The sequence below is a fragment of the Nocardia sp. NPDC004860 genome (assembly GCF_040609015.1).
Classification (GTDB): domain Bacteria; phylum Actinomycetota; class Actinomycetes; order Mycobacteriales; family Mycobacteriaceae; genus Nocardia.
On record NZ_JBEXJI010000042.1, the window covers coordinates 1 to 56774 of the forward strand.

Below are 56774 nucleotides of genomic sequence, written 5' to 3' on the forward strand. Positions count from 1 at the left end.
GTCCCCGGCGCCCCCCCCCACCGCCCCTCCCCAACTCCGGCCCTCAATGGCTCGGGCGGGGGGGCCCCCCCCCCCCCCCCCCCACGACGCGCCGGGTCTTCGAGGCCGAAAAGTGCTGGCCGAGACGTCGATCGATGTCTCGGCCAGCACCTTGCGGGATTCAGTGGGCTCCAACCCTTTTCAGTACCTTCAGTACGACGGTCAGCGTGGCTGCCCAGACCCGCTCCGAGACGCCGGCCGGTGCTGTGAAACCGAGGAGGCGCTGGTGCGCAACCGTTTGCGGCTCCGTGTATTTCAGCAGGCCGTCGGCGCCGTGGCGGCGCCCGAGTCCGGAGTCGCCCATGCCGCCCATCGGCGCGTCGACGCTGCCCCAGGCGGCGGCGTAGGCGTCGTTGACATTGGCGGTGCCGGTGTGGATGCGGGCCGCCACCGCGCGGCCCTTGGCACCGTCACCACTCCAGACACTGGCATTGAGACCATAAGCGGTGGCATTGGCCAGCGCGATCGCCTCGTCGATGTCCCGGTAGGGGTAGATCGACACGACCGGGCCGAAGGTCTCGTGGTCGTAGAGCGTCATGTCCGGGGTGACACCGGTCAGGATCGTCGGTTCGTAGAAGAGCGGCCCGAGATCGGGGCGTGCCCGGCCGCCGGCGCGCACGGTCGCGCCCTTGGCGATCGCATCCTCGACATGGGCGGTGACCGTGTCGAGCTGGGACCGGTTGGTCAGGCACCCGACATCGGTGCTGTAGTCGTAGGCGGCACCGATCTTCAGTCGCTCGGTCCGGTCGACGAAGGCCGCGACGAATTCATCGTGGACGGCTTCGGCGACATACATGCGCTCGATGGAGACACACAGCTGTCCCGTCGACGAAAAGCACGCGGAGACAGCGCCTTCGGTGGCGCGGTCGATATCGGCGTCGTCGAGGACGATCATCGGATTCTTGCCGCCCAGTTCGAGCGAGGCGCCGATCAGTCGTTCCCCGGCGTCGCGGGCGATCTGCCGGCCACTGGCGGTGGACCCGGTGAACATCATGTAGTCGGCGTTGTCCATCAGCGGTGTGCCGATGGAACTGCCCCGGCCCACCACCATCTGCCATACCCCGGGAGGCAGGCCGGCCTCGCGCATCAGATCCAGCGCCCACAGCGCGGTCAGCGCGGTCTGGGTGTCCGGCTTCTGCACGACGGCATTGCCGGCCATGAGCGCCGGTATGGCGTCGCCGGCGCCCATGCTCAGCGGGTAGTTCCACGGTGAGACGACCGCGACGACACCTTTGGGATGCCGCAGCTCCGTGGTGTGGGTCAGTATCGGGATCGCGCCCCGGCGGCGTTTGGGCGCAAGCAGTTTCGCGGCGCTGCGCGCGTAGTAGCGGGACGCGATCGCGATATCGGTGACCTCGAGGAAAGCATCGCGCCGGGTCTTGCCGTTCTCGGCCTGCATCAGGTCCAGGACCTCGTGCTGCCGCTCGAGCAGCAGGTCGTGGAAGCGCAGCAGGATCGCTTTCCGCTCGTGCACGGGTGTGGCGGCCCAGGCCGGCTGGACGCCGCGAGCGCGGGCGAACGCCGCCTCGACGTCCGCGGGCGTCGAGACCGGCAGGGTGGCGAGCGGGTCACCGGTGTAGGGGGCCGTGGTGGTGGCGTACGTGGCGTCCGGTCCGGCCTCGACGCGTGCGGCGAGCCGCGCGAGCAGGGCCGAGGTCAGCGAAGCGGGCAGGCCCGAGGTACGGGCCGGGGTGGATCTGGCGGCGTGGTCGATGGTCATAGCGGCTCCGGATTCAGTGCAATGCCGCGCGCAGGGTGTCCTGCGCCAGCTTGATCGCGGCCTTCGCCGCCTGGGTCGAGCGCAGCGCGTTCAGCATCACGAAGTCGTGGATGATGCCGCCGAACCGCACCTGGATGACCGGCACACCGGCCTCGCGGAGTTTGGCCGCGTAGGCCTCACCCTCGTCGCGCAGCACATCGGCTTCGCCGGTGATCACCAACGCCGGCGGGAGGCCGCGCAGCTGCTCGATCGACGCGCGCAGCGGGGACGCGTGGATCTCCTCACGCTGGGCGTCGTTCTCGGTGTACTGGTCCCAGAACCACTTCATGCCCTCGCGGGCGAGGAAGTAGTGCTCGGCGAACTGGTGATAGGACGCGGTATCGAAGTTCGCGTCGGTGACCGGATAGAACAGCACCTGCTGCTGGATCCGCACATCGCCGCGCTCCTTGGCCATCAGTGTGAGAACGGCGGTCATATTGCCGCCGACCGAATCTCCGGCAGCCGCGAATCGTGAAGCGTCGAGCCCTTTTTCGGCGCCGTGGGCGAACACCCACTGCGCGGCGGTGTAGTTCTGCTCGATCGCGGTCGGATACTTGGCTTCCGGCGACAGGTCGTACTCGGGAAACACCACGGCGGCGTCGGCGCCGACCGCGAGTTCGCGGACCAGCCGATCGTGGGTGTGCGCGTTACCGAAAACCCAACCGGCGCCGTGGATGTAGAAGACGACCGGCAGCGTGCCGGTCGCGCCCGCGGGTTTGACGATACGGACCTGCACCGACCCGGTCGGTCCGCCTTCGACCGTGATCCATTCCTCGTCGATCGCCGGCTTGTCGATCTCCCCGGACTGAACCTCGTCCACCGCCTTGCGGCCTTCGGCCGGCGGTAGCTGGAACAGAAACGGCGGAGTGTCGGTGGCCTTCGCGAACTCGACCGCCTCGTTTTCGAGCACCGGCTTGATTTCCGTCATCGCACTCTCCTTCTGGTCTGGTGTTCTCGGGTTCCGGATGTACCGCGTTCCGGGACGGTCAGCGCCGGGCCGGGACCGAGGTCGGGACCGGCATGTGCAGGGCGAGTTGCCCTTCGGTGATCACATCGAGTCGAACGGTCTTGATCGGTGCGAGCGATCGCAGGTCTTCGGACAGGCGGCCGCGGCCCAAGGTCAGGTCGACATTGCGGGGCAGGCTCACACTGCCGGCCGACAGCACATTGGTCTGGCTCAGCGTCGAATGCCACGCGCCGGCGATCGAGGTGTACGAGGTGAGTGTCGAAACACGCTCTCCGCTGCGGTATTCGGTCTGGGCGGGCGTGGCGACCGAGAGCGACAGGTCGGTGTTGCCACTGTCGTCGGCGACGCGTGCCGTGCTGCGGGTGGTGTCGATGTCGGCGTCGATGTCGGTGACCCACTTGGGAAATCCGTAGCCGTCGTGCCCGCGGACCTGGGCGATATGGGTGTTCACCGGCAGCGACAGCACATAGGAATCGAGGTGATCATTGTCGAGTCCGGCAAGGAGGTCGACGAATCCGAGCCGGCCGTGCCGGGCCGGCCGGACGGCGACCCCGACGGCGGCTTCGGTGTAGAAGTCGATGTCGCACACGTCGTATCGGAAGAACATGACCGAGATCAGGCCGATCCCGGGCGCGATCTCCAGCGGCGCCAGCTCCTCCGGCAGGCGGGAACGGATCGCGCGCGACGGAGCCAGCATGGTCAGCCGCGCACTCGACATGCGGTAGTAGAAGTTCGGGGTGAAGGTCTCACCGATCCGCGAGTCGACCTTGACCTTGGGTAGCTGCCGGAAGAAGTCCACACTGCTCACCCGGGGATCCCCCGCCACTTCGTCCAGGTCGGTGTCCATCCGGAACCGGTCGTAGAGACCGCCTCCGGGCACGGTGACCCGGTGGCCACCCAGATCGACCTCGACGGTGCTGACTTGAGTCGGTGACATCGGTGTACTTCTCTCGCTCGCTGGTAGGTGGGCGGACCGACGTCAACCGCGAATGTTAGCAGTGTCAACACTGGGATATGGGAATTCCTGCCGACTTCGGCGCGGCCGATCGTCGCCCCATGTTTCACCACGGGACGACTCTCGGACGCGCCACGCCTCAACGGCATGCCACGGCCGAAATAAATTCGGGGGCAACGGGTATCGGACCGTCATGAGTTCATCTCGAGGACTGTGTCGCACCGATGTCGGCGACAAGTCGCTGTGCCAGATCGGCCGAAGACTGCGGGTTCTGCCCCGTGTACAGATTCCCGTCGACCACGACATACGGCCGCAGCGGAAGCCTCGCCTTGGAGTAGTCGACGCCCAGCTCCTTCAGTTTGTCTTCGAGCAGCCACGGGGCCTTCCGGGCGAACCGGTTGAGCAACTCCTCCCGGTTGGACAACCCGGTCATCCGGCGGCCGGCGAAGGGCGATGTTCCGTCCGGCGCGGTCGCGGCCAGGATAGCCGCGGGGGCATGGCACAGCAGTGCGAGCGGGCGACCGGATGTCAGCCGATGGCTCAGCAGCGCACCCGAGATCTTGTTGTAGGCGAGATCCTCCATCGGGCCGTGCCCGCCCGGATAGAACACCAGATCGAAGTCGTCCGCATCGACGGCATCGAGGGGTTCCGGCGTGGCCAGGACATCCGCGATGCTGTCGAGGTAGCGCTCCACTTCGCGGCGCTTCCAGGGCATCCCACCGGCGATTCCGATGCTGAGCCGATCGAGCGTCGGAGCCTTGCCGCCCGGCGTCGCGACGGTGATGTCCCATCCGGCCTCGCTGAAGGTCCGGTGCGGAACTGCCACCTCCTCTGCCCAGTAGCCCGACGGATGCGGCGTTCCGTCGTTCAATGTCCACCGGTCAGCGGCCGTGATAACGAACAGAACCCTCGTCACGCTCGTTCCTCCTGATGCGTTGTTCTGCAGACGGATAGGGCGCCGGCGGCCGGGTTGGGGCGAGATCGGGAAAGCATCGATCGACTCGACGCGCACCGCCGAAGCGACGAATGCCGCCACCTAATGTATTCACCGCTAACATTAGCGGCAACGTTGCCCCCCGTCAACGGTGTTGACAGCGCTTACATGGCAGTTCCGCGTCATGTTGACACTGAATACATTAGTGAAGCGGGGAGGCCCGACTCGATGACTGGACGCATCGTACTGCTAGGCGCGGCTGCACGGGCGGGCTCGTTCTCGACGCGCTACTGAGCAGGCGACTGAAACCCATTGTGGCCGAACATGATCGCGATGCGTAGGCATCGGCCGGTGGGCGAACGTACCGCCTCCGCGATCCGTGTCTTCACCGTGCGCGGTGGCCGCCGTTACGCGACCGTCGTCTCAGGCACCGCTCGACGGGAGACCTGATGGCTTGGGCCGCAGAGCAACTCGCCACCCCGGCCGGCCGCCTCATCTGGAATTGGGTATGAGGTATTCGCCGCTGAGATGGGTCGGGCGAGCGCTGGTCCCGCATCGGTGATCGCCCCGTGCGACGGGTGCGCATGTCACTTCCCGAACTCGGAGAATTCGCATCATAGATGCGGCGAATGCGAGTTGTGTCAATTCCGTGAACCAGAGGATGGATCGGATATCTGATCGATCGTATGCGCTGACGTGATGCCGGGGTGATCGATACCATCGCGGGAGGGCAAGAGATCGCCGATGCCATCGAGTGCGGGATCGACCAGCGCAGGACCGAGGCGGAAATTCTCATGGAGGCCGCTGAATCCGATCGCCCACTGGGCGAGAGCGAGCGCGAGGAGCTCACGCGGTTGCGGGAACTCGCGGCGCATCGCGATGCGCCCGGCACCGGCGACCCGGCCGGTGGGCGGGCGGGGCGCGAACATCGCGGCGCACTGCGCTGGGCGGCCACGGTCGTGCTGCTGGCCCTCGTCGCCGTCCTGGCAGTCGGCTCGGTACTCGCGCGATTCGCCCACGGCGAAGTGCTCGACACCGACCGCTACATCCGGATCGTCACGCCGCTGGGGGCCGATCCGGCGCTGCAGAGCGAGCTGGCCGACCGGATCACCGACGCGATCATGGATCATGTCGACGTCGAGGCCATCACGGCCCAGGCGCTGGCGGCGATCACCGAGAACAACCCCCGGGTGCCCGCCGCGTTTGTCGGGGTCGCCCCGCTGGTCGGCAAGCAGGCACGAGACTTCGTGCGGGACACGGTGACGTCCGTCCTCGCGTCGAATGAGTTCGAAGCCCTGTGGATTCAGGCGAACCGGCAGGCGCACACGGGCATTGCCGCCGTTCTCACCGGCCACGCCCATGCGGCAGTCGGTATGAGCGAGGACGGCACCGTGAGCGTGTCGCTCGGGCCGATCATCGACAGGGTGCGGACCGTGCTGACCGAAGAAGGCTTCACCTTCGTCGAGCAGGTGCCGGCCATCGATCGGTCCTTGGTGCTGTTCCGTTCGCCGGAACTGGTCGAGGCGCGGTGGTGGGTGTCGTTCCTGGACCGGGTCGACCGGGTGGCGCCGTGGCTCACCGTGCTCGTGGCGGCCTGCGCCGTCCGGGTCGCGCCGAAAGGCGCACGCCGGCAAGCGTTTTCCTGGGTGGGGGTGGCGCTGGCGCTGGCCATGGCGACACTGGCGGTAGCCATCGGCATCGCACGATCGGCGTACCTGCACGCGGTGCCCGCCGAGGTGATGACTCCGCAAGCGGCCGCGACGGTGATCGATGCCTTTCTCGTGCCATTGCGGACCACCGTGCGCGCGGTGTTCGCGGCCGCCGTGGTGATCGCGCTCGCCGGGTTCCTCAGCGGGCCCTCGAGATCCGCGGTCGCGGTGCGGGAAGGCTACAACCGGGCTCTCGCCGCGGTGCGATCACGGCGAGACGGCCGAGATCAACAGGCGATCGAATCCGCCGTCGGCCGGTTTCGCGGCCCGCTCCTGGGCGGCATCATCGCCGTCGCGGTGATCGTCCTCGTCTTCTGGCGATATCCGACGGGGCTGGTCGTCGTCGGGACAGTGCTCGTCACCGTCGCCGCTCTGCTCGCCGTGGAACTGGTGGCCGGACCGCGGCCCGTTCGACGCGACCGATCTCACCGCTGACCTCACGCGCCGGTCGCCGGGGCCCGGTGCCGCAGATAATGCCCGACAGCCGTGTCGTCCGATGCGACGGCCTTGACGATCGCTGCCGCACCCACGATCACCACCGACATCACGAAAAGCCAACTGACAGAGGTGAAAGCGAGCCCCCACGGCCCGAAGTGCCGCTGGGCTTGCGCCGTGATGCGTGGCAGCACGAGACGAGCGACCACGTGCACCGCGGTCAGCCCGACCGCGGTCAGGACGCCGGTCGTCCAGAGCACCCGCCCGGTCAGCGCGCCTTTGGTGAGCAGGAACGGCGCGAACGCCCACACCAGGGTCCACACAGCGATCTCACCGAGCAGCGCGAGCGGCTGCCCCGCGACCCGAATCCGGGTCAGATCACGGGTCTGCTCGACGAGTGCGGTCGACAACGCCACCGCGAGCAGCGCGGTCAACCACCGCCAGGCATCCCGCGGCCCCATCGACGGCACCCGCCACACCGCCCCGTAGACCCGGCCGAGCGCCCGAGCGAACGAAGTGCCGCTGAGGATGATCATCAGCAGCCCGACCACACCGAACGCGGTCAGTGACCGATCCGATGACGTGGCCGCGTCCCCGGCGTGCAAGACGGCGGGGTCGAAGCCGAACTGATCGCGAATGGTGTCGGTGGTCGGTTGCCAGCCGCTGAATGCCGACGCGGCGATGATCACCGGAAGCACCGAGGTGAAGATCTGCGCTGCCAACGCCAGTGCTCGATCGACGAGCTCGATCTCGACGAGTGTTTCGCCCAGGCGCCATGCTGTCCGGCCGGCGGGTGTGGCGCGTAACCATCGGATAGCGGCCCGGGCGCGCGCCGCGGATACTCGCCGAGCCGCCGATGGTCGGGATTTCACGGAACGCGCGATGGGTCGATGGGCGACTGCCGCACGGGCGAGGTCACGAATACCTCCCTCAGCTCGACTTTCGACCGGTGATCCGAGACTCCGATCCATCAAACCAAGAACTGGTGTCCGTGCTGCCGCTCTGCGAGCAGCGAGTCCGCATCGACGTGTGCACCGGCGAGGGCGGTGCCATCGCCGCGCCGGCACGGTGCCGCCGGTTCGCTGGCGCCGTGCCGGGTGAGCGACGATGCTGGGAGTGAACCATGAGATGCGGCAAGGCAATTGGCGTAATCGCAAGCGATCGACCACAATTGAAGGAATGGGTGGCGTTGGGGCACGAAAGCTACGCGAGCTCTCGGCTGCCGAGTCACTGAAACGGCTGGCCGGCGCGCAATTCGGGCGAATTGTGTACTCGCGCCGTGGACTTCCGATCATCCGGCCGGTCAATCACATCGTCGAAGAGGATGTGGTGGTGGTGCGGGCACAGCTGGGCGCCAGCCTGCTGCGGGGTGACGGCCAGGTGGTGGCGTACGAGGCCGACTCGTTCGACGAGCACACCCGGCAGGGCTGGAGCGTGATCGTCACCGGGGTCGCGCGGGTGGTGATGGATCCCGAGCAGGTGCAGCGCTACGAGACGCTGCTCGACCCCTGGATCAACCTGCCGATGGACCACGTCATCCGTATCGAGGCCGAGGTCGTCACCGGCCTCGAGCTGATCGACGAGGGCAGCTGACCGCACGCCACGTGCGGCGGTGACTGTGACGCCGGATACCACTCCGGTAGCGTGGCACGCCGTTGGACCGAGCCCGGCAAACCGTCGGCAGGCTCGGCGCGGCCGGTGGCTCCCGATCACGAACGGCGGGTTCCGGCCGCACGCACGCGAGAGGAACCGCATTTGACAGCCTCGGAAAGGCAGCTACCGGACATCGGTACCGCACGCACGGACGACGAGGGGTATTCCCGCGGCCTGTCGCCGCGCACCATTCAGATGATCGCCATCGGCGGCGCGATCGGCACCGGCCTGTTCTACGGCGCGGGCGGCGCGATCCAGAAGGCCGGCCCGGCGCTCATCCTCTGCTATCTGGCCGCCGGCCTGGCCATCTTCGTGATCATGCGGGCCCTGGGCGAACTGCTCACCTATCGGCCCGTCACCGGCAGCTTCGCCGAATACGCCAATGAGTTCCTGGGCCGCTTCGCGGGTTTCGCCACCGGCTGGACCTACTGGGCGGTCTGGGTGGCCACCTGCATGGCCGAGATCACCGTGGCCGGCAAGTACGTGCAGTACTGGTTCGACATCCCGCAGTGGGTGACCGCGCTGGTGGTGCTGGGCATCATGTTCATCGCCAACCTGGTGTCGGTGCGGCTGTTCGGCGAGGGCGAATTCTGGTTCTCCGCCATCAAGGTGACCGCCATCGTGGCCATGATCGTGATCGGCGTCGGCGTGCTGATCTTCCACTTCGGCCACGCCACCAACCCGACCGTCACCAACCTGTGGAACGACGGCGGCGTGTTCCCCAACGGCTTCGGGCAGGCGCTGCTGGCCCTGCAGATCGTGGTATTCGCCTACGTCGGTGTCGAACTGGTGGGCGTCACCGCGGGTGAGGCGCGTGACCCCAAGCGCACGCTGCGCAAGGCGATCAACAGCCTGCCGCTGCGCATCGGCCTGTTCTACGTCGGCGCGCTCGTGGTCATCATGTCGGTGTCGAGCTGGCGCACCTTCCACGCGGGCCGCAGCCCGTTCGTGGAGATCTTCGAGCAGATCGGTATCCCGGGCGCGGCCGGCATCATCAATTTCGTGCTGCTGACCGCGGCGCTGTCGTCCTGCAACTCCGGCATCTACTCCACCGGCCGCATGCTGCGCAGCCTGTCGCAGCGCGCGGAGGCCCCGGCCGCCCTGGGCTCGCTGAGCGGCCGATCGGTGCCCGCGGCCGGTATCGCGGTCTCGGCGGCGGTCATGGTGATCGGCGTGGCGGTGAACTACTTCTCGCCCGACAAGGCCTTCGGCTACATCACGTCGGTGTCCACCATGGGCATCATCTTCGTGTGGGGCGTGATCCTGGTCTGCCACCTGCTCTACCGCCGCCGCGTCAAGCAGGGTGTGCTGCCGGGCAGCGACTACCGCCTGCCGGGCGCACCCGTCACCACCGCGCTCGCCCTGGCCTTCCTGGCACTGGTCGTCGTCCTGCTGTTCTTCACCGAGGACGGCCGCAGCGCCCTGGTGGTCGGCCTGGTCTGGGGCGTCCTGGTCTGCGCCGGCTACCCCCTGCTTTCCCGCAAGCGTTCGGCGAGCGCTGTTTAACAGCTAGTCTCGATGGGCATGACGCATGCTCGAGATCGTCGGGGGAGGCAATCGGCGGCGTACGACCCCGCCACGGTGCCGCTACGCCCGACGAGACCCAGCAGGTCGACAAGACCCGGCCGATCCAGACCCCGCCCGCCCACCGCCCGCCGCCCTCGTGAACGCCCCGAGCGAACACGCCGGGCGCTGGCGGCCGGGCGGGTGGCAATGGCCCTGCTGGCGGTCGCGGTGCTGACCGCCACCGGCGCGGCCTGGCGTAGATACCATCAGGAATTGAGCGGGCTGACCATCTCCGGTGTCACTCCGGACGGCCCCAAATCCAGCGGCAAGACCCAGAACATCCTGGTCATGGGCCTGGACAGCCGCCTCGACGAGCACGGCAATCCACTGCCCCAGGACATGTACGACGCGCTGCACGCGGGGGACGACAGCGAGGGCGGCTTCAATGCGAATGTGCTGATCCTGGTCCACATTCCGGGCGACGGTTCCAAATCCACCGCCATCTCCATTCCCCGCGACGACTACGTCACCCTCGATCCCGCGTCCTGCGCCACCTCCCCGTGTAAGGGAAAGATCAAGCAGGCGTACGGATTCGCCTACGCGCGGGCCAAGGACAAGCTCGCCGCCGCCGGGGTCAGGGATCCACTGGAACTCGATCAGAAGTCCCGCGACGCGGGCCGCCTCGCCGAGAGCAATACGGTCGGCAAGTTCCTCGGCAATGTGCCCGTCGACCATTTCGTCGAGATCACCCTGGCCGCCTTCTTCCAGATCGCCGAGGCCGAACAGCCGATCACCGTGTGTCTCAACGAGGACACCTCCGACGGCTACTCGGGCGCCAACTTCAAGAAGGGCAAGCAGCAGATCGACGCGGCGCAGGCCATGGCCTTCGTGCGCCAGCGGCGCGACCCGGATCAGCCGCTGTTCACCGACCTGGACCGCACCCGTCGCCAGCAGGCCTTCATCGTGTCCCTGGCCCGGCAGTTGCAGGACGGCGGCACCCTCAGCAGTCCCGGCAAGCTGCGCGCGCTGCTGGATATCGCCAAGCAGAACACCGCCATCGACAGCGGCCTGGACCCACTGTCGTTCGCGCAGCGCGCCTCCGCGCTGCTCGACGACGGGCTGTCGCTGTACACGCTGCCGGTCAAGGACTTCGGCACCGACGACGCGGGGGAGTCGATCAATATCGTGGATTCGGACGAGATCAAGGGGATCGTGCGAAACCTGCTGTCCCCGGGCGCTTCCGGCACCACCACGACCACTACGCCCGCGCCTGCCACCACCGGCATCCCGGATGCCACCGGCATCGTGCTGAACGTCGTCAACAGCTCCGGTGAGAACGGCCTGGCCGCCAAGGTCGAACAGGCCCTGGCCACACGGGGTTTCACGCCGGGCGCCGCGACCACCGGCGCGGCCCGCGACACCACCACGCTCACCTACGGCGCGGGCGCCGAATCCGCCGCCACCGCCCTCGCGGCCCAACTCGGACTCACCGCCACCGGTTCGGCGGCCGTGGAAGCCCAGGCCGTCCAGCTCACCCTCGGCAGCGACGCCCGCAGCGGACCCCTCGCGAATGTGCCGGTCGACCAGGCCGATCCGCCCACCTCGGCCACCCGCACCAGGACCCCGGCCACCTCCACCACCCCGCCCATCCCGGTCTCGGCCACCGCCCCCGGCACCAACGCGCCCGAGGCCACCGACCTGTCGCAGATGGATACCGGCGGCATTCCCTGTGTGAGGTAACCGAATTCGCGCATGCCCTGGGCACGGCGGGCGTAGCTTTCTTGGTGCAGGCTATGGTTCGAGGGGCGAACATGAACGATCCGCGGCGCTATGTGGTCATCGGCGGGGGACTGGCGGGATTGGCGTCCGCGGTCTGGCTGGCCGAGGCCGGGAAACAGGTCACGCTCCTGGAACGGCGCGGACGCCTCGGCGGCCGCACCCACGCGCTGGAGGTCGCACCGCTGCGCGACATCCCCGACAACGGCCAGCACGTGATCGCCAGCGGCTACGAGCATCTGTTCCGATACCTGACCAGCGTAGGCACCCGCCAGTACGTGACCTTCCCGCAGCAGGGCGTCCTGCGCTGGCCGGGCGGACGCACCGCGATCATGGGCACCACCGGTTTTCCCGCGCTGCGGGCCCTGTTCGGCGCGCATCCCGACGCGAGCACCGGCGACCGGCTGCGCGCGGCCACGGCCACCCTCCGGATGGGGTGGCAGTGCCTGCGTCAGCCCGGTGATCTGGCCGACCTCACCACCGACCAGTGGTTCCGGCGGCTCGGCATGCCCGCCACCGCGCGGGAGGCGCTGTGGGATTGGCTGGCGCTGGGCATCGCCGCCGAACCGGTGCGGCAGGAGTCGGCCAAGGTGTTCGCCGACGTGCTGGCCACCGGAATCCGGCTGGGCGTCAGGCATTTGCGGCCCGTCAGCATCGGCTATCCGACCACCGACCTCGACACCCTGCTCGTCTCCGGCGCGCAGCGGGTGTTCGACCGGCACGGGGTACAGGTGCGACACCGGGCGGTGGCCCGGCGCATTCGCATCGAGGACGGCGCGGTGACCGGTGTGGTGCTGGCCGGCGGCGAGGTGCAGCCCGCCGACGCGGTGGTGTGCGCGGTGCCCAACTCCTACCTCGGCGGCCTGCTCGACGAGCTACCCGAGCACGACCGGATCTATTCTGCCGCCGACAAACTCGGCTACACCCCGATCGTCAGCACCAACCTGTACCTCGATCGCCCACTCGGCACCAAGGCCGCCATGGAGGCGCTCATCGGCGGGGCGGGCGTCGTCGACGAGGTGTTCGACCGGCAGCGCATGCACGGGCGCGGCACCCTCGACGGCTGGCTGTACTGCCTGACCACCAGCGGCGCCTACGAGCAGATCCACCAGCCGCACCACGCGGTGGTGGACGAGCAGATGGCGCTGCTGCGGCGCTACTATCCCGACGCCGCGGACGCGAAAGTGGTGCACGCACAGGTGGTTCCGATGCCGCGGGCCACGTTTTCGCAGGTGGTCGGGACCGATGGGCTGCGGCCGGGGCAGCGCACCTCGGTGCCGACGCTGGTGCTGGCGGGGGATTGGACCCGAACCGACTGGTCGGCCACGATGGAGAGTGCCGCCCAGAGCGCCGCGAAGGCCGTGGATCTGCTGCTGGCCCTGCCCGCCGCCCGCCGTGTCGACCAAGCGGTTTGATTACTCGCGTTCTGCTCGCACCGGTGGCTCCCGGAGGAAGTTCAGGATCAGCCTCGTGAAGTCGGCCAGGAACCGCTCACGGGGAATGGGCGGAGCGTCGAGCAGGTAGCGGATGGTCAGATGCTCGACCATGCGTACCAGCATCCAGGCCGCGGCATCGGCGTCCACCTCGGCCGGAATCGGATACGGCCGCAGGGACAGCGCCACCCGGGCCAGCTCACCGATCTGCTGCTCGAAGGAACCGGCGCACCCTCGTCGACGTGATCGCCGCCCGCGTCGGTATCCGCGGCACACCCTTCGACCACCACGACACCTCCGCCGAAGCCGCCCACTGCCCGGTCCGATCGCTCAACCCTGCGTCCCGGCAATGCTCAGGTACACGACCATGATCGTGAACAGAAACCACGCCGCCCCCTGCCAGATCGGCCACGCCCGCTCCGCCCGCCACGCCCGGAACGCGATCACCAACGCCCCGATCCCCCCGAACAGCAAGACCCCACCCGGCCCCAGCCCCACCACCACCCGCGAGGTGCCATCACACAGGCTCGACCCGGCATTCAGGCACGCAGGCCGCGCCGCCGCCCAAACCAGCACGACGACCGCGACCACCGCGGTCCCGCCGAGCACGGCCAGCACATAGGTGGTCGCATGCCGCAACATCGAGGGATCATTCCACCGCTTCTCCACGTCGTTCACCATGACCACACCACCTCCGCTCAGCGCCCGATCCGCACCCGCCGGTACCACCATGGTCGTCCTGCCCGCCACCCCCTGCCATGTCGAACACCACCGCGTCGTACCCCCTGACTTCCACCGGATACCGCACTTATGCGCGCAAGCCTCATCGAATGCCGCGCACCCACTTCCCGGCCACTCGTTTCGACACGCCCTCGAACACCGAACAGGGAGTGCAGCGCTCCGTTCGGCGGGCACTCGATGACGACCCGCAACGCATCGACCAGCACGGCGGCCGGGATGCGTTCGATGCGGCGGAATTCGTATCGGTGCAGCCCGATTGATTCCACCGCCTGCTGCGTCGGGCGCTTCGTGGCGCCATGAGGTCGTGGCCGAACCGCCTGCGTCGGAAGGATGCGGAGTCCGTGTTCAGCGAGCGTCGGCGGCGAGGCCCAGGCCCAGGCCGACGAGGATGGCGGCGAGGGTGCGTTCGATGCGGCGGCGGATTCCGGTGCGGCGCAGCCAGGTTCCGGCTCGGTGGGCGGCGAGGACGACGCCGATGCACCAGGTGGTGTCGATCGCGAGCTGGATGACGGCCAGGATCAGGACCGTGGGGAGGACCGGGCCGCTCGCGGGTAGGAATTGAGGGAGGATCGTCAGGCCGAAGACCGCGGCCTTCGGATTGGCGGCAATGGAGATCAGCGATGCCCGGAAGGCGGAGGCCGGGGTGCGGCCGCCGGGCAGGGCCGAGGTCAGCGCGGCGCCGAAGGCGTCGTCGCCCCGCGATCCGCGCCAGGCCTGGATGCCGAGCCACACCAGCACGACCGCCCCGAGCAGATGGATGCCCACATTCAGCGCCCGGTTGGCCACCAGCAGTGCCGACAGCCCCGCGCCGCCCGCCAGCGTCCAGCCGAAGATGCCGATCTCATTGCCCGCCACCGCCGCCAGCCCGGCGGCCCGGCCGTCCCGCACCGACCGCTGCAGGAACAGCGCGGTCGCCGGACCCGGCAGCGCAGCCAGAATCAAACAGGCGAGCATGAAGGCGGGAAGTACTTCGATCCAATGCGGCATCCGTCGATGCTGTCACCGCCGCCCCCGGCCCGGCCAGCGGATTCCGCCGCACGAGCCGACTTCGCACCCCAATCGGCGAGTCTCGCCACGACACGCCACTATTCGCCCAGCCGGACCCCGACCCTCGCCTGCCGCCTGCCGCCTGCCGCCTGCTGCGTGCCGCCTGCTGCGTGCTGCGTGCCGCGTGCCGCGTGCCGCGTGCTGCGTGCCGCGTGCTGCGTGCCGCCTGCCGCGTGCTGCGTGCTGCGTGCCGCGTGCCGCCTGCTGCGTGCCGCGTGCCGCGTGCCGCCTGCCGCGTGCTGCGTGCCGCCTGCCGCCTGCTGCGTGCCGCGTGCCGCCTGCCGCGTGCCGCCTGCCATGCTCCAGCGCCCGCCACCTCGTCCCTCAGAACATTCGGCCTGACGCGCCGCTTCGGGGCATAAAGGCCTGCTGTACCGCCTCGGGCCCGGGCGGATCGCCACGCAGCGGCGCGGACGAAGAGTCAGCTTTGCGAAGTGGCCGGTGCGCTGACCGTCTCGGAGAGGTAGTCCTGTCCGCCGACGTACACCGTGTGGCCGGGCAGGGTTTCGAGGGTGGTGGCGTCGGCGACGGCGGTCGCGAAGTCCTCGACGGTCGGCAGGTCGCCCTGGTCGCGCCGCGCGGTGACGGCATCGGGGTCCCGGCGTTCGAGCAGGCGCACGATGATGGTGCCGTCGATCATGTCGCCCGACACCACGGTGAAACCGATACCGCGGCTGGTGAATTCGCCGGTCATGGCCCGCAGGGCATCCTCACCGGCGCGCTTGCTCGCGGCGATGGGCTCGTAGCCGGGCGGGACCTCGCGGGTGGGGGAGAAGTGGGCCTGGTGGCTGGTGACGAAGACGATGCGACCGCCCTCGGGTAGATGCGGCAGCGCGAGCCGGGTCAGGCGAGTCTGCGCGTCGCGGTTGAGGAGCATGGCGTAGCCGGGGGCGGCGTCGCGTTCCAATCCGCCGGAGGCGTTGAGCACCAGCACATCCAGCCGGCCGAACTCGGCGATCACCGTGTCGATGAGGGACCGCGCGCTGTCCGGGTCGGCGATATCCGCCCCCGCCACCGACGCGCTGCCGCCCGCGGCGGCGATCTCGGCGGCCAGGGTCTCCGCGCGTTTGCGCTTCTCGCGGTAGTTGATCACCACGTGGTCACCGCGGGCGGCCAGCACCCGCGCGGTTTCCGCGCCGATGCCGCGGGAGGCCCCGGTGATCAGGACGATGCGCCGCCCGGTATCCGTTGTCGCCATCTGCGACCTCCATCCAGTGTGCTGCTTCTAATCCAGAAGCACTAGATTGGTACTTCGAAATGAGAAGCGCAAGTCAGCCACCCCCCGCCAACAGCCGCGCCGATGCCTCCGCGACCCCGCTACTGGCCGCCATGGAGCTGCTCGGCCAGCGCTGGATGCTGCGCGTGATCTGGGAACTCGAGCCCGGCCCGCTCGGCTTCCTGGAACTGCGCCGGCGCATGGGCAACTGCTCGTCGAGCATGCTGTCGGTGCGACTGCAGCGGCTGGTGGAATCGGGTGTGGTGGACAAGAAGCCGGACAAGTCCTACGAATTGACCACTGCCGGAGTGGAATTGGGCGACGCCCTGGAACGGATTTGGCGGTGGTCGGAGCGCTGGGCAGGTAGCCTCGAGCGCGCAGGGGGCGAGGACGAGACGTAGGAACGGAATGAAACGCAGGCTGCTCATCGGCGGCGTCCTCACGCTGGTGGTGCCGGCCCTGATCTCCGTCGGGCTGTACACCCTGATGAACTCACGCACCTACCAGGTCGCCGGCCGCATCGTGCCGCGCGTCGACACCACCGACAAGATCGTCGCCCTCACCCTCGACGACGGCCCCGGCGAGCGCACCCCCGAGATCCTGAAAACCCTTGCCGACGCGGGCATTCCGGCCACCTTCTATCTCATCGGCAGCGAACTGGCCGCCCACCCCGACCAGGGCCGGGCCATCGCCGCCTCCGGCAATGAGATCGGCAATCACACCTACCACCACCAGCGCATGATCTTCGTGACCCCCGGCTTCGTCCGCGACGAAGTGGAGCGCACCGACGCCGAGATCGCGAAAACCGGCTACCTTGGGCCGATCACGTTCCGGCCGCCCAACGGCAAGAAGCTCTTCGCCCTGCCCTGGTACCTGTCCCGCCACGATCGCACCACGGTCACCTGGGACGTCGAGCCCGACTCCGGCAAGGCGCCGTCCACCGACCAGATCGTGGCGGAGACCCTGTCGAAGGTGCGCCCGGGCTCGATCATCCTGCTGCACACCATGTATGCGACCGGCGGGCCCTCGCTCGCCGCCATTCCCCGCATCGCCCGGGCGCTGCAGGATCAGGGCTACCGCTTCGTCACGGTCTCCCAGCTGCTCGCGCGCTAGCGCTCAGGCCGCGTCGCCGGATCCGGTGATACCGCGCCGGATCTCACCGGGCGTGTGCTCCTCCCGCGGCATGGCCCGCGCGTGCGAGGAACGCAGCTGCCACGGCACACTGGTCACCATCACCCCCGGCTCGAACAGCAACCGCGCCTTGAGCCGCAGCGAACTCTGGTTGTGCAGCAGGTTCTCCCACCAGCGCCCGACCACGTACTCGGGGATGAACACGCTCACCACATCGCGTGGCCGCGACTTCCGCTGGCGTTTGATCTCTTCCAGCACCGGCCGGGTGATTTCGCGATACGGCGATTCGATGACCTTCAGCGGAATCCCGACCTGGTAGATCTCCCAGTCCCGGGCGAGGTGGCGGGTGTCGGCGTCGTCCACGTTCACGGTCACCGCGGTCAGGGTGTCGGGCCTGGTGGCACGCGCGAACTGCACCGCGCGCTGGGTCGCCTTGTGCCAGCCCGACACCAGCACCAGCGCGTGCACCCGCCCCGGCAGCGTCTCCAGATCGTCCCGGTCGATCTCCAGTTCGGCCCGCACCGACGAGTAGTGCCGGTGGATCAGCCACATGATCGCCACCAGCACCGGCATGGCGATGACCACCAGGTAGGCGCCATGGGTGAATTTGGTGATCATGACGACCACCAGCACCACCCCGGTGAAGCAGGCGCCGAAGGCATTGATGAAGCGCGCCCGGTGGATTCGCAGGCGCTCGACCCGGCTGTCGACGGTGCGCAGCTCCTTGTTCCAATGCCTGACCATGCCCGTCTGGCACAGTGTGAACGACGTGAACACGCCCATGATGTAGAGCTGGATGAGTCGGGTGGTGGACCCGTCGAAGGCGTAGATGAGCCCGCCGGCCACCACCGCCAGCAGAATGATGCCGTTGGAGAAGGCCAGCCGATCGCCGCGGGTGTGCAGCTGCCGCGGCATGTAGCGCCGCTGCGCCAGGATCGAATTCAGCAGCGGGAAGCCGTTGTAGGCGGTGTTGGCGGCGAGGATCAGGATCAGCGCCGTGGTCACCATCAGGTAGTAGAAGGCGACGCTGTGCCCGCCGAACACCGCGGCCGAGATCTGCGCGATGACGGTCTTCTGCGCGTCGGTCCGGCAGTCGCCCTCGAATCCGATGAGATCGCAGGTATTTTCGACCACCCGGGTCTTGGTGATCATGGTCAGCGCCGTGACGCCCGAGAACATGGCGATGGCGATGACGCCCATGGCGGTCATGGTGCGGGCGGCATTGAGCGCCTTGGGCTTCCGGAACGCGGGCACCCCATTCGAGATGGCCTCGGCGCCGGTCAGCGCGGTACATCCGGAGGAGAACGCCCGCAGCAGCAGGAACGCCACGCCCGTGGTCGAGAGCCCGACCTGCTCGGCGTGAATCTGATAGTGCGCGCTCTCCGCCACCGGCGTGTGCCCGAGCAGTGTCTGGCCCAGCCCCACCACGATGAGCGCGAACACGCCGAGAACGAATCCGTAGGTGGGAATCGCGAAAGCCCGCCCGGATTCCCGCACGCCGCGCAGATTCATGGCGGTCAGGAAAACGATGAATGCGAGATTGACGGCCACACGGTACGGATTCAGATCGGGAATGGCGGAAATGATGTTGTCCACTCCGGCGGCCACCGATACCGCGACGGTCATGACATAGTCGACCAGCAGTGCCGCCGCTACGACCAGGCCGGGCAGCGCCCCCAGGTTCTCGGCCACCACCTCGTAGGAGCCGCCGCCGGACGGATACGCCTGCACCACCTGCCGATACGACAGCGCCACCACGGCCAGCAGCACCACCACGCCCGCGGCCACCACCGGGGTGAAATGGAGGTAGGCCAGCCCGCCCAGGGTCAGGATGAGCAGGATCTCCTGTGTGGCGTAGGCGACCGACGACAGTGGGTCACTGGCGAAAATAGGCAGCGCGAGTCGTTTGGGCAGCAGGGTCTCCCCGAGCCGATCGCTGCGAAACGGGCGTCCGAGCACGAGTCGTTTGGCTACGTCGATCGGTGAAACCACGCTCGGAGCCTAGGGCGGAAAACCGCATGAATCGGAACCCCATGCCGTATGGATTTCGTAAAGATACTGAACAGTCCGGTGCTTTCTCTTGCGAGTTTCCAGACTTGTGCAGTTGATCGAACAACCACCTAGACTGTCTGGGACGTAGTCGAGGATTTATGGAGAGGTGACACGATGGGAGACCGGACGGTCGTCGCCGACGTTGCCGACGAGTTGGCACGCCGTGTGGCATCCGGGGAGTACGAGCCCGGTGGTCTGATGCCGTCCGTCCGCCAGGTCGCCGACGAATTCGACCTGAATCGTGCGACGGCGCAATTGATTCTGGGCCGCCTCGAATCCTACGGATTCGTGGACGCGTACCGCGGCAAGGGGTTCGTCATCCGGGATGTGCGCGCCGAGGGCGGCGTCGATGTGTACCGCCGGCTGTTCCGGCTGTCCATGCCGGATCCGGAGATCGCCGCCGACATGTTCGGCAATATCGTCGACGAGGAACGCGGCATCGCGCTCGAGGCGCTGCTCGCGTACACCGGCTGCGAGCGCGCCCTCGATCCGGCGGTCCTCAAGGACGAGATCGACGAACTGGAAACCCTTGCGCGCGGCGCGGACCCGGATCCGCACCGCATGCTGAGCATCGAGCTCGGGCTGCTGCGCCGGCTGCTCACCGCGCTCGGGCACACGGTGCAGCGCGCGGTGCTCAACTCCATCGGCGAGATGGTGCTGGAGGTGCCGGAGGCGGTGGAGGCCTACTTCGCGGTCTCGCCGGATCTGCACGTGCTGGTGTGGCGGGCGCTGGTCGCGGTGTGGGAGTCCGACAGCGGGCCGAGTCAGGCGCAGCTGGCGCTGTTCGAGGATCTGTTCGGCATGTACCACCGGAAGGTGGTGGCGCGCTTCGAGGAACTGGTCGGCGCGGCCGGGGCCGAGTCGGCCGGCGAGGTGGCCGCGACCGCCTGAAGGGGCTGGACCGACCCGATCACGCCCGTTTCAAATCCGACGGGTCGGTTTCGTCTCAGACAACCCCGCTTGGCAGAAATTACTGCCCGATCACGGCGTTCATGATGGTGCCCGCGCTCGTCGCGACAATGCCGCCGATGAGCGCGCCCGCGACCTGCTTGGGCGCCTGCACCGCGCCGCCGCTCCACTTCTCCCAGGCGAAGCGGCCACCCGCGTAGGTGATGGCCAGCACCCCGGAGAGCAGCACGAACCAGGTGAAATACCGGACCAGGCGCAGCAGCTTGTCGGCCACCGGCGGCGTCTCGGGAGTCGGATCGAAGATCTGCGCGTGCTGAAGCTGAGTCAGCAACTCGTGGGCGGCAGTTGGAAACATCTCGGTGCTTCTTCCACGTGATGGCATGTCCATCTCCGGGGTACTCGCCGGAGACGGTGCCGCGCAAGGGAAGTCGCGCTCTGATCGGTCATCGGGCGTGGACACGCGAAAGCAATAGTGCGCCCGCCCGGCGCACTCAGTCCACGTCGTTGTCCGCGGACAGATAGGCGATGGCCGCCAGATACTGCCGGCACGCGAAGTGCTGATCGTGCGCGCGCAGGATGGTGCGGGCCTGACGATAGGTGAGGGTGCGTGGTTCGACCGCGCAATCACCGGGACTATCGTTGCGAGCTGCAACATCGGTGGAACGGACGAGCATCTGCGTCATGGGATGCCTCTGGCCGATTGGGGGATGATCCACTGAGTTTAGGAGCTCGGATCGTGCAGATGCAAGCACATCTGCACGCTCGAATCCGGTGTCTCCCTGGGTGCGACCCGGTTTCTCCGCGGCCGCGGCCCGGTATCTCCGCGGGTGCGAACCGATGTCGCCACCGGTCTCGAATCCGCTGTCCCCGCAGGATAATCCGCTGCCCTCGCGGAATGTCGGCGTCACGTGACTTTTCGGACGGCGAGTTCCGGAGCAATCGGACGAACGGGACCAGCTAGCCGGGATTGTCTGAAATCCTTCGCAACTTCGCTTGGCTTTTCGGTGAACCAAGATCAAACCTGTTGTGTTGCAAAGGATGTGCCGCTCCGAGGCATCGATAGCGAGCAATCGGCGTGCTATCGTCGTGCTTGCGGTTGCAACTGTAAGTACACCTGATCGAACATTTGCAAGTACTGGGACCACCGTCTGCGGGCGGTACTGGCAAGGAGTCTGAAATGACGGACATCTCGGCAACCCCGATCGATCGCTCGAACCTGTTGTGGCGCAAGAGCACGTTCAGCAATCCCAGCGGTAACTGCGTGGAGATGGCTCCCATGGCCGATGGGCAAGTGGCCGTTCGCAACTCCCGAGACCCCGAGGGCGCGCTGATCGTGTACACGCGGCCCGAGATCGACGCGTTCCTGCGCGGCGCGAAGAGTGGAGAATTCGACGACCTCGCGCGCTGAGCGGTAGCATTGGCAATCGGCGCGGTGGTTCGCGACAAGCGGTTGTGAGTCCACTGCCGGCAAACCCGAGCATCGGAGTGGACCCCATGATCGCAGAACCCGTTGCCCACGATCGGGCGGATTCCGCTGTCGCCGAACGTGGCCCGACTGCACTGCGTATCGCGGTCGGCAGTCAGCTACGGAAGCTGAGGGAGCTCAGCGGTATTACGCGCGAGGCCGCGGGTGACCACATCCGCGGTTCGCACGCGAAGATCAGTCGTCTGGAACTGGGGCGGACCGGATTCAAGGAGCGCGATATCCGGGATCTGTTGGCGCTGTATGGCGTTGACGATCCCGGTGAGCGCGAGCAGTTCCTCGAATTGGTCCGCAAGGCGAATCAGCCGGGATGGTGGCATCGCTACAGCGACCTGCTGCCGCCCTGGTTCGAAACCTATCTCGGCCTCGAGCACGCGGCGAAATCCATTCGTACCTATGAGGGTCAGCTGGTCCCGGGTCTGCTGCAGACCCCGGACTATGCTCGCTCGATCGTCGCCCTCGGGCACGATGCGGATGGAGAGCGCCGCGTCTCGCTGCGCCGGCGCCGCCAGGAGCTACTCACCCGCGACGGCGCGCCGAGTTTCTGGGCCGTGCTGGACGAGGCGGTGCTGCACCGTCCCGTGGGCGGTCCCGGCGTGCTGCGCGGCCAGATCGAGCACCTCATCGAGATGTCCAAATTGCCCAATGTGACCATCCAGGTGCTGCCCTACGCGGCGGGTGGCCATGCGGCTGCGGGAAGTTCGTTCACCATGCTCCGCTTCGCCGAGACCGAACTCCCCGACATCGTCTACCTCGAGCAGTTGACCAGCGCGCTGTACCTGGATCGCCGCCAGGATCTGGAGCTCTACCGTCAGGTCATGGATCAGCTGAGCGTGCAGGCGGAGCCGCCGGAGCGCTCCCGCAAAGAGCTGGCGCGGATTGCTGCGGAGCTCGACTGAGCTCCGGGCTGGTCCCCAGCCGCGGACGGAACGTCCGTACACATGGATAAGGGGCCCCTCGCGGGGCCCCTATCAGCGTGCCGTCGACGTGACGAGTCGGCCTGCGGCACGGCCGGATTCGGATTACTGCCTGATGAAGCTGGAGGCGATGCGCCAGAACGCCTCCGGTTGCATACAGTGCAGATCCCAGTCGTTCACCATGGCGTGCGCCGTGGTGACGATCCGCTCGATGTCGAAATCATACCGAGTGGCCGCTCCAGTGGATTCGACCTGGCGGATGACGAAAGCGGTTGCCGTCTCACGTGAATAGGTTTGCTCCGGCTGACTTCTGTCGGCAAACCCGAGTCGGCTGAGGTTGATTGGCTGATTCATTCGAACGCCCCTGACGCCAGGCCGACGGCTAACCGTGGGCGAAGAATCGCCGGTGATTCACCGCTCGGCTCTCTGGTTGTCCCCTTATTGGTGCCTTGCACGATGAGTCTATGACCGTGCATTGCGCAGATGCAAGTACATCTGCAACATCGAATTCGCAGCGCCAGAGTACTTTTCGGTGTGCTATGAGTTTGCGAAACAAGGGTTGGCAAAAGGTTGCAACCGCCCCCGAACAGGGCTTTTCCAGTACTTCCGATCGAAAGTTCCGGCGAGAATGGACTGTTCCCCTATATCCAGGAATTAGCGGGAGATCAAACTCGGCCCTCGAGATGCTCAAACTCTTCCCTGATGGGCGGAGTCTCGCCGCATCGCGGCTTTGAGCCGGCGATGTTCGATGATCATCAGGCCGATTCCGAAACGCAGACACACCGCGCCGGCGAGCCCGCACAGTGCGCTCCAGGTGAGTGCGCCGTAGCCGGCGGTCGTCAAAGTCAAAGCGATCGCGACGATTCCGGCCGCGGCCAGAATCGGTCCCGGGAGATTATGGGTGTCGTCGTAGGCGGGCGGAGTGACAGGCATCAACACTGTCCTTTCTCCCGGGGTATTGCGGAGCCGATAACAACCGGATACCCGGGCCGGTTCGGGCGAATCACACCGCTGTAGACCCGTGTTCACACCGGCCGTCGGTGATGCCCAGATCGTCCAGCAGGCCGAGGAACGCGCGCGCGTAGGGCGAGGCCGCGGTTTCGGCCCGCACCCGCCCCCAATCGACCTGGGCACGCAATTCCCGCGCGATGTGCAGCAGCCGGGTGAAATCCAGCCGCTGTGGATCGGACACGGTCAGCTCGTCCACCAGGAAGTCCGCGACGGTCACCACGGGCGCGGCGATCGACCCGATGGGCAGCCGGTCCGCCCGCGCCAGCAGTTCATCGGTGACGGGACGATAGTTCGGGCGGAAGACCAGATCGACGCGAATATCGCGGTCGTACAGCGTGGTCCGCTCGGCGTCGGCGGCCGGCAGCGGCGGCCGCAGTCCCGCGGCGGCCAGCAGGCGCTGCCCGCGGGCCGCGTCCGCGGGCAGCAGCAGCACATCGACCTCGGAGTGCGGGCCGGTGACCGGCCCGCCGCGCGCATAGACCGCGCAGTCGCCGGTGAGCGCACAGGGAATGCCGTTGTCCTGCAGGACCTGCACGGTGCGCGTCAGGGTGCCGAGCAGCCGGTCGATGGTGCGGACCATAGCGATGGCGTACCCGTGGTCTCGCGGGCTAATCCGGAACCGCCGCCGGCCCGGCCCGCGGGCCCTGGATTGATACGGGTTTCACCCGTGTGTTAGGTCTGAAAAGAAGTGGATCGATCAACCTGAGTGGACGGAGCCGGTGCCGTGGTGGATGTGCCCGCGTATTTCGACGAGGTGGACGGCGGTTTCTTTCCGACGCCGTTCGCGGCCAGCCAGTGGTCCTCGGCGCAGGTGGTCGGCCCGGCCCTGACCGGCCTGCTGGCCCGCGAGCTCGAACGCGCGCACGCCACCGACGGGTTCGTGCCGGTGCGGCTGACCGTGGACCTGTTCAGCGCGGCGCGCTTCGAGCACACCACCACCCCGACCGTGCGGGTGCGCGACGGCCGCCGGATCCGGGTCGCGGATGTGAGCGTGGTGCAGGGCGGCACGGTGGCCGCGCGCGCCACCGCGGTGCTGCTGCAGCCCGCCGAGCAGCCGCCGGGGGAGCTGTGGCACCGGGAGCGGGAGCCGCAGCCGCCGTCACTGGAGATCGCGCCGCCCTCGCCGCTGCCGCAGACCCCGCTGTTCAACAGCGGGGAGGACTCGCCGGTGTGGAGCTCGATGCCCACCGAGCACGAGAACAACCTCCGGAAACGCACCTGGCAGAACCCGATCCGGGTGGTGACCGGCGAGGAGCTGACCCCGTTCGTGCGGGTCGGGGTGGTGGCCGAGGCCACCAGCATGATGACCAACTGGGGCGACAAGGGCATCGGGTTCATCAATACCGATATGACGCTGGGCCTTTCCCGCCAGCCCGAGGGCACTGAGATCGGCGTGCAGGCCGACAGCCATTTCAGCGAGCGCGGCCTGGCGGTCGGCGTCGCGACGCTGTTCGACCGGATCGGCTCCTTCGGCAGCTGCATGGTCACCTCGGTGTCCAATGCCGGTCGCCAGATCAGCAATGCGCAGCTGGACATGGTGATGCGCCGGAGGATGTGAAACACGACCCTCCGGGCACGGGCCGGTCTCGATGTGGCGTCGAACCGACAAGTCCGGAGTGCGGATCGGAGTGTCCCAGTAGGCTCGGGCGCGCGAGAGACCCGGGGCCGACTCGCACGAAGACAGTTCTGATCCGTGGGGGTGTTGTGCTGCGTCGCCTGCGAAATATCGCCGGTGCCTTGATGATCGGATGGTGCACGATCGTCGGTTACGGTGCCGCACCGGGATTCGCGCGAATACCCGACACCGGAGCACCGGCGATCCCACCCGGTCCGCCCGGAATCGCCCTGCCTTCACTGCCCGACATCCAGCACTGGATCGACAAGGTGATCCCCGCGCCGCCCCTGGCGCCGGCCCCGGCGGACTCGCCGCTGGTCGACACCGCCCAGCTGCCACCGGATTTGGCGGCGCTGCGGGCCGCGGCCATGCCCGCCGCCATCGGCGACTCCTTCGTCGACGACTGGCCCGACGGGCTCGACGACGTCGACCCGGGCGGCATCGTCGCGGTTCGCGACGTAACCGCCACGGCCGCACCCACACTGATCGTGCCCGTGCGGCAGGTACTGCAGCTGAAGTACCGCACCAACGACTCTCACGACGAGCCCTCCTACGGGATCGCCAGTCTGGTGCTGCCGGTGGGCGATTGGACCGGGCTGGGGGAGCGGCCGGTGGTGGTCAACAACCTGCCCATCGACGCGCTGGGCCGCGACTGCAACCCCAGTTACACGCTCGCACACGGCTTCTCCCGGGCCTCCAACTTCACCGGGTACATCCTGCCCACCACCCAGCTGGCGCTGCTGCGCGGCTACGCGGTGCTGATCACCGACCACGAGGGCCCGCGCATGGCCTACGCCGAGCCCATCGTGGCCGGGCACGCCATCCTCGACGCCATTCGCGCGGTCCGCGATCAGCTGCCGGATGAGCTGGGCGACAGCAGGTTCGGCATGATCGGCTACTCCGGCGGGGCCATCGCCACCAATGGCGCGGTGAAGCTCATGTCCGAGTACGCGCCCGAGCTGGCCGACGTGGTGGTCGGCGCGGCCCTGGGCGGGGTGCCCGCGGACTTCAGCCTGCTGGCGCACTCCATGAACGCCAATCTGGCCTCGGGGGTGTTCCTGAGCGCGGTCTTCGGGATCGGCCGCGAGCGGCCCGAAATCCTGGCCCGCATGAACCATCTGGGGCAGTGGGCGGCGGTGTCGGCACTCAACAGCCAGTGCAGTGAGGTCTTCGCGGTGCCGGGCGTGCTGCAGCTGCCCATCGACGTCGCGGCGAACATCCCGGACCCGCTGGACAGCGATCTGGCGCACGAGATCTACCGCATCACCCGCATGGACGGTAGGAAATCGCCTGTGCCGCTGTTCATCTTCAACGGCGAGCAGGAGTTCTGGGTACCCGCCGTGGGCGCGAAAAACCTCTACCAGGAACAGTGCGCACTCGGCGTGCCGGCGGTCTACCGCAGTGTGTTCGGCGAACATTTCATCGCCGCGGCCACCGGCTATCCGGAATCGCTGAGCTGGCTGGACCAGCGCCTGCAGGGTGTGCCCGCGCCCAACGAATGTTGACCGCGGGCAACGGTTCTCAGATCGGGAACAGGTTGTGCTTGCGCGGGTTGTGCTTGCGGACAGCGTCCTTCTCGCGCAGCAGGCGCAGCGCCTTGCGGATCTCGAGGCGGGTGGCCGACGGCTCGATGACCGCGTCGATGTAACCACGCTCGGCCGCCACCCACGGGTTGTCGATGAGCGCGTTGTAGAAGTCCACCATCTGCTGGCGCACGGTCTCGCGCTGCTCGGGCGGGGTGGCGGCCAGGGTCTTCTTACCGGTGACGGTGACCATGCCGTCCGCGCCGATCACCGCGATGCGGGCGGTCGGCCACGCCAGGTTGATGTCGACGCCGAGCTGCTTGCAGCCCATGACCGCGTACCCGCCGCCGTACGCCTTGCGGGTCACGATGGTGACGATCGGCACCGTGGCCTCGATGAGCGCGCGGAACATACGGCCGCCGCGCTTGATGACGCCGTTGCGCTCCTCCTCGAGACCCGGCAGCACGCCGGGGGTGTCGACCACGTAGACGAGCGGGATGTTGAAGGCGTCGCACAGCCGGATGAAGTACGCGCCCTTGTCCGAGCAGGCCGCGTCCAGTGCACCGCCCAGCACCATCGGCTGATTGGCGATGACACCGACCGGCCGGCCGTCCACGCGGGCGAATCCGGTGATGAGGTTCTGCGCTGCGGCCTCGCCGATCTCGAGGAACCCGCCGTCGTCGAAGATGCGCAGCAGCACCTCGTGCATGTCGTAGCCCTGGCGATCCGAATCCGGGATGATCCGGTCCAGTTCGCGATCGGAGTCGGTGAGCTCGGGCTCCAGGCCGGGGTTGATGATCGGCGGCTGCTCGAGGCAGCTGCTCGGCAGGTAGCTCAGGTATTCGCGCGCCCACTGCAGGGCGTCGGCCTCGGTCCTGGCCACGTGGTGCAGCAGTCCGTTGCGGGCCTGGACGGCCGCGCCGCCCAGCTCCTCGGCGGAGATCTCCTCGCCGGTGATGCCCTTGATGACGTCGGGCCCGGTCACGAACATGTACGAGTCGTCGGTGGCGACCAGCACGTCCATGTTCACCGGCCCGTACACCGAACCGGCCGCGCACTTGCCGAACATGACCGCGACCATCGGCACGAAGCCGGACAGGTCCTCCTGCAGTCGGCACATGGTGGCGTACCAGGCCAGCGCCGTGACGCCCTCCTGGATGCGCGCGCCGCCGGAGTCGTTGATCACGACCACCGGGCACGCGTTGTTGTACGCGAATTCCATGGCGATCCGGACGCGGCGGCCGAAGGTCTCGCCTACCGAGCCGCCCTGCACTCCGGAGTCGTGGGAGATCACCACGACCGGGCGGCCGTCGACGGTGCCGCGCCCGGTGACCACGCCGTCGCCGTAGAGGGCATTCGGCTGGCCGGGCGAGCGCATGAGCGCGCCCATCTCGACGAAGCTGCCCGGGTCCAGCAGCATCGTGACGCGTTCTCGGGCGCTGCCGACGCCTTTGGCAAGTCGCTTCTGGATGCCCTTCTCGCCGGTGGGTTCTTCGGCGATCTCCAGGAGCTTGCGCAGTTCTGCCAGCTTTTCCGCTGTACCCGTCATTACCTCTGTCTTGCCTTTCCGCCAACAGTCAGAGTGGGCCCGATCGCGCCCGTGTCGAGCCGGATCGCGACTCGACCGACCACGGTACCGTGCGGTGTGGACCAGAAACTACTGAACGTGTCGGTAACCTGTGCCGCGGTGTTAGCAATGTCAGCGATACACTGCGGCGCGTGAGCTCACCTATGACTGTGCGAGCGGGGACGCCCGAGGTGATCCGGCCCGACCTCGACACCTTCGGGTTCTCGGAATGGCGGCGAACCGCCGTGGTCGGTGTGGTACTGGGCGGCTCGGTCGTGGGCAGCGTGCTGCGCGGCGGCCTGCGTCCCGCCAAGCGCAAGCGTGCCGCGGCCGAGGGCCTGGTGAACGGTTTCGAGACGCTCGGCCCGATGTTCGTGAAACTGGGCCAGCTCATCGCGTCCTCGCCGGGCGCGTTCCCGCGCGAGCTGGCCGATGCCTGTCTGCGCTGCCTCGACGACGTGCCGCCCTTTCCGGCCGCGGACGCCCGCGCCATCATCGAGGCCGATCTGGGCAAGCCGATCTCGGAGCTGTTCCGCGAGTTCGACGACGAGCCGCTGTCGGCGGCCTCCATCGCGCAGGTGCACGCGTGCGTGCTCGCCGATGGCCGGCCTGCCGTGGTGAAGGTGCAGCGGCCCGAGATCGCCCGTCGCATGATCGTGGATCTGCGCGCGGCCATGCGGCTGGCCCGCACCCTGGAGAAGCGGTCGGAGAACGCCCGCGTCGCCAATGCGCAGGCCGTGGTGCGGGATCTGTACGAGGCGACCGTCGCCGAGCTGAACTTCCTCATCGAGGCCGACAACCAGACCCGCGCCCGCGACCATCTGACGGCTTTCGGCGACAACACCAATGTGGCCGTGCCCGAGGTGTATTGGGATTACTGCGCACCCCGGGTGCTGTGCATGGAACGCATGCGCGGCATGCCCCTCGACCGTTTCGACGATATCCGCGCGTCGCACCCCGAGCCGGAGCTGCTGATCCGCCGCCTGGTGAAGGCGTGGATGGAATCGGTCGCGGTGCACGGCCTCTTCCACGGTGACGTGCACGCCGGCAACCTGTGGCTGCTCGACGACGGCCGGGTCGCCATGCTCGATTTCGGCATCGTCGGCCGGATGGGGTCCGAGTGGCGCGAGTTCGTGCGCGCCCTGTTCTACGCCAGCTCCATCGACAACGACTTCCGACCGGTCGCCCGCGCCCTGCGCGCACTGGATCTGGTCGCCGACGACAGCGGTGACGACGCCACCATCGGCCGCCAGCTCGCCGTGGCCCTGGGGCCGGTGCTCTCGGGCAGCCTCGACAAGCTCGACCTCGGCGTGGTCACGGCCCGCCTGCTGGAATTCGGCAAGCGCCGCGGCACCTCGGGCCCGCAGCAGCTGGTCATGATGGGCAAGCAGCTCGGCTACTTCGAGCGCTACGCGGTGGCCCTGGCCCCCGGTTGGAAGCTCGGCCGCGACCTGTACCTGTTCCGCAATATCTTTCCCGCGGAAGTGGCCGCCAAGGCCGCCGAGGACGGCGTCACCCTCCCCACCGACTGACAGCGGCACCCGCGGGCGTGGTCAGCGCGCTGTCGGTGGCTCGTCAGCGGCGGGCGTCATTGTTCTCCTCGTAGCCGGAAACATCAGCTCCGGCACCGGAACAAGGAGAACAACGATGTCGAACAACAATGTCCTCGCCGAGATGATCGCGGGCCGGCTGGACCAGGCCCGGACCCGGGCCGAGCAGAGTGTGCGGGCCGCATCGGTGGCCCGGGCGCGCGCCGGGCAGCAGCCGTTCCCGCGGCTCGGCAGGGCCGAGGTGAAAGAGGTGCGCGCGGAGGCGCGGGCGCAGGCGAAGCGCATGGTCGCGGAGCTGACCGCAAAGGCGTGCGGGCCGGCCGGGACGGCGTACGGCCGCGCTGTGAAAGCCTGAGAGAAGAGCCAGGAAACGCTCAGGCTACGACCAGCATCGCCCGGCACTGTGGATGACGGAAACAGTGTCGGGCGAGCGCGTGAGGTGCGGAATGGTCGAAATCGAGGTCACCGGAACCACTGTGACGGTGCGGGTCACCGGCGCTCACCGGCTGCTCGCGCTGCGTGATCACGTGAGCTTCGACCTCTCGCAGGTCACCGCCCTCGCGCCCGCGCCGGTGGATCTGCGGCCGCCGTGGGTGCGGGCGCCGGGTACGTTCTTCCCGGGCGTGATCGCCGCCGGCATCTTCCGGGGCAGGGGCCGGAAAGAGTTCTGGGATACGCGTTTTGACGGTCAGGGCGTGCTGATCGATCTGGCGGGGTCGGAGATCACCCGCCTGGTCGTGGATGTTGCTGATCCGCAGCTCGCATTGCGGCAGCTCTCCTCGGCGATTGCGGCCTGATCGGGCGATGGCGGCCGGAGTCGATCTCGGCGGCTGCATTCCCGGGGCCGATGCCGCTCGTGCCGAAAGCCTTTCTCGCGTGGCGGAAGCCTTTCGCGTGGCTACGGCACGAGGCGAGCCGGAGTGGACGGGTGGACGGGCGCGAGAATGTCAGGCAGTCGGGCAGAGGAATCCACCGGCGGGTGGCGGGACCGGAACGATCCTTTCCGGCGCCGGTGCCGCCGGGACATTGCCGGCGGGAACTGAGGAGTGGGGAGCCCCTGCTCCGGGATCGGGCGTCCCGATGTCACCCGAACCCCACGCCGCGGAGGGGTTCATGGTGAAGACAGCTGCACAAACGAATGCACTGACGAGCAGGCCAATGGCTTTCTTTCGTGTCATGGAATGCGACGGTACAACCAGCTCAATGCAATTCGTGGGAGGCTACGTCGCCTCGGAATGTCGCCGACCTGCTGATCATGTGTTCAGGATTGTGAATTCGGCTGCGGCACAAAAAGACTGATCGGTCGGAATAGATCGTTTTCAATCTGCTGGTTTATGGGCCGTGCCAGCGCACGTTTCGATGACGAACTGGCGTGTCTGCGGGAGATTTGCCCGATTCTATTGTTCACTACCCGGGTTGTCCGACCGGGAGGAAGCCGAATGACCGCTGGGCCGGGTTCGAGGATTGCCATCGCGGGGGCGCTCACGCTGGCCCTTTCCGCTGCACTGACCGCCACCGCGCCCTCCGGTGTCGCCGCGGGATCGTGCGGGGCGAGCCTCGGGGACTATCGCGGTGCGTTCGCCGCGGCGGAGGACTCCACGAATGTGCTGAGTTTCGACGGCACGGGCGGCATCGCTTTCCGCAGTGCCAGGCTCGGGAACGGTGAGGGCATCTACACGGTCATTCCGTCCGGTGGATTCACGGCCACTCTACGTCTGACCGACAGCGGCGAGGATGTCGCGCGGCCGGGTAATCAGACGGCGATGGTGAAGAGTACGGCGTTCATCTGTCCGGGGCCCGGGACTGTGGTCGGGAATTTCAATTCGCTCGATCAGAGCGGTCGGCGATTCAACTATGTGCGGTCGATCTGAATAGTCATGTCTGCTGTGGGACACGGATTTTCGGAGTGCAGAACGAAATGGCGTCACCCGCGGACGAATCGGAGAGTCACCAGCTGAAAAGGCCGCAGTCGCAATCGAATTCCCCGGCCCTCCGGCGTCGCGGTCGTCTCACCGGGCAGTGGTCGCTCCAGCAGGTCGCAGCAGTGGTGGCCGGTGGTCGCGAACTCGGGGGTCAGCAGCGCCGAGGCGCGGCCGCCGCCCGCCTCGTAGACGCGCACGATCACATCGCCGGATCCATCGTCGGCGAGTTTGACGGCGCTGGTCACCACATCGTCGTTGTCGATGGTGACCAGCGGGGCGACCGGTTCGGCGACGCCGGGTGTGAAGGGCGGCAGGTTGATTCGGTACCCCGCCCGGACCGCATCGGTGATCGATGCGCCCGGGACCAGGGCGTGCCGGAACTGGTGGGTGCCCTGGTCGGTCCGGGGGTCGGGGAATCGCGGCGCACGCAGCAGGGAGGCGCGCACGGTGACGGTGGCGCCCCCGTCCGGCCGGACCGTGCGGGTGAGGTCGTGGCCGTAGGTGGAGTCGTTGACCAGGGCCACGCCCCAGCCGGGTTCCGCCAGGTGGATGAACCGGTGATTGCACGCCTCGAACTTGGCGTACTCCCAGCTGGTATTGGTGTGGGTGGGGCGGAAGAGGTGACCGAACTGGGTTTCCGACGCGTAGCGCTCGGCGTGAATGTCCAGGGGGAACGCGAGTTTGAGGAATTTCTCCGTCTCGTGCCAGTCGACGGAGGTGGCGATCTCCAGGGCCGGGTCGTTCGATCGCAGGGTGAGGGTCTGCTCGACGGTCGAGGACCCGAAGGACCGCCCGAGGCGAACCGCGACCGCTGCCGGTGAATCCGTCTCCGCCGCAAGGAAGTCGATGCCGGCCAGGTCGGTGACGCTGTTGCGGTAGAAGCGATCGACATCCCAGGCGTCCCACGAGTTGGGGTAATCCTGGTGCAGCTGCAGCAGGTTCGCGGCCGCCCCGGGCGGCAGGGTCTCGCGGTCGTGCTCGATGTCGTACAGCGACACCAGCAGTCCGCGCGCGTCCACCTCGGCCCGCACCAGGCCGTTCGCCAGCACGAACCCGCCGCCGGTCCGCTCGGTCACGGTGCAGTCCCGGCCCGGCTCCTCGGCCGCCGCGCCACCGGCGGGAATTCCGCGCCAGGTGTGTGGCGCCGGATTGAAGACGTTCGGCCCTGACCGTTCACCGCCCAGGGCCCACTGCGCGCGTTCGATGATCGCCGACAGCTCGGCGGCGACCTCGGTGTAGGTGCGCTCGGCCTCCCGATGCACCCACGCGATCGAGGAGCCCGGCAGAATGTCGTGGAACTGGTGCAGCAGTACGGTTTTCCAGAGCCGGTCCAGCTCGGCGGCGGGGTACTCGAACCCGGTCCGCACGGCCGCGGTGGCGGCCCACAGCTCGGCCTCGCGCAGCAGATGCTCACTGCGCCGATTGCCCTGCTTGGTCCTGGCCTGGCTGGTCAGGGTCGCGCGATGCAGCTCCAGGTACAGCTCGCCCACCCACACCGCCGGATTCGGGTATTCGGCCTCGGCCGCGGCGAAGAAGTCGGCGGGCCGGTCCCACCGGACCGTGGGCGCGCCCTCGAGATCGCGCATGCGGGCGGCCTTGGCGACCATCTCGCGGGTGGTTCCGCCGCCGCCGTCACCCCACCCGGTCGGTGCGAGTGACCGGGTCGCCCGCCCCTTCTCCTTGAAATTCCGTGCCGCATGGGCGATCTCGCGGCCCTGCATCGAGCAGTTGTAGGTGTCGACGGGCGGGAAGTGGGTGAAGATGCGGGTCCCGTCGATGCCTTCCCACAGGAAGGTGTGGTGCGGGAACTGGTTGGTCTGGCTCCACGAGATCTTCTGGGTCAGCAGCCATCGGGAGCCCGCGGCCTTGATGATCTGCGGCAGCCCGGCCGCGAAGCCGAAGGTGTCGGGCAGCCAGGCCTCCTCGTTCTCGATGCCGAACTCGGCGAGGAAGAACCGTTTGCCGTGCACGAACTGCCGCGCCATGGCCTCGGAACCCGGCATGTTGGTGTCCGACTCCACCCACATGCCGCCGGCCGGTACGAACCGCCCCTCGGCCACCGCCGCCTTGACCCGCGCGTAGATCTCGGGCCGGTGCTGTTTGAGGAAGTCGTATTGCGCCGCTTGGGACATGGTGAAGATGAAGTCGGGGTCGTCGTCGAGCAGGGCGGTCATGGAGGCGGCGGTCCGCGCGACCTTGCGCACCGTCTCGCGCAACGGCCACAGCCAGGCCGTGTCGATGTGCGCGTGCCCGACCGCGGAGATGCGGTGTGCCGTGGGGATGGCGGGCTGGGCCAGCGCCTCGGCCAGGCAGGCGCGGGCGGCGCTCGCACCCGCGTTCACGTGCTGGAGGTCGATGGCGTCGAGCGCGCGCTCGATGGCCCGCACGATGTCGTAGCGCCGCGCGGGATCGTCGGGCATCTCGTGCATGAGTTCCCCGAGCACCTCGAGGTCCTGCACCAGCTGCCAGACCTCCTCGTCGAACACCGCGAGATCCATGCGGCCCAAACGGTATTGGGGTTCGGTCCCGGCGGTTTCCCGATCGCCGAGCGCGGTCGGCCCGAAGAACGGGATAACCGGATTGGACGCCGCCTCCACATGCAGCAGCACCTGCTCGCCCCCGGCCGCGGGCGCCGCCACGCGTACCCACCGATTCCGCGGATGCAGCCCCTTCACCGGCGTCCCGTCGGCGCGATATACCAGGCCCTCGCATTGAAATCCGGTCATGCCCTGGTCGAACCCGAGATCGATGATCGCCTCGACGGTCCGGCCGGCCCAGCTCGGCGGCACCGTCCCTTCGACGGTCAGCCAGCTGGTGCCCCACGGCGCACCCCAGCGGGCGCCCGGCCCGGTCGGCGTCCGGGGCGCGGCCAGCCCCTCGGCGACCGGCGCCGGTTCGCCCGGCGCCGCCCAGATCGAGGCCCGCAGCGGCACCGACTCCGGATAGACGGCGGGGACGATGCGGTCGAGCACGCGCCCGAGCCTGTCTTCGATCAACCGGCGGTCATCGTGCATGTCGGTGGCTCCCTCGGGCGTGGGTCGGGACCGGCAACCGTGTCGAGCCCGACTCTAGCGGCCCGGGGTCCGCGGGCCGGGACGATCGCACCGTCCGCGCGGGCCGATTCTCAACGGGCGCTGTCCTGTTCGGACCACTTGGCCATCCAGGCGGTGTTCTCGGTGGCGATGACGGATTCGCAGGCGGCGACGAAGGCGGGCCAGTCGGTGATCACGCTCGTGGCGCGGTTGTCGGCGAGGCTCTGGAGGTGGTGGGCGGCGGCCAGGTAGGTCATGGCCAGGTAGTCGTAGCGCTGGGCGGTCACGTAGGCGGCGATATTGGCGGTGGCCGTGGTGAGGACCGCGACCCAGGGCGCCAGGGCGGTGGGGCCGGTGCCCGGGGTGATGGCGGCGGCGGCCGCGATCAGCGCGGTCGCCATGCCCAGGGCTATCGCGAACCGGCGCCAGCGCGCCGTGCGCTGCGTGTACCGGCGGGCCATCGGCCGGTAGTAGTCGTCGATTTGACCCCGAATCCGTTGCCGGACATATGTTTCCGGCGTCATGGCGGCGGGCGGCGGGATCCCCGGCGTCGCGTCGGAGTCGACGTAGGGCAGCAGATCGGTCGCGGCGGTGACGATTTCGGCGGCCTTGTGACGCAGGACGTCGATGCCGATCACGGCGCCGGCGCGGAATTCGTAGATCAGCCGCTTGATGCCCTCCGAGGTCGCGCGCGCCCGCGTCCATGCCCGGACGGTATCGGGGGTGAGGAACTGGATTCCGACGAAGGCGGCGAGGGCCAGGCACACCGCGCCGAGGGCCGCAACGCAGGTTCGTGCCGGGCCGCCGGAATGCAGCACGGTCGCGGTGGTGGTCGTGCACAACGCTCCGAGGGTGCCGGCCGCGAACGCGGTGATCCGCGCCCGATCGAGGCGGTGCTTCAGCCGTCCGGCGGTCTGTGACCAGCGCAGTCGTTCGGCCCACAGTTCGGCGACGACCTCGTCGTTCGTGCTCATGTGCCCGCGTCCGGTGCGACCGGCAGGTTCTGGCAGGCCTTGCGGTAGGGGATGCTCGGTGACACCCATTCGTTCCACTCCTTGTGGCTCATGTTCGCGCTGAGCTTGTCGCACAATCGGTCCGGCCAGACGGCGGGACCGGGCCAGAGACGGATGGATGCGCGCCGGCCGTCCCCGAAGGGTGATCCGATGGTCGCGATCTGGTGGTCGTCGGGACTGACGGCCAACGCTCGGATGTCGTCTGCGGGGCCGACCATCGGTTTACCGACGGGGAGGCCCGATTCCGTATCCCAGATCCGAATGGACTTACCGGTCCCCGCGATCAGGTATCGGCCATCAGCACTGAACGAGATGGCGTGGATGTCATACATGGGAGCTCGCATCGAATCTCTGATCAGCTTCCGGGAGTCGACATCGAACATCCTGATGGAGTCGGCACTCGCCGAGGCGAATCGGCGGCCATCAGGACTGAACGCGAGGAAGGTCGAGGTGTCGGTGTCGGAGAGCGGCTCACCGACCTGACGATGGGAGTCCGCATCCCAGACCTCGACTTTGGCGAAGCGACCGTTGGTGACAATGCGTCGGCCGTCCGGGCTGAACGCTACCGCGGTGACGACCGAATGTTCGTCGATCGGGGCGCCGATGCGGTGCCCGGTGCTCGAATCCCACAGGATCACGCTGTGGTCGATGCCGAGCGTCGGCGACGCCGGGTCGTAGACCCGGAAACCTTCGGTCAGAAAGTTCTTCGGTGTCACTCCGCCGACCGTGGCCAGGCTCGTTCCGTCCGGGCTCAGCATCGAGGCGACCACCGCCGGTTGTGCCTCGATATCCCAGGTGGCTGTGGGTGCACCGTTTTTCGTGTCGTAAGTCGCGACCCGGAAGGAGATGGTCGAATCGTCGATGGATGTGGCGATTTGATCGGCCGGCATCTTGTAACCCGTCTCGAGGGCGATAATGCGCGAGCCATCGGGACTGAACATGGCGTTGGCCGGTATCCACGGGTCCGTCCGGATGCTGGAGACGACGGTTCCGGTCGCGGCGTCCCAGATCCGAATGACGCCGGGCGCACTCGTCGCGGGATCCTTCCGGGCGCCGGCGGACACCAGACGAGTACCGTCCGCGCTGTAGTGAATCGACAGGATCGAGGTGTCGTCCGCGGCGATCACAGTGCCTGAACCGGCGGCGTCAGCGTTCCATACCCGCACGGTGTCATCGCCGCCCGAGAGGACTTCGCGTCCGCCAAGGTTGAATCCAACTCCTTTGACGGCGCTGTGATGTCCGATCAGCGGGTTGCCGACCGGCTGCCGGGATGTCGCATCCCAGAGCCGAATCGTGCCGTCCGAGCTGCCGGACACGACACCGTGCCCGTCCGCGCTGAATGCGACGGCTTTGACGATACTGTCGTGGCCGCTGAGAGCAGACCCTGCCGGCTGCAGGGTTGTCGCGTCCCAGAAGTGCACAAGCTTGTCGTAGCCGCCGGACACGACCATGCCTCCGCCCGGAGCGACCGCGACGGCGAATGCCGTGTTGTGTACCTGGTCCGGGGTCTCCGCGATCGCCACGCCGGATTCGGTGTCCCAGAGTCGCAATCCGGAATCCGCGGTGGCGACGAGGCGGTTTCCATCGGGCAGGAAGGCGAGCTGGAAAGCTATGTCGGCGTTCCACTGGCGAAGCTGTTGTCCGGCAACGACATCCCATATCTGGATCGCGCCGGGGAACATGCCTGCGGCCAGGCGTCGCCCATCCGCGCTGAACGCCACCGACAAGACGGCCCCGTGTCCGGTGTTGAAGGGGCCGGCGACGTGCGCACCGCTCTGCGCATCCCACACCTGTACTGTTCCGTCATTGTCCGCAGAGGCGAGCCGGGTGCCGTCCGAGCTGTATGCGAGACCATTGACGGCACTCTTGTTGTGAGCGGTGAACGGTGCCCCCGTGGCCTGTCCGGTGACGCCCTCTCTCAGCTGTATGGTTCCCGCGCTCGCGGCCGCCGCATGGCGTCCGTCTGGGCTGACGGCGAAGGCTGTGACGTCATCATGTGCGGGCGTATCGAATATCTTCACCTCGTCGGGCGTGACCGACAGCGCGTCGAGGACCGCGCCGTCGTCGGGCCGCGAGCCGATCTGGCGCGCCGCGAGGATCTGCTGGATGGCTCGCGTGTCGCCGCCGGGCCGGGCCCCGGCGAGCATGGCCTGCCCCTCGGAGACCAGGCGCAGTGCGGTCGATTCGTGGAGCCGCTGATCGGCCTCGTTCTGCGCCAATGTGGCTCGGACCGCGAAGAATCCGGCGACCAGGGCCGCGATGACGGTGAGCGCCAGCACCGCCCGCAGGATGTGTGACCGGCGGCGTAGTCCGGCGGCGTAGGCGCGCGCGTCGTTCAGTTCCTTGTCGTGGCGGCGCTGTTCGGCTGCGGTCTCGGCATCCTGTCGCTGCCGGGAGGCGGTGAGGAACTCACGCGCGGAGGCCAGTCGATCGGCGAAATTCGGTGTCGCGGCGACCTTTTCGGCCTCGTGAAGGCGGGCGCCCGCCATCAGCCAGGCGTCGTCGCGTCCACTGTTCTCCCATTCGGCGGCGGCGCGGTCGAGGCCGTCGGCGGTGCGCAGATCGGTGGCCTCCTCGCGCAGCCATTGGGCGAGCGCGGGCCATTCGCTGAGCAGGCTTTCCAGCGCCACCTCGACGGTGGTCTCGCCGCCGCGTTCGTCCTGGACCACCAGCCGGTGGTCGACGAACGCGGCGATGAGCGGGCGGCTGGTGGCGGGCAGGTCGCTCAGGCGGGCGATGCGGCGCAGCGGCTGGTCGTGGTCCGGGGCGATGGTGGCCAGCCAGGGCACGAAGGCGGCGCGCAACTCGGCCAGTTGCCGCGGCCGCATCGAGTCGTCCTGGGTGAGAATCGAATCGATCTCCGACTCGACCACGTGCGCCATCCCGCCCATCGCCTGGTAGTCGGCGACGGTCAGTTCTCCGGCGGCGGCGTAGTCGAGGTACAGCCGCCACAGTGTCAGGGACAGCAGCGGCAGGGGGTTCGCGCTGTCCGCGCAGTCGGCGAGCAGCCGTTCCACGAGATCCTCGCGCACCACGAGCGGATTGCCGGCCGCGGTCGCGCGCTCCGCCGGGCCCTGCACGACCTCGGCGAACCGCGCGGGCTGCAGGGGACGCAACTCGTCGAACACCGTGCTCTTCACGGCCGCCAGCGCGGGCGAGGTCTGCAGCGGTTCGTAGCGGTCGGCCCGAATGGTCAGTGCGGCAATGAGATCCAGGCCGTCGGCGACGAGCCGGGCGAGAATCGACTGGAACAACCCGGCCTCGGGTCCGGCCTCGCCGCCGAACAGTTCCTCGGCCTGATCCACCGGGAGCACGAGGGTCGGCGGCTTGGAGTCGCTCGAACCGGGCACGGCGTCCGTCGCGGCCGCCTGTGCCTCCCGCAGCCAGGTGGTGACCTGCCTCGGATCGGACCCGCATGCTGCCTTGATCGCACCGAGGGTGGGTTGGGTGAGCCCCAGCCGTTGCCGCACCTCGAACAGTGCTGCGGCCAGGCCGATCGGGCCCGTCACCGCGGCGCGTTCGGGCCGGACGATGTCGAGCACCAGAAAATGCCGGCCGTCCCGGCGCAGCCGGGGGAGTAGTCCGGCCCGCAGGAACGACGACTTGCCGGCGCCCGACGGGCCGAGGATGACGAACAGGTTCTCGACGCGGGCGGCCCGCATGCCGCGCAGCATGTCCAGGCCGCGCACGATCTGGGCGTCCCGGCCGAAGTACACGGCCGCGTCGATCGCTTCGAACGGCTCCCATCCGCGATAGGGCGCGCGCCCGGGATCATTCGGTGGCGGCCACTCGAAGTATTCGGCTCCGATACCCGCTTCGCGCAATCCGCGGCGCAGCCGCCGCAGGCCCTCGCTCGCGAATTCGACGGGCGGACCCCCGGGCACCGGGATCGCTGTCATGGGGCCGGGGCCGAACAGATCGCTCTGCTGCCACTCCCGGGTGGATTCGCGGCTCGCGAACGGTTCCAGACGCACGGCGAAAATTCGCTTGTTGAGGTTCTCCGCGGTCCGGACCTCGGTGCGGCATTCCGCCGACGAATCCCACGTCTCCGAGATCAGGCAGATCACGGCCTCGCACCGGGAAGTGGCCCGGACCAGGGCATCCTTCCAGCGGACCCCGGGCGCGATACCCGTGTCGGGATCCAGGTCGAGGAAGATCTCGTCGACCAGAGCCGGGTCCTGCTCGACGAGCCAGGCCTTCAGCGCGATAGCCTGCCGGTTGTCCCGGCTGGAATGGCTGAGGAAAATGCGCGCCATTGCCCGAGTGTTGCCAACTCCGGTGGCCGCGTCCTGAGTACCGCATTACTCGAATTACTCGGGGAATGGAAGCAACCTCCCGGTAATCGCGGTTCCGGGAGGATCAGACCGACGGCGCGGACCGGTAGGGGGCGACGGCGACCTGGCGGACGACGCGCACCACGGGGACGGTGAGGATGCCGGCCAGGCGGGTGTAGGGCCAGACCGCGATGATCAGCATCACGATGAGTCCGCGCGCCTGGTACAGGATCGGGGCGTGGTCCATGACCGCCGGTTCCGGATGCAGGGCGATCAGCGAGCGCGCCCAGGTGAAAAGCGTTTCGGCGGTGCGGTATCGGCCGTCGGTGGACCCGCCGTCGAAGGTCACCAGCACGGCCGATATGAGCGCCGCCGCAAGCAGCGGCAGCGTGATGCGGTCCACCGGGGTCACCCGCTGCCGGACATCGGCGTCGATCAGCGGCGGTATCAGGATGAGCGCCACCCCCGCGATGGTCACCGGCACGGCCACGATCTGAATGGCCGCCAGCACCAGCTGGATATCGTGGCCGGGTCGCGAATGCGGCCCGGACGCAAGCATTTCCATCACCCGCACCAGGAACACGATCGGGAAGCCGGCGCGCACCGCCGCGATCCCGGCCCGCTGCGCTCGATCGATGTGCGGCCCATACAGATACCCGCGGAACCCATCGCGCCGATACCGCCAGACATGCCCGACCGCGCACGACAGCATGGCGGCGTAAGGCAGCGCCACCCACAACGCGATCATCATGCCCTCACCTCACGGAGATCGGTATCCGCACTACTCGCCGAGCAACTTTCGCACGCCCGACGCCTGCAGAGAAGTGTCGAATCGTGCCACACCGGCGGACCGCCTCGGCCCCCACTACTGCCAGAGATGAGACATCATGTGCGGGTACCGAACCGGTCGATAGTCGGTGAAGGTGAAATCCCGGACGTGGCTGAAATCCGACCACAGCAGTCGGCCACCCTCGAGGCGCACGGGAATTCGCACCCGATTCCGTACCTGCCGCAGTTCCTCGTCGGTGGCGGGGCGCTTCGCGCCTACCGTGCCGTAGAGGCGGACCCCCGGCGGGGCCGGGAAGCGCGCCGTCAACAGAGACCGGAACCAGAACAGCGGACTGCTGTCCACGGCCAGCACGCACACCCGGGAATCGGCGTCCAGGTTGCGGGCCAGCGCCTCGGTGTACTGGTCGAAATAGAACCCGGTCCCGGTGTCGCCCAGGAAGACCGTGCCGATCGGCGTGACATTCGGCGAACCGTCCGCATTCACCGAGGCGATCGCGCAGTGTCCGGCGCGGGATACGGTGTCGCGGATGCGATCCCAGTTCTGATCGAGTGTCACGCGTGGTCCTGACCGGTTCGGACGGATGGGGCGATTCGAGGGTAACCGGATTCCGGCGAGACAAGTGAGGGCGGTGTGCCGCATTTGCCGGGACAGCGGCGGGGGTGTGGCGCATGATGGCGGCATGGCTTCAGACGCGGCCCGGCGTGCCGTACTCGGAATGGTGTGTGACAGCTTCGCGCCGGGGGACGGGGGTGATCTGCCGGCGGCCTCCGAGCTGGGGGTGGTCGACACCGTCACCGAACTACTCGGGCGCAATCCGCGGGACGCGGAACGGCGGCAGTTCGAACTGCTGATGCGCGTATGGGATTCACGGCTGTTCGGGTTGCTCAACGGCGCGGGCTGGCGGAAGTTCTCGCGGCTGAGCGCCGAAGAACGGGAACGCTGGTTGCTGGGGATGGCCAATTCGCGGCTCGAACAGAAGCGAGCGCTGTTCCAGGCATTGAAGGGGGCGGCGGTCACCTCCTATTACTTGACGCCCGGGCCCACCGGGATCAATCCGGTGTGGGATCGGATCGGTATTCCGCCCGCCTTCGGACCCGTCGAGGGCGCGCAGCGCGGGCTCAGCCCGCAGCGTCCGGATGCCGACACCACCGTCGGGTGCGATGTGGTGGTGATCGGGTCGGGTGCGGGCGGTGGCACGGCCGCGGCGGTGCTGGCCCGGGCCGGGCTCGACGTGGTGGTGCTGGAACGCGGTGAGTACTACGACGATCCGGATTTCGGCATCGGCGAGAAGGAAGGCTTGCTGAAGCTGTACGCCCCGGGCCCGGCCGCCACCGCCGAAGGTCAGCTCGGGCTGGTAGCCGGGACCGCGTTGGGCGGCGGCACGGTGGTCAACTGGACCACTTCCTTCCGCACCCCGGACGATGTCCGCGCGGAATGGGCCCGGCTGGGCGCACGGCAGTTCGCCGAGCAGGAGTACACCGACGCCCTCGAGGCCGTGGTGTCGCGTCTCGGGGTGAACCTCGATCACTCACCCGCCTCGCGCCGCGACGAGATTCTCGAGCGCGGCCTGCGCAAGCTGGACTGGCACGTCGAGCCGCTGCCCCGCAATGTCACCCACTGCGATGCCGGAACCGAATGCGGGCGTTGCGGTTTCGGCTGCCGGATCGGCGCGAAGCAGTCGGTGGTCAAGACCTGGCTGGCGGACGCGGCCGCGGCGGGCGCGCGCCTGTTCGTGGGCACCGATGTGCGGCGCATCGTGATCGCCAATGGCAGCGCCACCGGCGTGGAAGCCGTGACGGCCGAGGGTCGTTCGGTCTGGGTGCGGGCCCGTGCGGTGGTGGTCGCCGCCGGGGCCATCCAGACTCCCGCCCTGCTGCGCCGTTCCGGCCTGGGCAACCGCAATATCGGTGACTTCCTCCGATTGCACCCGGCCACAGCGGTTTTCGGGATCTTCGCCGAGGATATCCGCCCCTGGGAGGGGGGCATGCAGACCCGGTACTCCAAGCAGGACCGTGACCTCGACGGGAACGGCTACGGCGTCATCTATGAGACCGGACCCATGACCCCGGGCATGTCGGTCGGCTTCCAGGCCTGGACCGGCGCGGTCACCCATCGCGACCGCATGCTGAAGCTCGCCAATACCGTCGCCGTCGGCGTGATCACCCGCGACCGCGACCACGGCACGGTCGAGACCGACCGCCGGGGTGAGGCGGTGGTGCGCTACCGCATCTCCGCCCGCGACGCCGCCCACATGCACACCGGAATCGTCAATGCCGCACGCATTCTGGAGGCGGCCGGGGCGGAGCGGATCTTCTCCGGCCATCAGGCCGGCGTCGGCTACGAGCCCGGCGCGAGCGGTTCGCACGAGGAGTTCGCCGCGCAGGCCGCCGCGGCCGGGTACGCGCCGGGCCGGTGCTCGATGGGCGCGCTGCACATCATGGGCTCGGCCCGCATGGGCGGCTCACCCGCGGATTCGGCCACCAATCCCGACGGTGTCACCTGGGACGTCCCGAATATCGTGGTGGCCGACGGCTCCTGCTTCCCGACCGCCTCCGGCGTGAACCCGATGGTCAGCATCGAGGCCATCGCCCACATGAACGCCACCAGGCTCGCCGCGCGCCTGACCTGATGTCGTCCCGACGTGGCGAGATTTCCCGATCTGCCTGCGCGGCAGCCTATTCCAGGGCCGCGCCGAAGGCGCCGACGATCACCCGATGGATCTGGCCGACGGCCCGGTCGATCGGGCCTGTCGGCTGGAACAGATGGCTCAGGGCGAGCCGGACCAAGACCTCCGACATCGAGGTCAGCTCGGCATCGCTCATATCGTCGAGCCCGTACTGGGTGCGCAGCGCGCCCGAGACCGCGGTGATCGCGCGGCCCAGGACCGGCTCGGTCTCGGTCATCAGCACCGGCAGCAGGGCGGTATCGGTCTCCGACCGTCCGGCCAGTACCGCCTTGAGCAGGGTGTTGTCGGCGCCCGTCCGCAGCGTGTAGTCCACCGCCTGCGTCATGCCGGCCGCGACGTCCGCGGGATGCGCGGCCAGGCTCTCGGCGATGCCGACCAGGAAGACGTCGACCTCCTGCTGGATCACCACTTCGGCCAGCTCGTGCTTGTTGGCGAATTCCTTGTAGAGCACCGGCCGGCTCACACCGACCTCCTTGGCCAGCCGCGACATGTTCACCGCGCCCCAGCCCTCGGTGATGACTATCCGCCGGCCCGCGTCGATGATCCGCTCACGCAGCAACTGCCGCATCTCTGTCTGGAAGTTCGGCGCTTCAACCACGTCCTGATGGTACATGAGCTCAACTTTCGTCCCGTCGTTGACAGATTGGATCACAGTGTATCTAATGAATACAGATCTTCGGAAAGTGTAAACGCAAGGAGTACGGCAATGACGACGTCTCGTTCTCGAGTTGAGCGCGGCCGGGAGCCGGAGGCTTCGGCCCGCCCGCAGTGGCGTGACCGCAAGCGGTATCTGTGGTTGTTCGGTCTCGTACCCCCGACCGCCCTGTTCGTGGCGATGGTGCTGGTGTGGGCGTTCAACGAGCTCGGCTGGTCGGTCGTCGCCCCGGTCTGGTGGTGGATCGGTCCGCTGCTGGTCTACGGGCTGCTGCCGGTGCTGGACCGCTTCTTCGGCCCGGACGGCCAGAACCCGCCCGACGAGGTGATGGAGTACCTGGAGAACGACAAGTACTACCGGTACTGCGTCTACACCTACATTCCCTTCCAGCTGCTGAGCCTGACCGTCGCCTGCTACCTGTGGACCGCGAGCGACCTGTCCTGGCTGGGCATCGACGGCGGCCTCGGCGTGGTCTCCAAGATCGGCCTGGCGCTGAGCATGGGTGTCATGGGCGGCGTCGGCATCAACACCGCGCACGAACTCGGCCACAAGAAGGACGAATTGGAGCGCTGGCTGTCGAAGATCACGCTCGCCCAGACCTTCTACGGCCACTTCTACATCGAGCACAACCGCGGCCATCACGTGCGGGTCGCCACGCCCGAGGATCCGGCCAGCGCCCGCTTCGCCGAGACCTTCTGGTCCTTCCTGCCGCGCAGCGTATGGGGCAGCCTGCGCTCGTCGTGGGAGTTGGAGGCCAAGCGACTGGAGCGACTGGGCAAGCGCCCGTGGACGATTCGCAACGACGTGCTCAATGCCTGGCTGATGTCGGTGGTGCTGTGGGGCGTGCTGGCCGCGGTCTTCGGCCCGGCGGTGCTGCCCTGGCTGGTGATCCAGGCGATCTACGGTTTCACCCTGCTCGAGACCGTCAACTACCTCGAGCACTACGGCCTCATGCGTCAGAAGACCGCCGGCGGCCGCTACGAGCGGTGCACCCCGGAGCACAGCTGGAACTCCGACCACATCGTCACGAATATCTTCCTGTACCACCTGCAGCGGCACAGCGATCATCACGCGAACCCCACCCGCCGCTATCAGACGCTGCGCAGTATGGACGGCGCGCCGAACCTGCCCAGTGGCTACGCCAGCATGATCTCGCTGGCTTACTTCCCGCCACTGTGGCGGCGGGTGATGGATCACCGGGTGCTCGAGCACTATTCGGGCGACATCACCAAGGTGAACATCCAGCCCCGCAAGCGTGCGCGCGTGCTGGCGAAGTACGGGGTGGCGTGATGTCGTCCTACCGTTGCCCGGTCTGCGATTACGTCTACGACGAGGCGAAAGGCGCTCCGCGGGAAGGCTTCCCGGTCGGCACACCCTGGTCCGCGGTTCCCGACGACTGGTGCTGCCCCGACTGCGGGGTGCGCGAAAAGATCGATTTCGAACCCACTTCCACCTCGACAGGACACCACTCATGAGCGACTACAAACTCTTCCGCTGCCTGCAGTGCGGCTTCGAATACGACGAGGCCCTGGGCTGGCCCGAGGACGGCATCGCCGCCGGCACCCGCTGGGACGACATCCCCGACGACTGGTCCTGCCCGGATTGCGGCGCTGCCAAGAGCGATTTCGAGATGGTCGAGGTCAGCCGCGCGTGAGCGGCCGCATCGTCATCGTGGGCGCGGGCGTCGCGGGTGCCACCGCCGCCCGCACCCTGCGCACCGAGGGGTACACCGGCGAGATCGTGCTGCTCGGCGCGGAACCCGGCCACCCGTACCGCCGCCCCATGGTGTCGAAGGAACTCCTCGCCGGAACCGTCGAGGACCGCCGGACCCTGTTGCAGCCCATGGACTTCTGGCACACCCACCGGATCGACCTGCGCCCCGGCACCACGGTCGAATCCATCGACCCGGGCCCGGCGCTGGTGTGGCTGGCCGACGGCACGGCGATCGGCTACGACACCCTCCTCCTGGCCACCGGAGCCCGGCCGCGCGCATTGTCGATGGCCGCCACGCCGGTCCGCCCCGATCTCGACCGCAGGGGTGTCGAGATCGGGGGACGGCGTCCCGACACGGGCGAGCGGATCCACACGCTGCGCGGCCGGGCGGATGCGGAGGTCTTGCGGGAGGCGATCGCACAGGGCGGATCGCTGCTGATCGTCGGGGCCGGGCTGATCGGCTGCGAGGTCGCGGCAACCGCACGGGGGCTCGGTGCGGAGGTCACGGTGCTGGACGCGGCGGCCGTGCCGCTGGAGCGCGTCGCGCCACGGACGATCGGCGATTATCTCCGGAAGTTGCACGCGGACAACGGGGTTGCGATCCACACCGACGTCCGGCTGACGCATCTCGCCCAGGACGGTGCGGAGGTGGTCGCCGTGGCCGCCGATGACAGCACCTGGACGGCGGCCGCGATGCTGGTCGCGATCGGATCTGTCCCGGACACTCGGCTCGCCGAGGCTGCCGGACTGGCGGTGGATGATGGGATTCGGGTGGACGAGCACTATCGGACATCCGCGCCCGGGGTCTATGCGGCCGGTGACGCGGTGGCCCGATTCGATCCCGTGTCGGGCGGGTATCGACGCGAGGAGCATTGGAACAGCGCCCAGTCCCAGGGCGCGGCGGCGGCCCGATCGATGCTGGGATTGCCCGCCGCGGCTGCTGAGGTCCCCTGGGGCTGGTCGATGCAATATGGCCGGAACGTGCAGTTCGCGGGCGTGATCCACGCTGGTGACGAGCTGGTGGTGCGAGGCCGGGTCGAGGCGGGGGACGCGACGGTGCTCGCACTGCGCGAGGGCCGCGCGGCCGGTGCGGTCGCCATTGCCCGGCCGGCGGAGTTCCGGGCGGCAAAGGACCTGATCGGGCGGGGCGCGGTGCTGGATCCCGGTGCCTGCGTGGACGAAACCCGGCCGCTGGCCGAGGCGGTCGCACTGTCCGGACAGTCGTGAGGGCATGCGCCCGCAGTTGAGCTAACCGCCCGCAAAATCCGAAATGCCGCTGGACCGGTCGAATGGTTCAGCGGCATTTCGCATTTGCCGACTCATTGCTGAAACCTGCTGGTAGGACATGCTATTCGCGCGGCGCGCGTATTTTTCCCCGGCCGGCGTCCCCCTGTCAAGCCCGCGAGTATTTCCGTGAAGACTGACACGTCAGTCCGAAATCTGTATTACTGTCTCGGTCAGTTCGAACCGGTTGGCAGAGGGACCGGTCGGCATCGACCAACAGTGGGGCTGTGGGGTGGTGAACATTGGTCGACAAGGCTGTTCGGGGGCCGGAACCGTTGGTGCGGCAGGCAATCGAATTCGTTCTCTCGGGGCTGCGGACATTCGGACGCACCATTCAGCTGGCGATCGCGGCGTTCCGGTTCCTGGTCGTCGATATCGTCACACTGCGCCATCCGTGGCGTGACACGCTACAGCAGGGCTGGTTCGTCGTCAGCGTGACGGCGATTCCCGCTGTGCTGGTGTCGGTTCCGTTCGGTGTCATCGTGGCGGTGCAGGTGGGGAGCCTGACCCAGCAGGTGGGCGCGAGCTCGGTGTCCGGCGCGGCCGGCGGCCTGGGCGTGATCCGGCAGGGCGCGCCCATGGTGACCGCGCTGCTGCTGGGCGGCGCGGCCGGGTCGGCCATCGCCTCGGACCTGGGTGCGCGCACCATTCGCGACGAAGTGGATGCCTTGCGCGTCATGGGAATCGATCCGGTGCGCCGGCTGGTCGCGCCGCGGCTGGCCGCCATGATCGCGCTCACGCCGCTGCTGTGCATGCTGATCGTCTTCATGGGCGTGTTCACCGGCTATGTGATCGCCGTCGGTTTCCAGGGCGTGACGCCCGGCTCCTACCTGTCCGCGTTCGCGGCCTTCGCCAAGCTGACCGACCTGTGGGTGGCCATCGCGAAGTCGATCGTCTTCGGGGTGATCGTGCTGGTGGTGTCCTGTCAGCGCGGACTCGAGGCCACGGCCGGCCCGCGCGGGGTGGCCAATGCCGTGAACGCCGCGGTGGTGATCGGCGTGATCGCCGCCTTCGGCGTGAATCTGGTGATCACCCAGCTGGTTTCGATGTTCATCCCGACGCAGGTGGGCTGATGACACAGGTACCAGCCAGATACGCGCCGCTCGGGACGGCGGGCCGGGTCATCGGCGCGAGCGCGCAGGCGCCCCTGTCCGTCATCGAATCCCTGGGCCACCAGGCGACTTTCGTCTACGAGGTGCTCGCCGCCATCCCGCACACACTGCGGATCTACCGGCGCCAGACCATGCTCATCCTGTCCGACATCACCTGGGGCTCCGGTGCGATCATCGTCGGCGGTGGCACCGTCGCGGTGCTGGCATTCCTGGGCATCGCGGTCGGCGGCTCCATCGGGGTGGAGGGTTTCACCGCGCTGAACATGGTCGGCATGGGCCCGCTCACCGGGTTCGTCTCCGCCTACGCCAATACCCGCGAGATGGCGCCCATGGTGGCGGCCATCGGCTTTGCGGCCCAGGCGGGTTGCCGCATGACGGCCGAGATCGGGGCCATGCGCATCTCCGAGGAGATCGACGCGCTGGAGGCCATCGGCATCCGGCCCATGCCCTTCGTGGTGACCACCCGCGTGATCGCGGGCGTGATCACCATCGTGCCGCTGCACCTGCTCACGCTGATCCTGTCGTACCTCTCGTGCGCGACCGTGGTGAACGTGCTGCACGGGCAGTCCTCGGGTACCTACTACCACTATTTCGACGCCTTCCTGCAGCCCGGCGATGTGCTGGCCTCGCTGGTCAAGGCGACGATCTTCGTGGTCGTCATCATTCTCATCCACGGCTACCAGGGCTTCTACGCCTCGGGCGGCCCGGAGGGCGTGGGCCGGGCCTCGGGCCGGGCCATTCGCGCCAGCCTGGTACTGGTGGTCATCCTGGACATGATCCTCACGATCGTGATCTGGGGCCTGGATGTCGGCATCCGGATCTCGGGGTGAAACATGGCCGTGTTCAAGGACTATTCCGGCCGTAGCGCCGGTCCCTGGATGTTGCGGGCGCGCGGCCTGGTGGTCGCCATCGTGCTCGTCACTGTGACGATTGTCGTGAGTTCCTATGCGCGGGGCGGCTTCTCGGACCGGTTCGAGGTCACCGTCGATGCCGCGACGCTGGGTGAGGGCTTGGCGCCGGGCGCGGAGGTGAAGTTCCGCGGCTACGCCATCGGCACCGTCGAGAAGGTCGAGACCGTCGGCTACGGGCATCAGCGCATCGATCTCGCGATCGAGCGCCGCCAGGCCGACGCCCTCACCGACGACGTCAGCGCCCGCTTCACCTCGTCGAATGTATTCGGTTCCAGCGCCATCGAATTGGTGCCGGGCACCGACGGAAGGAAGCTCCGCGAGCATGCGGTGCTGCAGATCGGGGCGAACGCCACCAATGCCACCGTGGCCGGGGTCTTCCGGCGCGCCGCGCGCCTGACCCAGGTGCTGGATTCGGCCGCGGTGCACCGGCTGTTCGACCTGCTGCTCGACAATGCCCCGAGCATGGGCCCGGTACTGCAGTCGTTCTTCGCGACCGCGAAGCTGCTGGCCGACGGTCAGCAGAACACCATGGCCCACTACCTGCGCATCGGCGGGGACATGACCGGGGCGTTCCGGGACCTGACCCCCTCGGCCGGGCACGCCATCCTGGCCGTGCTCGAGCAGAGTGCCTACTTCGGCGATCCGGAGAACCAGGCGCGCACCAACAAGTCCACCAATGGCGTGAACGACGCGGTGCTGGCAGGGCTTTCGAATCTGCTGCAGCAGAACAACCCGGATCTGCAGAAGATCCTGGACAGCATTCTGGACCTGGCGGTGCCGATCAGTGTGTCGGTGGGGTCGGTGGCCCCGGCCTACAACCGCGTGCCGAATCTGCTGCAGGCCATGGACGGCGCCCTCCCGGTGGTGGACGGCCGGGTCCGGCTGCAGCTCGAGCTGATCGCGAAAACCATGCCGTACCTGGCCGATTCGCTGACCGGAGGGGCGAAATGAGCGAGATCACCAAAGCTGCCCTCAAGCTGACCGTCTTCGTGGTGGTCGTGGCCGCCTGCACCACCTTCATCGTGACGGCGCTGCGCACCCCGATTCCCGGGGACAAGGTCACCTACGATGCCGTGTTCACCGATGTCTCCGGGCTTTTCGCCGGCGACTCGGTGCGCATGTCCGGCGTCGCCGTCGGCAAGGTGGAGTCGGTGTCGCTGGACGGCACTCGGGCGCGGGTGCATTTCACGGTCGATCGGACGCGGCCGGTGTACGACAACACCAAGGCCGCGGTGCGCTACCAGAACCTGATCGGACAGCGGTACGTCGAGTTGCTCACCGAGGGGCCGGGTGGAGCGAAACTAGCTGCCGGAGCGACGATTCCGGTGGATCGGACGATCCCGAGCTTCGATGTGTCCAAGCTGTTCAACGGCTTCGAGCCGATGTTCGACACCTTGGATCCGGCGCAACTGAACCAGTTCGGCACCAACCTGCTGCGGGTCATCCAGGGCGACGGCTCGGGTATCGGGCCGGTGCTGGCGGATCTGGACACACTGACCAAGCACGCCCGCAACAGCGAGGCCGTGATCGTGTTGCTCATCCGGAACCTGGGGATGGTCGCCGATTCCCTCGGCGGCAAATCCGAGGCGGTGGGCGATCTGGTGCGGCAGCTCTCGGGCATCCTGCACCAGTTCACGGCCAAGACCCGGACCATGCTGAACGCGGTCGACACCGCGAAAGGCGTGCTGGGGCCGATGGTTCCGATCCTGGAGGAAGGCCGCGACGCCTACGACACCGGTTACGGACCGGTCGACGGACTGTTGTGGCGGCTGGTGCCGCGCACCGATCAGCTCACCCAGATCCTCGCCCTCACGCCGCAATTGGTGACCGGGCTGAACCAATCGGTGCCGGGTCAGGGCTACCAGCCGCGCATCACGTGCTCGCACGGTGAGGCGGCGCTCCCGGCCGTGGTCGGCGTCATTCTGTCCAACCAGAAACTGGTGGTGTGCAACTGATGAGAGCACTGATCGCCTATGCCGGCGAGCTGATTCGGGACGTGCTCACCGGGCGCGGGGACCAGAACACCCAATTGCGCTGGGGCATGGCCGGTGTCGTGGTGTGCGTGATCGCGCTGGCCATCGCCGGGGCCCTGTATGTGATCCCGTTCGGGCAGCGCACCTACGTGGCCGACTTCAAGATCTCCGGTGGTGCGCGCTCGGGGGACGAGGTGCGGGTGGCCGGCATCAATGTCGGCAAGATCCGCGCCGTGGACCTGGTCGGCGACCACGTCGAGGTCAGCTTCACGGTGAATCACGGTGTGCGCGTGGGGGATAGGTCCGCGGTCGAAGTCAAGATGCTGACCCCGATCGGCGGCCACTACCTGGCGCTGTCCCCGGCCGGGGACAAGGAGCTCGCCGCGAAGCACATTCCGCCGGAGCGCACCGCCACCCCGTTCGAGCTGAGCGACATTCTCGACAAGGGCACGCCGATCTTCGGCAAGGTCGACGCCGCCACCATGCGCGGCACCATCGGGCAGCTGAATTCGGCGCTGGCGCAACAGCCCGACGCGCTTCGCGGGGTCATCGGCAATGCCGATGAGCTGACCGGGCTGCTCGCCGAGCGCACCGACCAGCTCAACAGCGCGCTCGATGTGTCCGACGAGTACATCGCCGCCATTGCCGACGACAAGGCGCTGCTCGCGGATTTCGTGAAACAGCTGGGCGCCGTGGCCGACCAGCTGGGCAATCGCAAGGACGACATCGTGAGCATGTTCAACCTGCTCAAAAGGCTGCTGGTCATCCTGCACCGGCCGATCATGGCCTACGGCGACAGCATCGAGCCGTCGGTGACGCAATTCGAGCAGCTGGTCTCCAAGGTGACCGCGGACCCGGATCGGATCGACACCGTCGTCAACGGGATGCGCGATGTCGTCAACCGGCTCAACGGAATGCTGGGCATCCAGCTGAAAGTGGAGCAGCCGGCCGCCGGAGTCCAGCTGTGCATTCCCTACGAAGGCAAGGCGTGCTGAATGAAATGGGGCAGAGCAGCATTCGCCGCCGGAGTCGCCGTCGCGGTGGTGGCCGCCGGGGTGACCGGGGTGTCGTGGGCGAATTCGAAACGCGATCCGAAACAGAGCGTGTGCGCGGAATTCACCGATACCGTCGGTCTGTATCAGGGCAATAGCGTGACCATGCTCGGTGTCGAGGTCGGCACCGTCGCCAGGATCGAGGCCATGGGCGACCGCATGCGGGTCACCATGAGCGTCGCGGATTCGGTGAAACTCCCGGCCGATATTCAGGCCGTCACCATGTCGAGTTCCATTGTGACGGACCGGCATGTGGAACTCACCAAGCCGTATACCGGCGGCACCCGATTCGACACCTCACAATGCATTCCGTTGGAGCGGACCAGGACGCCGATCGGCATCAGCGAGGCGCTCGACGCCATGGGAAAGCTCGCCGGTGACCTGACCGGGGGCGGCGGTACCGGCGGCAAACCCGACACATTGCTCGACGACACCCTCACCGCGGCGAACAATGCCATCGACGGCACCGGGCAGCAGTGGAATCAATTGCTGCAGCGGCTGTCCGCGGTGATCGGCGATCCGACCCAGAAGGATGCCGTCTTCCGGCGGCTGGTCGACAATCTGGACCAGCTCACCACCATGTTCGTGACCAACTGGCCGGATATGGCGGAGGTGCTGAACAATCTGCGCGCCGGGCTCCAGCTGATCGGGCAGTTCTCGGCCGAATTCTCCGGCGCGGTGGATATCGCGGTGGAGTTCCTCCCGGTGATCGCCCGCAATGTGGGCAAATACGATCAGCAGATCTACGGCCTGCTGGATGCGGTACTGCCGCAGGCGCACACCTTCGTCCAGCAGCACGAGGGTGATATCAATTCGCTGCTGGCCGCTCTGCCGCCACTGGCCGCGCAACTCCCGCAGGTGGGTGCGAAATGAGGTGCGCACCGGTCCTGAGACGCACCGCGATCCGGCTGGCGCCGCTCATCACGGCGGCCACGCTGGTGCTGACCGGCTGCGGGGTGAAGGCCACCGACATCCCGATTCCGGGGACCTATCCCTCCGGCGACACCTACACCGTGCGAATCGAATTCGGCTCGGTGCTGAACCTGCCGGACCGGGCCAAGGTGATCGCCGACGGCGTCGAGGTCGGCATGCTCGATCACATCGATCTGATCGGCACCACCGCGGTGGCGACGGTGAAACTGCACACCGACGCCAAACTGCCGAAGAACACGACCGCGGAATTGCGGCAGTCCACGATTCTGGGCGATATCCACATCGCGCTGGAAGCGCCCCAGCACGCGGACGCCTCGTTCCTCGCCAACGGTGATGTGATTCCGATGTCGCAGACCATTCCCGCCACGAATGTGGAGGACATTCTGCGGGCACTGTCCAACATCATCACCGGTGGACGCTGGTCCGATATCCAGAAGCTGGTCACCGATGTGAACGCGGCGTTCCCGTCGGATCCGGCCGAGCTGGACCGGATCAATGCGGCGGGCCGCGCGGCGTTGCACGACATGGCCTCGCACACCGACGATCTGAATCGCATCCTCACCTCGGCCCAGCAGATCACCGCCAAGCTGGATTCCGGCCGCGGGGCGGTGGATCAGATCCTCACGCTCGGGCCCGACCGGGCCGCCGGCTTGTCGGGTGTGCTGCTGGCGGTGGTCAACCTGATCATCAGCGGCGGCCCGCTGGCCAAGAACGCCGGCGATCTGCTGCTGCCGCACGTCGGCGACTTCCGCTCGATCGTGTCGATCCTCGCGCCGACCGCGGTCACGGCCGGATATGCCGACCTGACCCTGGCGGCCGATCTCGACGCCTTCCACACCCTGCTGAAGGAGAAGATCATTCCCTTCCTCAGCGCCCCGGACGTGCAGGTGCAGCGGGTGTCCGCCGATGTGCAGGCCGACCAGCTGATCACCACACTGCGCTCGATCGGGATGGTGCCCTAGATGAAACTCTCACTCTCCGGGCCGGTTTCGCTGGTCATGCTGCTGGTGCTCACCCTGGCCTGTGGCAGCTACATGGCGGTCGGCGTGCTGAATCTGGACCCGCGCCGCCAGCACAACACCGTCACCGTGCTGCTGGACAGTTCCGGCGGCCTGATGAAGACCTCCGAGGTGACGCTGCGCGGCCTGCCCATCGGCAAGGTCCGCGATATCGGTGCCACCGGCCGCGGATTGGCCGTGACCCTCGAATACGACTCGAAATACCGGATTCCCGTGGACAGCGTGGTGCAGATCGCCAACCTGTCGGCGGCGGGCGAGCAATTCCTCGACTTCCGGCCGAGCGGCACCCAGGGGCCGTTCCTGCACGACGGCAGCGTAGTGCCGAACCGGCAGGTCAAGATCGCGACCACGGTCGGTGACGCGCTCGCCGAACTGGACGCGCTGACCGCGCAACTGGATCCGGCCAAGCTGCAGAACCTGGCCACCACGGTCGCCGCCGGATTCGAGGGCCGCGACGCCGATGTCGCCAACCTGACCAGGGCGCTGGTCGGCACCGCGAACCTGTTGCGGGACAAGCGCGATGCCATCGCGCGGCTGTACGCGAACGTGCAGAACCTCGGCGACAAGTTCGACGGGCGCGCCCCCACCCTGAGCGCGGCCGGCGGGGACATCGACACCGCGCTGCCGGAGCTGCTGCACATCATCGCCGCGTTCCAGAACTACTCCTACATCGGCGAAAAGATCTACGACGATCCGATCGGGCCGCTGGTCACCAAGATCAATGACTATCTGCAGCTGATCGGGCCCGACCTGAGCCATATCGCCACCGTCCTGAAACCCGCGACCAGCGCGATCAAACCGCTGCGCGTCGACGCCGGCTCGATCGTGGACCTGCTGTCCACGGTGTTCCCCGGCGACGGCGCCGCCCATGTGGCCATCGACATTCCTCGCTAGAGAGAAGGCAATTCGTGAGTGAGAACGAGAACACCGCGCACAACGACGAGACCGAGCAGACCAGCGCAACCGAGCAGACGGGAGCGACCGAGCAGACCGGCGCAGCCGAGCCGACCGGCGCGGCGGAACCGATCTCGATTTCGGTCCCGGCACCCTCGAAAGCCGTGCCCGCCAAAAGTTTCGGCGAACGCGCCCACCCGGCGGTGACCGTCGCCGCCGCCGTGCTCGCGGTGGTGGCCGTGGTCCTCGGCGTGCTCTGGCACAACTCCTCCGGCGACTACCACGCGCTGCGGAACGGCCAGGCCGACCGCGACCGCGCCGCCCAGGTGGCCAAGGACTACACCCTGCGCTCGCTCACCTACGACTACCGCAACCTGCCCGCCTTCTTCGACGGCGTGCAGCGCGGCACCTCGGATGCGTTGCGGGACAGGTACACCCAGGTGCACGACACCCTGGCCAAGATCATGACCGACGCCCAGGTGGTGGCGGCCGGCGATGTGGTCGGCAGCTCGGTGGAGGCCAAGGGCAACGACCAGTTCACCGTCACCGTCTACGCCACCCAGAAGACCCAGAACGTGCAGCAGACCGACCCGGCGACCGTGCCGAACCTGCTGGTGCTGACCGTGGCCAAGAGCGGCGGCGACTGGCTGGTCACCGATTACGGCCCCAAGGATCTCGGCCAGAAGGGCGGGGCCGCGAAATAACCTCGCGACGCATCGGGCGGCCGCCGCAGCCCGAACTCCCGTCGCGGCGCCGCCGGCAGATCATCGAGGCCGCCTTCGAGGTCTTCACCGCCAACGGCTACGAGGCCACCGCCATCTCCGAGGTGGCCGCCCGGGCCGGGATCGGACAGGGCACCGTCTACCGCTACTTCGGCAGCAAGCGCGAAATCCTCGACCACGTCATCGATCTCGGCATCGAGAAGGTGACCGACGCCATGGAACTCGACACCGTCCTCGGCGCCGCGGGCGAGGTCGGCGAGCTGGTCGCGGCGGTGCGAGCGGCCCTCGACCGGCTCTGGGACCTGCTCGAGCGGGAGCCGCAGGTGCTGCGGCTGCTGGTGGTCGAGGCCGGGGCCATCGATCCGGAGCTGGCGCACCGGCTGCTCGGGCTGGAGGCGCTGACCGCCTCGCTCATCGCGGGGGAACTCACACGCGGCAGGGAGGAAGGGTGGATTCGTCCCGATATCGACCCGGATGTGCTGGGGCACACCATCCTCGCCATGGTCGGGCCATGGGTCATGCGGGAACTGCTGGGCGCGGGCAATCCGGGCATCCGGGAGCGCAGCATGACCGCGGTGATCGGCGTCCTCGACAAGACCCTGCGCCCCCGGAGCGCCCCGCCGTGACAGCCGGCCGGGCAGAGCGCGGCCGCCACCCGCGCGCCGCACAGCGCCGGGCCGAATTGGTCGGCGCCGCCTACGAATTGGTGGCCACGCGCGGCTTCCGCGGCATCGGCGTGGACGACATCGCCGCGGCCGCCGGGGTCAGCCACGGCACCTTCTACAACTACTTCGCCAACAAACGCGACATTCTCGACGCCGTCATCGACCACTGCTTCACCCTCATCCGCACCCGTCTGCT

General features: G+C 67.9%; 55 protein-coding genes (1 of these 55 running past the window's edge). 33 read left to right on the forward strand and 22 right to left on the reverse strand.

Translation table 11 applies throughout. The annotated features are described in order from the left end of the window. Window positions 1-160: 160 nt before the first annotated feature. The 4 genes from ABZV44_RS41975 to ABZV44_RS41990 all read right to left on the reverse strand — a co-directional run bounded on the left by ABZV44_RS41975 (window position 161) and on the right by ABZV44_RS41990 (window position 4636). Entirely contained in the window at window positions 161-1759 is a 1599-nt protein-coding gene (locus tag ABZV44_RS41975) for a succinic semialdehyde dehydrogenase (RefSeq protein WP_354849786.1), read from the reverse strand. A gap of 13 nt (window positions 1760-1772) precedes the next feature. After that, window positions 1773-2726, reverse strand: a complete 954-nt coding sequence (locus ABZV44_RS41980) for an alpha/beta hydrolase (RefSeq protein ID WP_354849789.1) — start codon at window positions 2724-2726, stop codon at window positions 1773-1775. Between the two features lie 58 nt (window positions 2727-2784). Further along, the gene (locus tag ABZV44_RS41985; RefSeq protein ID WP_354849791.1) at window positions 2785-3702 is read right to left on the reverse strand and encodes an acetoacetate decarboxylase family protein; all 918 of its coding nucleotides are present in this window, start codon (window positions 3700-3702) and stop codon (window positions 2785-2787) included. Window positions 3703-3919: 217 nt separating this feature from the next. After that, window positions 3920-4636 carry a type 1 glutamine amidotransferase domain-containing protein gene (locus tag ABZV44_RS41990; protein ID WP_354849794.1) on the reverse strand — a complete coding sequence of 239 codons (717 nt, stop codon included), beginning with the start codon at window positions 4634-4636 and terminating at the stop codon, window positions 3920-3922. Between the two features lie 725 nt (window positions 4637-5361). On the opposite strand from ABZV44_RS41990, the gene ABZV44_RS41995 reads away from it, so the two are divergent. Beyond that, window positions 5362-6798, forward strand: a complete 1437-nt coding sequence (locus ABZV44_RS41995; protein ID WP_354849796.1) for a hypothetical protein — start codon at window positions 5362-5364, stop codon at window positions 6796-6798. A gap of 2 nt (window positions 6799-6800) precedes the next feature. Here ABZV44_RS41995 and ABZV44_RS42000 read toward each other — a convergent pair whose 3' ends face one another. Further along, window positions 6801-7670: a hypothetical protein gene (locus ABZV44_RS42000; protein WP_354849799.1), complete on the reverse strand. Its 870-nt coding sequence runs from the start codon at window positions 7668-7670 to the stop codon at window positions 6801-6803. Window positions 7671-7977: 307 nt separating this feature from the next. Here ABZV44_RS42000 and ABZV44_RS42005 point away from each other — a divergent pair, with 307 nt between their 5' ends. The 4 genes from ABZV44_RS42005 to ABZV44_RS42020 all read left to right on the forward strand — a co-directional run bounded on the left by ABZV44_RS42005 (window position 7978) and on the right by ABZV44_RS42020 (window position 13148). After that, on the forward strand, window positions 7978-8391 hold the full coding sequence (locus ABZV44_RS42005; RefSeq protein ID WP_354849802.1) for a pyridoxamine 5'-phosphate oxidase family protein: 414 nt from the start codon (window positions 7978-7980) through the stop codon (window positions 8389-8391). 162 nt (window positions 8392-8553) lie between these two features. Further along, window positions 8554-9957 carry an amino acid permease gene (locus ABZV44_RS42010; protein WP_354849805.1) on the forward strand — a complete coding sequence of 468 codons (1404 nt, stop codon included), beginning with the start codon at window positions 8554-8556 and terminating at the stop codon, window positions 9955-9957. Window positions 9958-10164: 207 nt separating this feature from the next. Beyond that, window positions 10165-11697: an LCP family protein gene (locus ABZV44_RS42015; protein ID WP_354849808.1), complete on the forward strand. Its 1533-nt coding sequence runs from the start codon at window positions 10165-10167 to the stop codon at window positions 11695-11697. Window positions 11698-11768: 71 nt separating this feature from the next. After that, window positions 11769-13148, forward strand: a complete 1380-nt coding sequence (locus ABZV44_RS42020) for an FAD-dependent oxidoreductase (RefSeq protein WP_354849810.1) — start codon at window positions 11769-11771, stop codon at window positions 13146-13148. Here the strand turns inward: ABZV44_RS42020 and ABZV44_RS42025 are convergent, their stop codons facing one another. Continuing rightward, complete coding sequence (locus tag ABZV44_RS42025; protein ID WP_354849813.1) at window positions 13149-13355, reverse strand: hypothetical protein; 207 nt, start codon at window positions 13353-13355, stop codon at window positions 13149-13151. A gap of 141 nt (window positions 13356-13496) precedes the next feature. Next, window positions 13497-13847, reverse strand: coding sequence for a hypothetical protein (locus ABZV44_RS42030; protein WP_354849816.1), 351 nt, complete (start codon window positions 13845-13847; stop codon window positions 13497-13499). Window positions 13848-13996: 149 nt separating this feature from the next. Here ABZV44_RS42030 and ABZV44_RS42035 point away from each other — a divergent pair, with 149 nt between their 5' ends. Further along, the gene (locus tag ABZV44_RS42035; RefSeq protein WP_354849819.1) at window positions 13997-14167 is read left to right on the forward strand and encodes a hypothetical protein; all 171 of its coding nucleotides are present in this window, start codon (window positions 13997-13999) and stop codon (window positions 14165-14167) included. An 85-nt stretch (window positions 14168-14252) separates the two neighbouring features. Here the strand turns inward: ABZV44_RS42035 and ABZV44_RS42040 are convergent, their stop codons facing one another. Continuing rightward, window positions 14253-14894, reverse strand: coding sequence for a LysE family translocator (locus tag ABZV44_RS42040; protein WP_354849821.1), 642 nt, complete (start codon window positions 14892-14894; stop codon window positions 14253-14255). 481 nt (window positions 14895-15375) lie between these two features. Then, the gene (locus ABZV44_RS42045) at window positions 15376-16152 is read right to left on the reverse strand and encodes an SDR family oxidoreductase (protein WP_354849824.1); all 777 of its coding nucleotides are present in this window, start codon (window positions 16150-16152) and stop codon (window positions 15376-15378) included. Between the two features lie 59 nt (window positions 16153-16211). On the opposite strand from ABZV44_RS42045, the gene ABZV44_RS42050 reads away from it, so the two are divergent. Together ABZV44_RS42050 and ABZV44_RS42055 are read left to right on the forward strand one after the other, a co-directional pair. Further along, on the forward strand, window positions 16212-16571 hold the full coding sequence (locus ABZV44_RS42050) for a helix-turn-helix domain-containing protein (protein ID WP_354849827.1): 360 nt from the start codon (window positions 16212-16214) through the stop codon (window positions 16569-16571). Between the two features lie 7 nt (window positions 16572-16578). After that, window positions 16579-17283, forward strand: a complete 705-nt coding sequence (locus ABZV44_RS42055; RefSeq protein ID WP_354849830.1) for a polysaccharide deacetylase family protein — start codon at window positions 16579-16581, stop codon at window positions 17281-17283. Window positions 17284-17286: 3 nt separating this feature from the next. On the opposite strand, the gene ABZV44_RS42060 is transcribed toward ABZV44_RS42055, so the two are convergent. After that, the gene (locus ABZV44_RS42060) at window positions 17287-19293 is read right to left on the reverse strand and encodes an APC family permease (RefSeq protein WP_354849833.1); all 2007 of its coding nucleotides are present in this window, start codon (window positions 19291-19293) and stop codon (window positions 17287-17289) included. A 174-nt stretch (window positions 19294-19467) separates the two neighbouring features. Here ABZV44_RS42060 and ABZV44_RS42065 point away from each other — a divergent pair, with 174 nt between their 5' ends. Continuing rightward, window positions 19468-20244 (forward strand): GntR family transcriptional regulator, encoded by a 777-nt coding sequence (locus tag ABZV44_RS42065; protein WP_354849835.1) that lies wholly within the window; start codon window positions 19468-19470, stop codon window positions 20242-20244. A gap of 79 nt (window positions 20245-20323) precedes the next feature. Here ABZV44_RS42065 and ABZV44_RS42070 read toward each other — a convergent pair whose 3' ends face one another. Together ABZV44_RS42070 and ABZV44_RS42075 are read right to left on the reverse strand one after the other, a co-directional pair. After that, window positions 20324-20617 (reverse strand): hypothetical protein, encoded by a 294-nt coding sequence (locus ABZV44_RS42070; RefSeq protein ID WP_354849838.1) that lies wholly within the window; start codon window positions 20615-20617, stop codon window positions 20324-20326. 136 nt (window positions 20618-20753) lie between these two features. Continuing rightward, complete coding sequence (locus ABZV44_RS42075) at window positions 20754-20945, reverse strand: hypothetical protein (protein ID WP_354849841.1); 192 nt, start codon at window positions 20943-20945, stop codon at window positions 20754-20756. 494 nt (window positions 20946-21439) lie between these two features. Here ABZV44_RS42075 and ABZV44_RS42080 point away from each other — a divergent pair, with 494 nt between their 5' ends. Both ABZV44_RS42080 and ABZV44_RS42085 read left to right on the forward strand, forming a co-directional pair. Beyond that, window positions 21440-21670, forward strand: coding sequence for a DUF397 domain-containing protein (locus ABZV44_RS42080; protein ID WP_354849842.1), 231 nt, complete (start codon window positions 21440-21442; stop codon window positions 21668-21670). A gap of 86 nt (window positions 21671-21756) precedes the next feature. Then, window positions 21757-22644 (forward strand): helix-turn-helix transcriptional regulator, encoded by an 888-nt coding sequence (locus ABZV44_RS42085; RefSeq protein ID WP_354849846.1) that lies wholly within the window; start codon window positions 21757-21759, stop codon window positions 22642-22644. A 123-nt stretch (window positions 22645-22767) separates the two neighbouring features. Here ABZV44_RS42085 and ABZV44_RS42090 read toward each other — a convergent pair whose 3' ends face one another. The 3 genes from ABZV44_RS42090 to ABZV44_RS42100 form a co-directional block, all read right to left on the reverse strand. After that, a complete protein-coding gene (locus tag ABZV44_RS42090; RefSeq protein ID WP_354849849.1) occupies window positions 22768-23016 on the reverse strand; it encodes a hypothetical protein in 249 nt (82 codons plus the stop codon). Window positions 23017-23349: 333 nt separating this feature from the next. After that, entirely contained in the window at window positions 23350-23595 is a 246-nt protein-coding gene (locus ABZV44_RS42095; protein WP_354849852.1) for a hypothetical protein, read from the reverse strand. Between the two features lie 70 nt (window positions 23596-23665). Next, window positions 23666-24253, reverse strand: coding sequence for a hypothetical protein (locus ABZV44_RS42100; protein WP_354849855.1), 588 nt, complete (start codon window positions 24251-24253; stop codon window positions 23666-23668). Between the two features lie 144 nt (window positions 24254-24397). On the opposite strand from ABZV44_RS42100, the gene ABZV44_RS42105 reads away from it, so the two are divergent. Both ABZV44_RS42105 and ABZV44_RS42110 read left to right on the forward strand, forming a co-directional pair. Continuing rightward, on the forward strand, window positions 24398-25231 hold the full coding sequence (locus tag ABZV44_RS42105; protein ID WP_354849857.1) for an acyl-CoA thioesterase domain-containing protein: 834 nt from the start codon (window positions 24398-24400) through the stop codon (window positions 25229-25231). A gap of 182 nt (window positions 25232-25413) precedes the next feature. Continuing rightward, the gene (locus ABZV44_RS42110; protein ID WP_354849957.1) at window positions 25414-26793 is read left to right on the forward strand and encodes a lipase family protein; all 1380 of its coding nucleotides are present in this window, start codon (window positions 25414-25416) and stop codon (window positions 26791-26793) included. 16 nt (window positions 26794-26809) lie between these two features. Here the strand turns inward: ABZV44_RS42110 and ABZV44_RS42115 are convergent, their stop codons facing one another. Next, entirely contained in the window at window positions 26810-28360 is a 1551-nt protein-coding gene (locus tag ABZV44_RS42115) for an acyl-CoA carboxylase subunit beta (RefSeq protein WP_354849860.1), read from the reverse strand. Between the two features lie 182 nt (window positions 28361-28542). Between ABZV44_RS42115 and ABZV44_RS42120 the strand changes: the two genes are divergently transcribed. The 4 genes from ABZV44_RS42120 to ABZV44_RS42135 all read left to right on the forward strand — a co-directional run bounded on the left by ABZV44_RS42120 (window position 28543) and on the right by ABZV44_RS42135 (window position 31799). Beyond that, window positions 28543-29910, forward strand: coding sequence for an AarF/ABC1/UbiB kinase family protein (locus ABZV44_RS42120; RefSeq protein WP_354849960.1), 1368 nt, complete (start codon window positions 28543-28545; stop codon window positions 29908-29910). A gap of 115 nt (window positions 29911-30025) precedes the next feature. After that, the gene (locus ABZV44_RS42125) at window positions 30026-30283 is read left to right on the forward strand and encodes a hypothetical protein (protein ID WP_354849863.1); all 258 of its coding nucleotides are present in this window, start codon (window positions 30026-30028) and stop codon (window positions 30281-30283) included. A gap of 91 nt (window positions 30284-30374) precedes the next feature. Then, entirely contained in the window at window positions 30375-30725 is a 351-nt protein-coding gene (locus tag ABZV44_RS42130) for a hypothetical protein (protein ID WP_354849866.1), read from the forward strand. A 642-nt stretch (window positions 30726-31367) separates the two neighbouring features. Further along, window positions 31368-31799, forward strand: coding sequence for a hypothetical protein (locus ABZV44_RS42135; RefSeq protein ID WP_354849868.1), 432 nt, complete (start codon window positions 31368-31370; stop codon window positions 31797-31799). A 53-nt stretch (window positions 31800-31852) separates the two neighbouring features. On the opposite strand, the gene ABZV44_RS42140 is transcribed toward ABZV44_RS42135, so the two are convergent. The 5 genes from ABZV44_RS42140 to ABZV44_RS42160 all read right to left on the reverse strand — a co-directional run bounded on the left by ABZV44_RS42140 (window position 31853) and on the right by ABZV44_RS42160 (window position 41514). Continuing rightward, window positions 31853-34864 carry a glycoside hydrolase family 38 C-terminal domain-containing protein gene (locus ABZV44_RS42140; RefSeq protein WP_354849871.1) on the reverse strand — a complete coding sequence of 1004 codons (3012 nt, stop codon included), beginning with the start codon at window positions 34862-34864 and terminating at the stop codon, window positions 31853-31855. Between the two features lie 110 nt (window positions 34865-34974). Continuing rightward, window positions 34975-35856, reverse strand: coding sequence for a DUF4231 domain-containing protein (locus ABZV44_RS42145; protein WP_354849874.1), 882 nt, complete (start codon window positions 35854-35856; stop codon window positions 34975-34977). Beyond that, window positions 35853-40151, reverse strand: coding sequence for a TIR domain-containing protein (locus ABZV44_RS42150; protein WP_354849877.1), 4299 nt, complete (start codon window positions 40149-40151; stop codon window positions 35853-35855). Before ABZV44_RS42150 ends, ABZV44_RS42145 begins: the two co-directional genes overlap by 4 nt. Window positions 40152-40254: 103 nt before the next feature. Continuing rightward, window positions 40255-40920 (reverse strand): respiratory nitrate reductase subunit gamma, encoded by a 666-nt coding sequence (locus ABZV44_RS42155; protein WP_354849879.1) that lies wholly within the window; start codon window positions 40918-40920, stop codon window positions 40255-40257. A 114-nt stretch (window positions 40921-41034) separates the two neighbouring features. Continuing rightward, window positions 41035-41514, reverse strand: a complete 480-nt coding sequence (locus tag ABZV44_RS42160; RefSeq protein ID WP_354849882.1) for a pyridoxamine 5'-phosphate oxidase family protein — start codon at window positions 41512-41514, stop codon at window positions 41035-41037. Between the two features lie 124 nt (window positions 41515-41638). Here ABZV44_RS42160 and ABZV44_RS42165 point away from each other — a divergent pair, with 124 nt between their 5' ends. Next, complete coding sequence (locus ABZV44_RS42165) at window positions 41639-43588, forward strand: GMC family oxidoreductase (RefSeq protein ID WP_354849885.1); 1950 nt, start codon at window positions 41639-41641, stop codon at window positions 43586-43588. 46 nt (window positions 43589-43634) lie between these two features. On the opposite strand, the gene ABZV44_RS42170 is transcribed toward ABZV44_RS42165, so the two are convergent. Next, a complete protein-coding gene (locus ABZV44_RS42170) occupies window positions 43635-44243 on the reverse strand; it encodes a TetR family transcriptional regulator (protein ID WP_354849888.1) in 609 nt (202 codons plus the stop codon). 108 nt (window positions 44244-44351) lie between these two features. Here ABZV44_RS42170 and ABZV44_RS42175 point away from each other — a divergent pair, with 108 nt between their 5' ends. From ABZV44_RS42175 to ABZV44_RS42245, 15 genes are all read left to right on the forward strand, one after another. Next, entirely contained in the window at window positions 44352-45590 is a 1239-nt protein-coding gene (locus ABZV44_RS42175; protein WP_354849890.1) for an alkane 1-monooxygenase, read from the forward strand. Then, window positions 45590-45775: a rubredoxin gene (locus tag ABZV44_RS42180; protein WP_354849893.1), complete on the forward strand. Its 186-nt coding sequence runs from the start codon at window positions 45590-45592 to the stop codon at window positions 45773-45775. Before ABZV44_RS42175 ends, ABZV44_RS42180 begins: the two co-directional genes overlap by 1 nt. Further along, the gene (locus ABZV44_RS42185; protein ID WP_354849896.1) at window positions 45772-45954 is read left to right on the forward strand and encodes a rubredoxin; all 183 of its coding nucleotides are present in this window, start codon (window positions 45772-45774) and stop codon (window positions 45952-45954) included. Before ABZV44_RS42180 ends, ABZV44_RS42185 begins: the two co-directional genes overlap by 4 nt. Further along, window positions 45951-47240: an FAD-dependent oxidoreductase gene (locus ABZV44_RS42190; protein ID WP_354849899.1), complete on the forward strand. Its 1290-nt coding sequence runs from the start codon at window positions 45951-45953 to the stop codon at window positions 47238-47240. Before ABZV44_RS42185 ends, ABZV44_RS42190 begins: the two co-directional genes overlap by 4 nt. Window positions 47241-47572: 332 nt before the next feature. After that, entirely contained in the window at window positions 47573-48370 is a 798-nt protein-coding gene (locus ABZV44_RS42195; protein ID WP_354849963.1) for an ABC transporter permease, read from the forward strand. Continuing rightward, window positions 48370-49239: an ABC transporter permease gene (locus ABZV44_RS42200; protein ID WP_354849902.1), complete on the forward strand. Its 870-nt coding sequence runs from the start codon at window positions 48370-48372 to the stop codon at window positions 49237-49239. The genes ABZV44_RS42195 and ABZV44_RS42200 overlap by 1 nt, the downstream gene beginning before the upstream one ends. A gap of 3 nt (window positions 49240-49242) precedes the next feature. Beyond that, complete coding sequence (locus ABZV44_RS42205) at window positions 49243-50271, forward strand: MlaD family protein (RefSeq protein ID WP_354849905.1); 1029 nt, start codon at window positions 49243-49245, stop codon at window positions 50269-50271. Beyond that, window positions 50268-51275 carry an MCE family protein gene (locus tag ABZV44_RS42210; protein WP_354849908.1) on the forward strand — a complete coding sequence of 336 codons (1008 nt, stop codon included), beginning with the start codon at window positions 50268-50270 and terminating at the stop codon, window positions 51273-51275. Before ABZV44_RS42205 ends, ABZV44_RS42210 begins: the two co-directional genes overlap by 4 nt. Then, complete coding sequence (locus tag ABZV44_RS42215) at window positions 51275-52288, forward strand: MlaD family protein (RefSeq protein WP_354849911.1); 1014 nt, start codon at window positions 51275-51277, stop codon at window positions 52286-52288. The genes ABZV44_RS42210 and ABZV44_RS42215 overlap by 1 nt, the downstream gene beginning before the upstream one ends. Continuing rightward, window positions 52289-53218, forward strand: coding sequence for an MCE family protein (locus ABZV44_RS42220; RefSeq protein WP_354849914.1), 930 nt, complete (start codon window positions 52289-52291; stop codon window positions 53216-53218). Beyond that, window positions 53215-54240 carry an MlaD family protein gene (locus ABZV44_RS42225; protein ID WP_354849917.1) on the forward strand — a complete coding sequence of 342 codons (1026 nt, stop codon included), beginning with the start codon at window positions 53215-53217 and terminating at the stop codon, window positions 54238-54240. Before ABZV44_RS42220 ends, ABZV44_RS42225 begins: the two co-directional genes overlap by 4 nt. Next, window positions 54241-55191, forward strand: coding sequence for an MlaD family protein (locus ABZV44_RS42230; protein ID WP_354849920.1), 951 nt, complete (start codon window positions 54241-54243; stop codon window positions 55189-55191). It abuts the gene before it with no gap. A 14-nt stretch (window positions 55192-55205) separates the two neighbouring features. Continuing rightward, window positions 55206-55895, forward strand: coding sequence for a hypothetical protein (locus ABZV44_RS42235; RefSeq protein WP_354849923.1), 690 nt, complete (start codon window positions 55206-55208; stop codon window positions 55893-55895). A gap of 62 nt (window positions 55896-55957) precedes the next feature. Next, a complete protein-coding gene (locus ABZV44_RS42240) occupies window positions 55958-56539 on the forward strand; it encodes a TetR/AcrR family transcriptional regulator (protein ID WP_354849966.1) in 582 nt (193 codons plus the stop codon). Next, window positions 56536-56774: the beginning of a TetR/AcrR family transcriptional regulator gene (locus ABZV44_RS42245; RefSeq protein WP_354849926.1), read on the forward strand. 400 nt of this gene lie beyond the right edge of the window; the window shows 239 of its 639 coding nt (coding positions 1-239); the start codon lies at window positions 56536-56538; its stop codon lies beyond the right edge, outside the window. The genes ABZV44_RS42240 and ABZV44_RS42245 overlap by 4 nt, the downstream gene beginning before the upstream one ends.

Coding starts and splice junctions, on each gene's coding strand:
- ABZV44_RS41975 (WP_354849786.1), bottom strand. CDS start 1,759: ATGACCATCGACCACGCCGCCAGATCCACCCCGGCCCGTACCTCGGGC.
- ABZV44_RS41980 (WP_354849789.1), bottom strand. CDS start 2,726: ATGACGGAAATCAAGCCGGTGCTCGAAAACGAGGCGGTCGAGTTCGCG.
- ABZV44_RS41985 (WP_354849791.1), bottom strand. CDS start 3,702: ATGTCACCGACTCAAGTCAGCACCGTCGAGGTCGATCTGGGTGGCCAC.
- ABZV44_RS42005 (WP_354849802.1), top strand. CDS start 7,978: ATGGGTGGCGTTGGGGCACGAAAGCTACGCGAGCTCTCGGCTGCCGAG.
- ABZV44_RS42015 (WP_354849808.1), top strand. CDS start 10,165: ATGGCCCTGCTGGCGGTCGCGGTGCTGACCGCCACCGGCGCGGCCTGG.
- ABZV44_RS42020 (WP_354849810.1), top strand. CDS start 11,769: ATGAACGATCCGCGGCGCTATGTGGTCATCGGCGGGGGACTGGCGGGA.
- ABZV44_RS42030 (WP_354849816.1), bottom strand. CDS start 13,847: ATGGTGAACGACGTGGAGAAGCGGTGGAATGATCCCTCGATGTTGCGG.
- ABZV44_RS42035 (WP_354849819.1), top strand. CDS start 13,997: ATGCCGCGCACCCACTTCCCGGCCACTCGTTTCGACACGCCCTCGAAC.
- ABZV44_RS42040 (WP_354849821.1), bottom strand. CDS start 14,894: ATGCCGCATTGGATCGAAGTACTTCCCGCCTTCATGCTCGCCTGTTTG.
- ABZV44_RS42045 (WP_354849824.1), bottom strand. CDS start 16,152: ATGGCGACAACGGATACCGGGCGGCGCATCGTCCTGATCACCGGGGCC.
- ABZV44_RS42050 (WP_354849827.1), top strand. CDS start 16,212: ATGAGAAGCGCAAGTCAGCCACCCCCCGCCAACAGCCGCGCCGATGCC.
- ABZV44_RS42055 (WP_354849830.1), top strand. CDS start 16,579: ATGAAACGCAGGCTGCTCATCGGCGGCGTCCTCACGCTGGTGGTGCCG.
- ABZV44_RS42065 (WP_354849835.1), top strand. CDS start 19,468: ATGGGAGACCGGACGGTCGTCGCCGACGTTGCCGACGAGTTGGCACGC.
- ABZV44_RS42070 (WP_354849838.1), bottom strand. CDS start 20,617: ATGTTTCCAACTGCCGCCCACGAGTTGCTGACTCAGCTTCAGCACGCG.
- ABZV44_RS42075 (WP_354849841.1), bottom strand. CDS start 20,945: ATGACGCAGATGCTCGTCCGTTCCACCGATGTTGCAGCTCGCAACGAT.
- ABZV44_RS42080 (WP_354849842.1), top strand. CDS start 21,440: ATGACGGACATCTCGGCAACCCCGATCGATCGCTCGAACCTGTTGTGG.
- ABZV44_RS42085 (WP_354849846.1), top strand. CDS start 21,757: ATGATCGCAGAACCCGTTGCCCACGATCGGGCGGATTCCGCTGTCGCC.
- ABZV44_RS42090 (WP_354849849.1), bottom strand. CDS start 23,016: ATGAATCAGCCAATCAACCTCAGCCGACTCGGGTTTGCCGACAGAAGT.
- ABZV44_RS42095 (WP_354849852.1), bottom strand. CDS start 23,595: ATGCCTGTCACTCCGCCCGCCTACGACGACACCCATAATCTCCCGGGA.
- ABZV44_RS42100 (WP_354849855.1), bottom strand. CDS start 24,253: ATGGTCCGCACCATCGACCGGCTGCTCGGCACCCTGACGCGCACCGTG.
- ABZV44_RS42110 (WP_354849957.1), top strand. CDS start 25,414: ATGATCGGATGGTGCACGATCGTCGGTTACGGTGCCGCACCGGGATTC.
- ABZV44_RS42115 (WP_354849860.1), bottom strand. CDS start 28,360: ATGACGGGTACAGCGGAAAAGCTGGCAGAACTGCGCAAGCTCCTGGAG.
- ABZV44_RS42120 (WP_354849960.1), top strand. CDS start 28,543: ATGACTGTGCGAGCGGGGACGCCCGAGGTGATCCGGCCCGACCTCGAC.
- ABZV44_RS42125 (WP_354849863.1), top strand. CDS start 30,026: ATGTCGAACAACAATGTCCTCGCCGAGATGATCGCGGGCCGGCTGGAC.
- ABZV44_RS42130 (WP_354849866.1), top strand. CDS start 30,375: ATGGTCGAAATCGAGGTCACCGGAACCACTGTGACGGTGCGGGTCACC.
- ABZV44_RS42135 (WP_354849868.1), top strand. CDS start 31,368: ATGACCGCTGGGCCGGGTTCGAGGATTGCCATCGCGGGGGCGCTCACG.
- ABZV44_RS42140 (WP_354849871.1), bottom strand. CDS start 34,864: ATGCACGATGACCGCCGGTTGATCGAAGACAGGCTCGGGCGCGTGCTC.
- ABZV44_RS42145 (WP_354849874.1), bottom strand. CDS start 35,856: ATGAGCACGAACGACGAGGTCGTCGCCGAACTGTGGGCCGAACGACTG.
- ABZV44_RS42150 (WP_354849877.1), bottom strand. CDS start 40,151: ATGGCGCGCATTTTCCTCAGCCATTCCAGCCGGGACAACCGGCAGGCT.
- ABZV44_RS42155 (WP_354849879.1), bottom strand. CDS start 40,920: ATGATGATCGCGTTGTGGGTGGCGCTGCCTTACGCCGCCATGCTGTCG.
- ABZV44_RS42165 (WP_354849885.1), top strand. CDS start 41,639: ATGGCTTCAGACGCGGCCCGGCGTGCCGTACTCGGAATGGTGTGTGAC.
- ABZV44_RS42175 (WP_354849890.1), top strand. CDS start 44,352: ATGACGACGTCTCGTTCTCGAGTTGAGCGCGGCCGGGAGCCGGAGGCT.
- ABZV44_RS42180 (WP_354849893.1), top strand. CDS start 45,590: ATGTCGTCCTACCGTTGCCCGGTCTGCGATTACGTCTACGACGAGGCG.
- ABZV44_RS42185 (WP_354849896.1), top strand. CDS start 45,772: ATGAGCGACTACAAACTCTTCCGCTGCCTGCAGTGCGGCTTCGAATAC.
- ABZV44_RS42200 (WP_354849902.1), top strand. CDS start 48,370: ATGACACAGGTACCAGCCAGATACGCGCCGCTCGGGACGGCGGGCCGG.
- ABZV44_RS42205 (WP_354849905.1), top strand. CDS start 49,243: ATGGCCGTGTTCAAGGACTATTCCGGCCGTAGCGCCGGTCCCTGGATG.
- ABZV44_RS42210 (WP_354849908.1), top strand. CDS start 50,268: ATGAGCGAGATCACCAAAGCTGCCCTCAAGCTGACCGTCTTCGTGGTG.
- ABZV44_RS42215 (WP_354849911.1), top strand. CDS start 51,275: ATGAGAGCACTGATCGCCTATGCCGGCGAGCTGATTCGGGACGTGCTC.
- ABZV44_RS42220 (WP_354849914.1), top strand. CDS start 52,289: ATGAAATGGGGCAGAGCAGCATTCGCCGCCGGAGTCGCCGTCGCGGTG.
- ABZV44_RS42225 (WP_354849917.1), top strand. CDS start 53,215: ATGAGGTGCGCACCGGTCCTGAGACGCACCGCGATCCGGCTGGCGCCG.
- ABZV44_RS42230 (WP_354849920.1), top strand. CDS start 54,241: ATGAAACTCTCACTCTCCGGGCCGGTTTCGCTGGTCATGCTGCTGGTG.